This is a genomic window from Microvirga calopogonii, assembly GCF_003347665.1.
Classification (GTDB): domain Bacteria; phylum Pseudomonadota; class Alphaproteobacteria; order Rhizobiales; family Beijerinckiaceae; genus Microvirga; species Microvirga calopogonii.
The window spans coordinates 1-55511 of the sequence record NZ_QDGA01000026.1; the positions used below are offsets into that span (position 1 = coordinate 1).

At 63.5% G+C, this 55511-nt stretch carries 54 protein-coding genes and 4 pseudogenes (1 of these 58 running past the window's edge); 35 read left to right on the forward strand and 23 right to left on the reverse strand.

The genetic code is table 11. From position 1 onward, the window contains the following. Window positions 1–150 precede the first annotated feature (150 nt). The gene (locus DDF70_RS18685) at window positions 151–1503 is read right to left on the reverse strand and encodes an IS1380 family transposase (protein ID WP_114946366.1); all 1353 of its coding nucleotides are present in this window, start codon (window positions 1501–1503) and stop codon (window positions 151–153) included. Here DDF70_RS18685 and DDF70_RS18690 point away from each other — a divergent pair. Beyond that, window positions 1488–3683 carry an AAA family ATPase gene (locus DDF70_RS18690; protein WP_162820490.1) on the forward strand — a complete coding sequence of 732 codons (2196 nt, stop codon included), beginning with the start codon at window positions 1488–1490 and terminating at the stop codon, window positions 3681–3683. The genes DDF70_RS18685 and DDF70_RS18690 overlap by 16 nt on opposite strands. A gap of 188 nt (window positions 3684–3871) precedes the next feature. Continuing rightward, complete coding sequence (locus DDF70_RS38125; protein WP_245435554.1) at window positions 3872–4192, forward strand: NADPH-dependent FMN reductase; 321 nt, start codon at window positions 3872–3874, stop codon at window positions 4190–4192. 199 nt (window positions 4193–4391) lie between these two features. Here DDF70_RS38125 and DDF70_RS18700 read toward each other — a convergent pair. After that, a pseudogene (locus tag DDF70_RS18700) lies at window positions 4392–4657 on the reverse strand (GIY-YIG nuclease family protein). Window positions 4658–5531: 874 nt separating this feature from the next. Beyond that, complete coding sequence (locus DDF70_RS18705; protein ID WP_114946368.1) at window positions 5532–5906, reverse strand: helix-turn-helix domain-containing protein; 375 nt, start codon at window positions 5904–5906, stop codon at window positions 5532–5534. Window positions 5907–6332: 426 nt separating this feature from the next. Here DDF70_RS18705 and DDF70_RS18710 point away from each other — a divergent pair, with 426 nt between their 5' ends. From DDF70_RS18710 to DDF70_RS18755, 10 genes are all read left to right on the forward strand, one after another. Then, window positions 6333–6545 (forward strand): heavy-metal-associated domain-containing protein, encoded by a 213-nt coding sequence (locus DDF70_RS18710; protein ID WP_114946369.1) that lies wholly within the window; start codon window positions 6333–6335, stop codon window positions 6543–6545. A 5-nt stretch (window positions 6546–6550) separates the two neighbouring features. Beyond that, entirely contained in the window at window positions 6551–7036 is a 486-nt protein-coding gene (locus DDF70_RS18715; protein WP_114946370.1) for a hypothetical protein, read from the forward strand. A 200-nt stretch (window positions 7037–7236) separates the two neighbouring features. Beyond that, window positions 7237–7494: a hypothetical protein gene (locus DDF70_RS18720; protein WP_245435555.1), complete on the forward strand. Its 258-nt coding sequence runs from the start codon at window positions 7237–7239 to the stop codon at window positions 7492–7494. A gap of 25 nt (window positions 7495–7519) precedes the next feature. After that, entirely contained in the window at window positions 7520–9004 is a 1485-nt protein-coding gene (locus tag DDF70_RS18725; RefSeq protein WP_245435556.1) for a TolC family protein, read from the forward strand. Window positions 9005–9018: 14 nt separating this feature from the next. Continuing rightward, on the forward strand, window positions 9019–10431 hold the full coding sequence (locus tag DDF70_RS18730) for a multicopper oxidase family protein (protein ID WP_114946372.1): 1413 nt from the start codon (window positions 9019–9021) through the stop codon (window positions 10429–10431). Between the two features lie 31 nt (window positions 10432–10462). After that, entirely contained in the window at window positions 10463–10954 is a 492-nt protein-coding gene (locus DDF70_RS18735) for a cupredoxin domain-containing protein (protein ID WP_114946373.1), read from the forward strand. A 47-nt stretch (window positions 10955–11001) separates the two neighbouring features. After that, window positions 11002–11292 (forward strand): copper-binding protein, encoded by a 291-nt coding sequence (locus DDF70_RS18740; protein WP_114946426.1) that lies wholly within the window; start codon window positions 11002–11004, stop codon window positions 11290–11292. 64 nt (window positions 11293–11356) lie between these two features. After that, window positions 11357–12061, forward strand: coding sequence for a copper-binding protein (locus DDF70_RS18745; RefSeq protein ID WP_114946374.1), 705 nt, complete (start codon window positions 11357–11359; stop codon window positions 12059–12061). Between the two features lie 137 nt (window positions 12062–12198). Next, on the forward strand, window positions 12199–14604 hold the full coding sequence (locus DDF70_RS18750) for a heavy metal translocating P-type ATPase (RefSeq protein WP_114946375.1): 2406 nt from the start codon (window positions 12199–12201) through the stop codon (window positions 14602–14604). 140 nt (window positions 14605–14744) lie between these two features. Next, entirely contained in the window at window positions 14745–15038 is a 294-nt protein-coding gene (locus DDF70_RS18755) for a hypothetical protein (protein WP_162820491.1), read from the forward strand. A gap of 55 nt (window positions 15039–15093) precedes the next feature. Here DDF70_RS18755 and DDF70_RS18760 read toward each other — a convergent pair whose 3' ends face one another. The 4 genes from DDF70_RS18760 to DDF70_RS18775 all read right to left on the reverse strand — a co-directional run bounded on the left by DDF70_RS18760 (window position 15094) and on the right by DDF70_RS18775 (window position 16876). Continuing rightward, the gene (locus DDF70_RS18760) at window positions 15094–15396 is read right to left on the reverse strand and encodes a hypothetical protein (RefSeq protein ID WP_114946377.1); all 303 of its coding nucleotides are present in this window, start codon (window positions 15394–15396) and stop codon (window positions 15094–15096) included. Between the two features lie 117 nt (window positions 15397–15513). Next, a complete protein-coding gene (locus DDF70_RS18765; protein WP_114946378.1) occupies window positions 15514–16044 on the reverse strand; it encodes a DUF305 domain-containing protein in 531 nt (176 codons plus the stop codon). A 27-nt stretch (window positions 16045–16071) separates the two neighbouring features. Further along, window positions 16072–16404 (reverse strand): four-helix bundle copper-binding protein, encoded by a 333-nt coding sequence (locus DDF70_RS18770; RefSeq protein ID WP_114946379.1) that lies wholly within the window; start codon window positions 16402–16404, stop codon window positions 16072–16074. A 109-nt stretch (window positions 16405–16513) separates the two neighbouring features. Further along, a complete protein-coding gene (locus tag DDF70_RS18775) occupies window positions 16514–16876 on the reverse strand; it encodes a hypothetical protein (protein WP_162820492.1) in 363 nt (120 codons plus the stop codon). Window positions 16877–17037: 161 nt separating this feature from the next. On the opposite strand from DDF70_RS18775, the gene DDF70_RS18780 reads away from it, so the two are divergent. Then, the gene (locus DDF70_RS18780) at window positions 17038–17295 is read left to right on the forward strand and encodes a heavy-metal-associated domain-containing protein (protein WP_114946381.1); all 258 of its coding nucleotides are present in this window, start codon (window positions 17038–17040) and stop codon (window positions 17293–17295) included. 11 nt (window positions 17296–17306) lie between these two features. Continuing rightward, window positions 17307–17780, forward strand: coding sequence for a DUF411 domain-containing protein (locus tag DDF70_RS18785; protein WP_114946382.1), 474 nt, complete (start codon window positions 17307–17309; stop codon window positions 17778–17780). Window positions 17781–18245: 465 nt separating this feature from the next. On the opposite strand, the gene DDF70_RS18790 is transcribed toward DDF70_RS18785, so the two are convergent. Continuing rightward, complete coding sequence (locus DDF70_RS18790) at window positions 18246–19346, reverse strand: alpha/beta hydrolase (RefSeq protein WP_114946383.1); 1101 nt, start codon at window positions 19344–19346, stop codon at window positions 18246–18248. Between the two features lie 151 nt (window positions 19347–19497). Next, on the reverse strand, window positions 19498–20391 hold the full coding sequence (locus DDF70_RS18795) for a LysR family transcriptional regulator (protein WP_114946384.1): 894 nt from the start codon (window positions 20389–20391) through the stop codon (window positions 19498–19500). A gap of 99 nt (window positions 20392–20490) precedes the next feature. On the opposite strand from DDF70_RS18795, the pseudogene DDF70_RS18800 reads away from it, so the two are divergent. The 6 genes and pseudogenes from DDF70_RS18800 to DDF70_RS18825 all read left to right on the forward strand — a co-directional run bounded on the left by DDF70_RS18800 (window position 20491) and on the right by DDF70_RS18825 (window position 25181). Then, window positions 20491–21690 (forward strand): annotated as a pseudogene (locus DDF70_RS18800) (MFS transporter). Between the two features lie 73 nt (window positions 21691–21763). Next, window positions 21764–22555 carry a carboxymuconolactone decarboxylase family protein gene (locus tag DDF70_RS18805; protein ID WP_114946385.1) on the forward strand — a complete coding sequence of 264 codons (792 nt, stop codon included), beginning with the start codon at window positions 21764–21766 and terminating at the stop codon, window positions 22553–22555. A 41-nt stretch (window positions 22556–22596) separates the two neighbouring features. Then, entirely contained in the window at window positions 22597–23067 is a 471-nt protein-coding gene (locus DDF70_RS18810; protein ID WP_114946386.1) for a (R)-mandelonitrile lyase, read from the forward strand. Window positions 23068–23192: 125 nt separating this feature from the next. Then, a pseudogene (locus DDF70_RS18815) lies at window positions 23193–24238 on the forward strand (NAD(P)-dependent alcohol dehydrogenase). A 153-nt stretch (window positions 24239–24391) separates the two neighbouring features. Further along, window positions 24392–24571, forward strand: a complete 180-nt coding sequence (locus tag DDF70_RS18820; RefSeq protein WP_205772448.1) for a hypothetical protein — start codon at window positions 24392–24394, stop codon at window positions 24569–24571. A gap of 31 nt (window positions 24572–24602) precedes the next feature. Beyond that, window positions 24603–25181 carry a L,D-transpeptidase gene (locus DDF70_RS18825; RefSeq protein WP_170316094.1) on the forward strand — a complete coding sequence of 193 codons (579 nt, stop codon included), beginning with the start codon at window positions 24603–24605 and terminating at the stop codon, window positions 25179–25181. A gap of 262 nt (window positions 25182–25443) precedes the next feature. Here DDF70_RS18825 and DDF70_RS18830 read toward each other — a convergent pair whose 3' ends face one another. Continuing rightward, window positions 25444–27411: a PAS domain-containing protein gene (locus DDF70_RS18830; RefSeq protein ID WP_162820493.1), complete on the reverse strand. Its 1968-nt coding sequence runs from the start codon at window positions 27409–27411 to the stop codon at window positions 25444–25446. Window positions 27412–28222: 811 nt separating this feature from the next. Between DDF70_RS18830 and DDF70_RS18835 the strand changes: the two genes are divergently transcribed. Continuing rightward, on the forward strand, window positions 28223–29146 hold the full coding sequence (locus DDF70_RS18835) for a formylglycine-generating enzyme family protein (protein ID WP_162820499.1): 924 nt from the start codon (window positions 28223–28225) through the stop codon (window positions 29144–29146). Next, window positions 29143–30831 (forward strand): arylsulfatase, encoded by a 1689-nt coding sequence (locus tag DDF70_RS18840; RefSeq protein ID WP_114946389.1) that lies wholly within the window; start codon window positions 29143–29145, stop codon window positions 30829–30831. Before DDF70_RS18835 ends, DDF70_RS18840 begins: the two co-directional genes overlap by 4 nt. Window positions 30832–30889: 58 nt before the next feature. Here the strand turns inward: DDF70_RS18840 and DDF70_RS18845 are convergent, their stop codons facing one another. The 5 genes from DDF70_RS18845 to DDF70_RS18865 form a co-directional block, all read right to left on the reverse strand. Then, complete coding sequence (locus DDF70_RS18845) at window positions 30890–31744, reverse strand: S1 family peptidase (protein ID WP_114946390.1); 855 nt, start codon at window positions 31742–31744, stop codon at window positions 30890–30892. A 209-nt stretch (window positions 31745–31953) separates the two neighbouring features. After that, on the reverse strand, window positions 31954–32400 hold the full coding sequence (locus DDF70_RS18850) for a hypothetical protein (RefSeq protein WP_114946391.1): 447 nt from the start codon (window positions 32398–32400) through the stop codon (window positions 31954–31956). A gap of 176 nt (window positions 32401–32576) precedes the next feature. Beyond that, entirely contained in the window at window positions 32577–33443 is an 867-nt protein-coding gene (locus DDF70_RS18855; RefSeq protein ID WP_205772450.1) for a hypothetical protein, read from the reverse strand. 384 nt (window positions 33444–33827) lie between these two features. After that, window positions 33828–34196 (reverse strand): Atu4866 domain-containing protein, encoded by a 369-nt coding sequence (locus DDF70_RS18860; protein ID WP_114946393.1) that lies wholly within the window; start codon window positions 34194–34196, stop codon window positions 33828–33830. 15 nt (window positions 34197–34211) lie between these two features. Beyond that, complete coding sequence (locus tag DDF70_RS18865) at window positions 34212–34940, reverse strand: SDR family oxidoreductase (protein ID WP_114946394.1); 729 nt, start codon at window positions 34938–34940, stop codon at window positions 34212–34214. 129 nt (window positions 34941–35069) lie between these two features. Between DDF70_RS18865 and DDF70_RS18870 the strand changes: the two genes are divergently transcribed. Next, complete coding sequence (locus DDF70_RS18870) at window positions 35070–35963, forward strand: LysR family transcriptional regulator (protein ID WP_114946395.1); 894 nt, start codon at window positions 35070–35072, stop codon at window positions 35961–35963. Between the two features lie 108 nt (window positions 35964–36071). Here the strand turns inward: DDF70_RS18870 and DDF70_RS39020 are convergent, their stop codons facing one another. Next, complete coding sequence (locus DDF70_RS39020; RefSeq protein WP_342633930.1) at window positions 36072–37223, reverse strand: sensor histidine kinase; 1152 nt, start codon at window positions 37221–37223, stop codon at window positions 36072–36074. 232 nt (window positions 37224–37455) lie between these two features. Between DDF70_RS39020 and DDF70_RS18880 the strand changes: the two genes are divergently transcribed. Further along, entirely contained in the window at window positions 37456–37845 is a 390-nt protein-coding gene (locus DDF70_RS18880; protein ID WP_114946397.1) for a response regulator, read from the forward strand. Here DDF70_RS18880 and DDF70_RS18885 read toward each other — a convergent pair. Next, window positions 37827–38213, reverse strand: coding sequence for a response regulator (locus tag DDF70_RS18885; protein ID WP_114946398.1), 387 nt, complete (start codon window positions 38211–38213; stop codon window positions 37827–37829). The genes DDF70_RS18880 and DDF70_RS18885 overlap by 19 nt on opposite strands. 406 nt (window positions 38214–38619) lie before the next feature. Here DDF70_RS18885 and DDF70_RS18890 point away from each other — a divergent pair, with 406 nt between their 5' ends. From DDF70_RS18890 to DDF70_RS18915, 6 genes and pseudogenes are all read left to right on the forward strand, one after another. Continuing rightward, window positions 38620–40002 carry an HTH domain-containing protein gene (locus DDF70_RS18890; RefSeq protein WP_114946399.1) on the forward strand — a complete coding sequence of 461 codons (1383 nt, stop codon included), beginning with the start codon at window positions 38620–38622 and terminating at the stop codon, window positions 40000–40002. Between the two features lie 1159 nt (window positions 40003–41161). Further along, entirely contained in the window at window positions 41162–42394 is a 1233-nt protein-coding gene (locus tag DDF70_RS18895) for an alpha/beta hydrolase (RefSeq protein ID WP_114946400.1), read from the forward strand. A gap of 204 nt (window positions 42395–42598) precedes the next feature. After that, on the forward strand, window positions 42599–43351 hold the full coding sequence (gene aqpZ, locus DDF70_RS18900) for an aquaporin Z (protein WP_114946428.1): 753 nt from the start codon (window positions 42599–42601) through the stop codon (window positions 43349–43351). Window positions 43352–43498: 147 nt separating this feature from the next. Then, a pseudogene (locus DDF70_RS38135) lies at window positions 43499–43630 on the forward strand (formylglycine-generating enzyme family protein); the annotation flags it as partial. Between the two features lie 174 nt (window positions 43631–43804). Next, window positions 43805–44257: a hypothetical protein gene (locus tag DDF70_RS18910; RefSeq protein WP_245435557.1), complete on the forward strand. Its 453-nt coding sequence runs from the start codon at window positions 43805–43807 to the stop codon at window positions 44255–44257. Between the two features lie 6 nt (window positions 44258–44263). Further along, complete coding sequence (locus tag DDF70_RS18915; protein WP_114946402.1) at window positions 44264–44740, forward strand: YidH family protein; 477 nt, start codon at window positions 44264–44266, stop codon at window positions 44738–44740. 123 nt (window positions 44741–44863) lie between these two features. On the opposite strand, the gene DDF70_RS18920 is transcribed toward DDF70_RS18915, so the two are convergent. Next, window positions 44864–45082, reverse strand: a complete 219-nt coding sequence (locus DDF70_RS18920; protein WP_114946403.1) for a hypothetical protein — start codon at window positions 45080–45082, stop codon at window positions 44864–44866. Between the two features lie 181 nt (window positions 45083–45263). Here DDF70_RS18920 and DDF70_RS18925 point away from each other — a divergent pair, with 181 nt between their 5' ends. Continuing rightward, a complete protein-coding gene (locus tag DDF70_RS18925) occupies window positions 45264–46814 on the forward strand; it encodes an arylsulfatase (protein WP_114946404.1) in 1551 nt (516 codons plus the stop codon). Between the two features lie 103 nt (window positions 46815–46917). Here the strand turns inward: DDF70_RS18925 and DDF70_RS18930 are convergent, their stop codons facing one another. From DDF70_RS18930 to DDF70_RS36675, 3 genes are all read right to left on the reverse strand, one after another. Continuing rightward, a complete protein-coding gene (locus DDF70_RS18930) occupies window positions 46918–47550 on the reverse strand; it encodes a response regulator (protein WP_114946405.1) in 633 nt (210 codons plus the stop codon). 128 nt (window positions 47551–47678) lie between these two features. Next, the gene (locus tag DDF70_RS18935; RefSeq protein WP_114946406.1) at window positions 47679–49763 is read right to left on the reverse strand and encodes a sensor histidine kinase; all 2085 of its coding nucleotides are present in this window, start codon (window positions 49761–49763) and stop codon (window positions 47679–47681) included. A 255-nt stretch (window positions 49764–50018) separates the two neighbouring features. Beyond that, entirely contained in the window at window positions 50019–50405 is a 387-nt protein-coding gene (locus DDF70_RS36675; RefSeq protein ID WP_162820494.1) for a DUF6455 family protein, read from the reverse strand. A 157-nt stretch (window positions 50406–50562) separates the two neighbouring features. Between DDF70_RS36675 and DDF70_RS18940 the strand changes: the two genes are divergently transcribed. Next, the gene (locus tag DDF70_RS18940) at window positions 50563–51516 is read left to right on the forward strand and encodes a carbohydrate kinase family protein (protein WP_162820495.1); all 954 of its coding nucleotides are present in this window, start codon (window positions 50563–50565) and stop codon (window positions 51514–51516) included. After that, on the forward strand, window positions 51513–52436 hold the full coding sequence (locus DDF70_RS18945; protein ID WP_114946408.1) for a pseudouridine-5'-phosphate glycosidase: 924 nt from the start codon (window positions 51513–51515) through the stop codon (window positions 52434–52436). The genes DDF70_RS18940 and DDF70_RS18945 overlap by 4 nt, the downstream gene beginning before the upstream one ends. Before the next feature lie 3 nt (window positions 52437–52439). Here DDF70_RS18945 and DDF70_RS18950 read toward each other — a convergent pair whose 3' ends face one another. Then, window positions 52440–53351 (reverse strand): histone deacetylase family protein, encoded by a 912-nt coding sequence (locus DDF70_RS18950; protein ID WP_114946409.1) that lies wholly within the window; start codon window positions 53349–53351, stop codon window positions 52440–52442. A 28-nt stretch (window positions 53352–53379) separates the two neighbouring features. Next, window positions 53380–54270: an MYG1 family protein gene (locus DDF70_RS18955; protein WP_114946410.1), complete on the reverse strand. Its 891-nt coding sequence runs from the start codon at window positions 54268–54270 to the stop codon at window positions 53380–53382. Between the two features lie 423 nt (window positions 54271–54693). On the opposite strand from DDF70_RS18955, the gene DDF70_RS18965 reads away from it, so the two are divergent. Both DDF70_RS18965 and DDF70_RS18970 read left to right on the forward strand, forming a co-directional pair. Then, window positions 54694–54996, forward strand: coding sequence for a hypothetical protein (locus DDF70_RS18965; protein WP_114946411.1), 303 nt, complete (start codon window positions 54694–54696; stop codon window positions 54994–54996). A 115-nt stretch (window positions 54997–55111) separates the two neighbouring features. Beyond that, on the forward strand, window positions 55112–55511 hold the beginning of the coding sequence (locus DDF70_RS18970; RefSeq protein WP_114946412.1) for a ribonuclease Z. It continues 611 nt past the right edge of the window; 400 of the gene's 1011 nt are visible here — the first part of the coding sequence; it begins with the start codon at window positions 55112–55114; its stop codon lies beyond the right edge, outside the window.

Genomic DNA, 55511 nt, shown 5'->3' on the forward strand with positions numbered 1-55511 from the left:
TTCCTATTCACCAGAGTTTGCTGCATTGACCTGATTTGCGGCGAGGCGAGCCAATCCGTTGCGTCTCTTTCACCGCAGCGAGGTCTGGCACGTGGGGAACGCGTTGGCAGGGGCAGGATAGAGCGATCAGGGCGATGGCGGCCCCGTCTCTCAGGGCGAGGCTGCTCGCGGGCTGGGCAGGAGTGTCGCCGCTACGGCGCGGAAGAGGTCAGCGTCCGGGCAGCCGGAGGCGAAGGCCAGTCGGATGCGGCTCGCCGTTTCCTGCACCCGCACGGCGATCTTGAGCAGGCGCAACCGCAGCGTGGCGAACTCAGCCCGGGCGAGATCGCGTGCAGCCGGGATCGCCTCCCGCACCGCCAGCATCAGCCAGTAGGCGGCCGTGTGCAGCACCAGCCGAACTTGGTTGGCCACCGCGCGCCGGCACGAGGTTCGGTCGGACGCGAGGTGCGCCTTGTGGAACTTGATCCAGTTCTCGGCTTGGCCCCTGGCACAATATAGGCTCTCATAGATGACCCGCGCGCTGGTCCCGATCAGGTTGGTGACCACACAGCGGATGTCGAGCCCCAGGCGGGTGGCTTCGATGCGGGCGATCGCGCGACGCTCGCACGACCAACTCTTGGCCCGGTGTGTCGTCTCGGCAAAGCCACGCACGACCTCGCAGTCGTCCACCGCCCGCTGGGTGCGCACCGCATCCGCCTCGTTCTGGACTTTGGCGGTGAGCGGCCGGGTGCCGGCCAGCCCGAACAGATAGCTGACGCCGTTCTGCTCGCAGAAGTCCATGGCCTCGGGGCGGGCATAGTGACTGTCGCCGCGGATCGTGATCTGCGTGAGAGGCCAACGTGTGCGGATGCGGCGCACGAGGCGTCGCAAGTAAGCCCGCACCTCACGGCCGGAGGGCGTCTTGCCCGGCCGCAGCACGATCGCCACCGGGCGGCCGGTGCTGTCATAGACATGGATCGGCAGAAAGCAGCGCTCGTCATAGTGCGCGTTGAACAAGGACAGTTGCTGGTGCCTATGCACCACGTCGCAGGTGTCGTCGATGTCCAGCACCACTCCGTCAGGGGGCGTGACATAGCTGTCCATCCACTGATCGACCAGAGCATAGGTCAACCGGATCGCATCGCGGATCGTCGGCGCATTCTCCAGCCGCGAGAGGGTCGGCTGCGAGGCCAGATCCGCTCCAGTCTCCGGCAGGTGCCCGCAGGCGAGCTTGAACGCCGGATCGGCGCGCAGCGGGCCGAAGTCATTGCAGTCCTCATAGCCACACGCGATGGCGAAGATGCGGGCGCGGAGCATGTCTGTGATCGCGTGCGTCACGCGGACGGGATCGCGCCGATCCGGGATGAAGCCGGCGAGCCGCTCGGCGATGCCAAGGCGGCGCTCGGCCTGGGCCAGAAGCATGACGCCGCCGTCGGACGACAAGCGCCCGCCGTCGAACGCGGCGGTGATCTTCTTGCGGGACACGGCTGGAAACGGGAAGGTGGCAGGTGTATCGTCCGGCATGGCGGGTGTGGCAGCCTCGAACGGAGAGCAGGATCGGCTTCAGCAACCAAATCCTACGCTGCTTCAAGTGCTTAAGCTACATCCGCCAGCCCTCATCCCTCTTCCGATGCATAAGAACGGCTAAACTGAAGTGTGAGGAGATCGAACGAGACATAAAAAGTTTACGCTCGACGCTATTCGGCAGTGACGGGAAAATTGGAAAACGGGCCGAACTCGAAAAGCTGATCGAAGAAATTGATGTTTATTCCTGGACATTCAAAACGAGATATGACGCCGATTTTCAGGAAGCTTTTCGCGGTTTGAGAAACTCAAAAGTCTCATTCAGAAATCGACTTTTAGAAGAAGCGTGCATTAATACGGCGAAGCTTCATACTCGCGATGAACTGAAGCGACGTGCAGCAACCGTATTTGCAAGCACGCCTACGAAGCAAGCCCTCATCCAAACGCCAAAACTCAATACACTCATCGAGCAAGAAAATGCGCCTATATTGTCCAAAGTTGTTATCGGCCGCAATGATGTAAACATAGCTGCATTGATCCAAAAACTTGGAAACGCAGATTGGGTGAAAGAGGGCAGAAAGTATTTCGACCACAATCCCGGAACGTGCCCCTTTTGCCAACAAGGCACCAACCACGACTTTGCAAAGAGTCTTGATGAGTACTTCGACGAGCAATATCTAGCCGATATTGCAGAGATCGATCTGCTTTTGAGGCGTTATGAGCAAATTTCGACCGACGTCTTAGGCTTTTTAGATAACCTGATTGAGGCAGCTCCGACCTATCTGAGTCTTGATAAAATCAGCGCCGATACAGAGCGCCTGAGGGCTGCAATCCAAGGCAATCAGAGCATTCTGCAATCAAAACGGAAAGAGCCTAGCCGAGTAACAAAGCTGGAAACAGCATCGGGTCCGCTGGCTGATATTGTCGCCACAATTCAGGAAGCCAACAGATCGATCTCTTTGCACAATGACAAAATAGATAACTTAGAACGTGAAAGGAAAGCGCTTACGGATGAGGTATGGCGCCTTATTCTCGATGAGGCCAAGGTCGGCTTAGAGCAGTTTCAGAAGAGCAGAGATGCTTTGGAAAAAGCAATTTCAGGCCTTGAGACGGGCATTGCTAAAAAGGGCGACGAATTAGCTGAAAAGCGAAGAGAGCTCGCGTCTCTAGAAACCAAGGTTACTAGCGTCCAGCCGACGGTTGACGCTATAAATTGCATCTTAAAATCGTTTGGGTTTAGCAATTTCAAGCTCGCTGTTGCAGAGGATAGAGCCAACTGTTACCGCGTAGTTCGACCCAATGGAGACGATGTAGGAGCTACGCTCAGTGAGGGCGAAAGAACATTCATTGCTTTCTTGTATTTCTACTACATGGTCTGGGGCGGCACCTCAGCAGGAAACGTTACGAGCAGCAGGGTTGTCGTAATAGATGATCCAATTTCAAGCTTGGATAGCGAGGTTCTTTTCGTTGTCAGCAGCTTAGTCAAAAAGATCATCGTTGAGTGCCGCAATCCACAAAGCCCAATCAAGCAGGTCTTTATATTAACTCACAACATCTACTTCCATAAAGAATCTTCGTACGATTCAAAGAGATCCAACGGGTGCTTGAAAGACGAGAGTTTCTGGATCATCAGAAAGCAAAACAACATCTCGCAGGCGACTAGATACGACTCAAATCCGATCAAAACATCATATGAATTGCTTTGGTCTGAGCTAAAGGACGGCACTCGGTCAAATCTCACAATCCAAAACGTACTGAGGCGAATATTAGAGTACTATTTTACAATCTTAGGCAATAGGGACAAAGACTCGGTCATTGAATGCTTCGAGGGTGAGGACCAGTTGATATGCAGATCCCTTTATTCATGGATCAATGAAGGATCTCACTTCGCAAGTGATGACTTATTCGTGTCTGGTGATGAACATACCACGGATAAGTACCTGTCGGTCTTTCGTCGAATTTTCGAGAAAACAAATCAAGAAGGTCACTATCACATGATGATGGGGACAAGCCCTGACGAGTCCATAGAAGTTGCACAACCGACTGATAATCAGCCAATCGATATTGGGCCCACAAACTTTATGGCCGAAGTGAGTGGAGAGCCCATCGACCTACGTGGCCTAACGTCCAAATCAGACAATGAAGCAACTGTTGCTAAGGAAAGTCTGATTCAACAGTGACTACTCAGTTTTCTTAGTCAGCCTAAACCCGAAGAATCGCGGCTTCAGGGAAAGCGCGCCATGAACATCCTCGTCGTAGGCGGAACGGGGTTTTCTCGGCGGCGCGGGAAGCGCTGGCGCGGTGGCCTAGCTCCTCGATGCCCTGCCCTCGGCCAGAAGCGCGTCGGCGTGTTCTAAGATTTAAGCCCATGCACCTCCTTGCCCTCTCCGGCAGCCTGCGTGCCGCCTCGCTCAACACCATGGCTCTGCGCGCGCTGCAAAAGCTCGCGCCGGAGAGTGTCGCGATCAGGCTCTATGAAAGCGTCGGCGCCCTGCCCCACTTCAACACTGACGTGGAGATGAGCGCGCTGCCCGAGATCGTCGCGGAGATGCGGCGGCAGGTGGCGGCGGCGGGTGGGATTGCAGGCATTCGTCCGAGCATGCGCAGAGCTTCGCATATTCTAATTACGCGTCACGTCTCCTGCCCCTCCCACGTCATGGCCGGGCTTGACCCGGCCATCCACGTCTGAGGAGCCGCGCCGTTGCAAAGGCGTGGATGGCCGCAATGAATGCGGCCATGACGGCGGAGGGTTTTGTGGTCGGTGCGGAAAGACGTGGATGACCGGCACGGGGCCGGGCATGACGCGGGTGGGTTTGCGGTGGAGGCGACGAGGCGTGGAGGCCGCGCCATGGGCGGGCATGACGATGGCGCGTTGAGGATGTGCGCGCTTACTGGTTCAGCGTCTCGTAGAGGTCGTCCCAGAGCGGGTTCATGCCGTGGATGAGGCGGATTTTCCAGGCGCGGGGCCAGTGCTTCATGGTGGTCTCGCGCTGGATCGCATCGCGGATGTCCTCGAAGCGCTCGTACCAGACGAGGCGCGTGAGGCCGTATTGCTTGGTGAAGCCGGGAACGACGCCCTCGCGGTGCTCCCAGGCGCGGCGGGCGAGATCGCTCTCACGCCGAGATAGAGCGTGCCGTTGCGCCGTTTCGTCATGAGGTAGACCCAGCCGCCCTTTTGCATGCTTGGATGATACTTAGTTGCGCGCGCACCTCCACCGTCATGCCCGCGCTTGTCGCGGGTATCCACGCCTTTTTCTGTGCAGTCGGTCGAAGACGTGGGTGGCCGGGTCAAGCGCGGCCATGACGTCGAGGGTGGGTCACGGCGGGCTTGTTCTTGTTTTGTTCTTGACACGCTTCATGGCATGAGATATATCATTGCGCAGATCGGTTCCGACGAGGGGCGCTTTCGCGAGGCGTCGCAGAGAAGGGAACCGGCACGGTCCCGCGGCAGGCCTCGCAAGCTTGTCGGCGGGAGGCCCTTGGCAGCCATGTGCTGGTCCAAGTCTAAACGCCTAAAAGTACCGTGCGCGAAGAGCGGTTCGGCTCCTAGCATTCCATAGACAATCGAGCCGGGCCGCACGACGCGCCACCCTCGATCCACCCGCAAGGCTCGCAGCGCAAGCTGCGGGCCCCAAGGTGCTGGCTCTTTGACACGAACGGATCAGCACCCTCCCGCGTCATGGCCGTGCTCGACACGGCCATCCACGTCTTTTTCTGCGCGGTGGGATAAGACTTGGGTGGCCGGAACTGATCCCCGGATCAAGTCCGGGGACGGCCATGACGTTGAGGGTGGCGTTCCCTCCTCACGCCTCCGGCCTGCGGAACACGCCCTGCACCACCTGCCCTCGCCCGATCAATTTGGGCGGCGGGTTGGTCCAGTCCATCGTCCCGGGCTTGCTGTCTCGGGCTGGCGGTCGTGCCGGTAGAGCGCCACGTCTTTTCCCGCAGGACGGGCCAGTGACGGGGATGGCCGGCACAAATACGGCCATGGCGGCGGGGCACCGCGCACGCACCCGCTCGGGCGCGCCTCACGGCTTCATCGCCGCGATGGCCTGCACCAAGGCCAGGGCCTGCTTCTGCAGGGCTGGATGCGTGATGGTTTGGAAAGCGCGCAGCAGCGACAGGTTCTGCGGGGTATCGGTCAGACGCGGCAACGCGGTCGATGCGTCCGCTTCGTCGTCGTAGAAGAATGCCACCGGCACTTTCAGCACCCGGGCGATCTCCTCCAGGCGGCTGGCGCTGACTCGGTTGATGCCCCTCTCGTATTTCTGAACCTGCTGGAAGGTGAGCCCGAGGGCGTTGGCCAACGTGTCCTGGCTCAGGCCGAGGGCGACGCGTTGCAGGCGGATGCGCTGGCCGATGCGGCGGTCGGCATGGTTCGGAGATTTGGCGGAAACACTCATCGATCACTCCCCAAGTGGTGCAGACGGCCACCAGGAGCCCTGGTGGCCGGGGAGTTGAGAAGCCGCCTGTAGACGGCCGCGATGACCTTTAGGCTTTCGCCCTGGACATGCGCCATCGCCTCCCCGACCGTAAGGTTGGGAAGGCATCGTTCACGGCCGATACCGGCCGCTACAGGTCGGGGTTCTCACGCCCCAGAACCGGATGCGTCCGGCTCCGGTGACGAGGTAACACGCAACAGGGGTGCGGGGTCAATGGCCTCGCCGCCGACGCGCTCCCCCTCACCCACAGGGCATCGCACGATGCGCTAGCCCGGGAGGCGGGGATTTGCCGGCCGCGGCAGCGCGCAGTCCGTACAAGGGCGTTGACCTTACCACGATGGCAAGGTCCAGACAGGCTGGGTCTTCCAGCGAATCGAGGGTCCTGCCATGCATCTCTTCCACGTGCCCGACCTGGCTTGCGGCGGCTGCCTGGGCTTCGTCGTCCGGGCGCTTCAGGACATCGACAACACCATCCGCATCGAGGCGAACCTCACGGCACGCACCATCAAGGTCTTCTCGCGCCGCTTCGAATCCGCCCTGCTGCAGGCCCTCAGGAGTGCCGGCTATCCGGCCGAGCCGGTCCTTCTCCCCCTCGGGTGAGTCCAATGGGCCACATCTTGTCGAACCAGGGCTTTCGTGAAAAATGCCCGAATCCGACCAACCGGAGTGTTCCGCCTTTGCGGCTGATGGCCACCATCATCGTTGCTCTGCTTGCGATCACCATGGCGATCTTCCCGATCTCCGTGCCGCAGGCGGCGGCGGCGGCCGGGCATCGCCACGCCGCTGCCGTCAGCAGCAGCGATGGGCATTCCCACGAGCACCGCGTCGGTGGCGGAGAGCATGAACATGTGCATCGTCCGGCCTCGGGCGACGAAGTCACGTCGAGCGCCTCCGCGGACCATGATCAAGGCTCCCAGGGCTGCGCGGGCCCCATCTGCTGCAGCATGGGCACATGCCATGCGTTCCAGGACACGGCCCTCCCCGTCCTTGACTCCCCTGCTGCGTCCCGCCTTCCCATAGCCGTGCCCGGTGACGAGCAGGTCGGGGGCATCACGGCAGGCGGCCTCGACAGGCCCCCTCGAACCGTCTGAGCCAAACGCGGGCGGCTGACGCCCGCACGAACCGGCGCGCCCGCTCCCGAGGGACGGCGCGACCGTCCTCAAGCTCGAACCGGTCACACTTCCCAGTGCGCGATCAGAATATGGGCCGCCGTGACGGATGGACTCCTGTCCACCCCGGCTCGGCCTCGATTCGGAGCCGCCCTGCGGAGGTCCGCCCGGAGATGGACTCCATGCTCAAGCTCCTTCCCCTTGCGGCCCTTGGCCTCGGCCTTGGTGCCTGCGTGCCCACCGCGCCGCCTGCCTACCTTGCGGCCCCGGCCGATCCCTCCGTCGCCATCCGAAGCCCCGGCTACGCCTCCGTGACCGCGGGTGTGCGCGCCTATGACGTCGTCGAGCCCCTCGACTGGCGAGAGCTCAACCGGCGCGTCACCCCGGGCGCCGCACCCGAACGTGACGACAGCAACGATGCCGCCCGACGGGGCCGATGACCCCATGCTTCAGGAAGACCACACGATGACTGACAAGAATTCCGCGGGACCAACCCGCAGGCTGGGGCTGCTGGGGGGCGTCGCCCTCGCGCTGTTCGTCGGGGGCTGCGTCTCGTTCTCGGCCGACGGCGGCCTGTCGACGGCGCAGACGGTCGCCTACACCGAGCTGGGCCAGGACGTCGTCAAGATCACCAGCGAAGCCGAGGCCATCGGCATCCAGCAGCGGGTCGAAGACCTGCTGAAGCGCCCGCTCACGCCAGAGAGCGCCGTGCAGATCGCGCTGCTGAAGAACAGGGGCCTGCAAGCCGCGTTCAATGACCTCGGCGTGTCGGAGGCCGACTACGTCCAGACGAGCCTGCCTCCGAGCCCGACTGTGTCCCTGTCCCGCCTCGGCGGCAGCCTGGAGCTGGAGGTCGAGCGCCAGATCCTGATCGGGCTGTTCGAGCTCGCCACCCTGCCCGCCCGGACCGCTGTCGCCGAGCAACGCTTCCGCGCCGCCCAGTTCCGCACCGCCGAGGCCGTGCTGCGGCTCGCCGCCGAGACCCGCCGGGAATACTACCGGGCCATCGCGGCCAACCAGCAGGTCGCCTTCATGCAGCAGGCGCTCGGCACCGCCGAGACCGCCTCCGAACTCGCGAAGCAACTCGGCGAGAGCGGCGCGCTGAACAAGCTGGAGCAGGCCCGCGAGCATGCCTTCTACCAGGAACTCGGCGCCCAGCTCGCCCGTGCGCGGATCGAGCAGAAGGTCGCCCGCGAACGCCTGATCCGGCAGCTCGGGCTGTGGGGGCGGGACATCGACTTCCGCCTGCCCTACTCCCTGCCGCCGCTTCCGGCACGCATCGCCTCGGCCCAGGACATCGAGCGCCGTGCGCTCGAGCGGCGTGTCGATCTCCAGGCCCTGCGCCATGATCTGGACGCGACGGCGCGCCAGTTCGGCCTGACGAATGCCACCCGGTTCGTCTCCGACGTCGAGCTCGCCGGCCTCTCGAGCTACGAGCGTACGACGTCCGTCTTCACCGAGGACGGCCGGGCCGTGGTCGAGAGCGAGAGGATCAAGCGGCGCGGATTGGAGGTCGAGTTCACGATCCCGATCTTTGACTTCGGCGCGGTCGGCGTCCGCAACGCGCAGGAAACCTACATGGCCGCGGCCAACCGCTTGGCCGAGCGGGCCGTCAACGTCCGCTCCGAGGCGCGGGAGGCCTATCTGCGCTACCGCGGCAACTACGATCTCGCCCGCCACTACCAGGGCCGCGTCCTGCCGTTGCAGAAGCGGATCCAGGACGAGGCGACCCTGCAATACAGCGGCATGCTCGTCGACGTGAGCCAGCTCATCATCGACGCCCGCACCCGCATTCTCAGCAACGTCGACGCTATCAACGCCCGCCGCGACTTCTGGATCGCCGCCACGGACCTCAAGGCTGCCCTCGTTGGCGGCGGCGCAGGTGGCGGTGCCGAAGGCGGAGGGGAATCCGTGGCTGCCGCCGCTGGCGGCGGTGGCGGGGGACACTGACAAGGAGACACGCAATGACCGATCTCTCACGCAGAGGTTTTCTCGGCGCCGGAGGCCTGGCTTTCGCAGGCGCTTCCATGGTCAGCGGACGCACGCAGGCCGCAGGGCTGCCCGAGGCGCCGATCATGACGGAAGCCACCATGCAGCCGCCGCTCCATCCGAAGAGCGGCCCTGACTACCAGCCCGTCGTCACCCTCAACGGCTGGACCCTTCCCTGGCGCCAGAACGGCGACTGGAAGGAGTTCCACCTTGTTGCCGAACCCGTCGTGCGCGAGCTCGCGCCCGGCATGAAGGCGCACCTGTGGGGCTACAACGGCCAGTCGCCCGGACCGACCATCGAGGCGGTGCAGGGCGACAAGGTCCGCATTTTCGTCACCAACAAGCTGCCGGAGAACACGGCGGTGCACTGGCACGGCCAGCTCCTGCCCAACGGCATGGACGGCGTGGGCGGCCTCACCCAGCCGCACATCCCGCCGGGCAAGACCTTCGTGTACGAGTTCATCTGCCAGAAATCCGGCACCTTCATGTACCACCCGCACTCGGACGAGATGGTGCAGATGGCGATGGGCATGATGGGCTTCTTCGTCGTGCATCCGCGCGATCCGGCCGAACGCCGCGTCGACCGCGACTTCGTTTTCCTGCTCAACGCCTTCGACATCGAGGCCGGCAGCTACGTGCCGAAGGTCAACACGATGCTCGACTTCAATCTCTGGTGCTGGAACTCGCGCGTGTTCCCCGGCATCGATCCGCTCGTGGTGCGCCAGGGCGACAAGGTCCGGATCCGGTTCGGCAACCTGACCATGACCAACCACCCGATCCACATGCACGGCTACGACTTCAAGGTGACGGGCACGGACGGCGGTTGGGTGCCGGAGACGGCGCAGTGGCCGGAGGTCTCCGTCGATGTGGCGGTCGGGCAAATGCGCGCCTTCGAGTTCGTGGCGAATGCGCCGGGCGACTGGGCGATCCACTGCCACAAGTCACACCACACCATGAATGCCATGGGCCACGATGTGAAGACCTACATCGGCGTGAACATGAAGAGGACGGCTGCGGCCATCAAGAAGATCGCGCCGGGCTACATGCCGATGGGCGGCAGCGGCATGGGCGAGATGGGCTCGATGGAGATGCCGCTGCCCGACAACACGCTGCCGATGATGACCGGCTTTGCCCAGTTCGGTCCGGTCGAGATGGGCGGCATGTTCTCGGTCGTGAAGGTCCGTCCCGGCCTCGCCGCCGACGATTACAAGGATCCGGGTTGGTACAAGCACCCGGAGGGGACGGTCGCATACGAGTGGACGGGCGAGAAGCTTACCGAGCCCGCCCGCGCGACGTCACCCGACAGCGGCATGAAGGCGACGGAATTCCATGCGGTCGATCCGCGGAAGCGGCCGGTCCGCACGGCCGGCGGCCATGACAATCACTGATCCCGTTCAGAACCACAGCAAGGAGCACTCAATGACGGTTCGTCTTTCCACCCTTGTCGTCGCTGCCGCGGCGTTGGCGCTCTCGACCGGACTGGCGCTTGCCGGTCCCGGCGAGCCCGGCCACAGCCACCGGTCGTTCGCGGCCGGCGAGCCGGGCGACGCGAAGAAGCCTGTCGCCCGCACCATCGTCGTCTCCATGAAGGAGACCGACGACGCGAAGATGCTGTTCGAACCCAATCAGGTCGAGATCAAGCGCGGCGAGCAGGTGAAGTTCGTGCTCAAGAACCACGGATCGGTCGATCACGAGTTCATGCTCGACACCATCGAGCATAACGCCAAGCACAAGATCGCCATGGAGAAGAACCCGGACATGGAGCACGACGACCCGAACGGGAAGCGTCTGGCGCCGAAGGGTTCCCACGAGATCGTCTGGCGCTTCACCAAACCCGGCACCTTCGAGTTCGCCTGCCTGATCCCGGGCCACTACGAGTCCGGCATGCACGGCACCGTCGTCGTCAAGTGACGAACCCGATCCCTCAATCCCCAACCAACCCAATGATGGAGTTTTCCATGAAGCGCATTGCCATCAGCCTGATCGCCGCCATCGCCCTGTCGGGTGCCGCACTCGGGCAGAGCCTGCCGACGGTGTCCGGCACGGTCGAGAAGGTCGACGCCGCCCAGAGCAAGATCACCATCGACCACGGTGCGATTCCGAACCTGAACATGGATGCCATGACGATGGTCTTCCGGGCCCAGGATCCGGCCCTGCTCAAGGGCATCAAAGCGGGTGACAAGGTGCAGTTCACCGCCGACCGGGTGAATGGCCAGATCTCCGTCACCTCGATCAAGAAGGGCTCGTAAGGCCCACGCCGCCCCGCGGGCTTTGGCTCGCGGGGCGGCAACCCGTTTCAAGAAAGAGACCGCGATGAAACGCCTGACCGTTACCCTCACCGCCCTTGGAGCCATCCTGGCTACCGTCGCCGTCGGCCCCGCCCCGCTTGCTCAGGCGCAGCCTGCCAAAGGGGCCCCTGCCGCCTATGAGCGGGTGCGCGAGGTCATGGACGACCGGTTTAAGGACATGAAGCTCACGGGAGATCCCGACAGGGACTTCGCGGCCCTTCTCATCGCCCACCAAGAGGACCTGATCTTCCTCGCCCGGACGCAGTTGGAGCACGGTGCCGACGAGCAGCTCCGCCAGGTGGCGCAGAAGATCATCGACGAGCAGCAGAAGCAGATTTCCCAATTGAAGGATTGGCAGGTCCGCAACCGCCAGGCGGACTACCGCGCCAAGGCGGACCAGTCACCGCACGGGTCAGGGCCGCTCGACCGGACTGGCTCCCCGGCTCCTCAAGTCCAGGCGACCGCTCCGGTGCAACCCGCTCCTCAACCCGAAGCGGCGAGCCAGCTTCCGGTGGTTTCCGGGACGGTCGAGAAGGTTGATGCCGATGCAGGCAAGGTCACCATTGACCACGGGCCGATCCCGAACCTCAACATGGATGCGATGACCATGGTGTTCCGGGCGCAGGACCCGTCTATCCTGAAAGGCGTCAAGACCGGTGACAAGGTCCGGTTCCAGGCCGACCGCGTGAACGGCCAGATCAGCGTCGTCAGGATCCAGAAGGGAAAGTGACCATCACCGGCGGCCTCGCGTTGCCTTGGATCAATGCCGCAACGCGCAGCCGCCGATAATCCGACAATGGGAGCGGCTTGACCTTCCCATGATCGGAAGGCCGAACATCAGTCCCAGGGTAACACGCGAGGTGAGCCATGACCGACAACCGTATCGTCGACCGCCACTCCCACGGTGGACCTCAGCATGCTCCCCATGCCCATGACAACCATGCTGGACACCATCATCACCATGAACCTGCAGCGGACACCGGTAAGGTGAAGGATCCGATCTGCGGGATGATGGTCGACCCGCACGAAACCAAGCACCGGGCCCAGTACCAGGGCAAGCCGTATTACTTCTGCTCCCCAGGCTGCCAGTCGAAGTTCATGGCCGAGCCCGCCAACTACGTCGAGCCGGCAACCGCCCGGAAGGCGGAGTCCGTCCCCGAGGGCACGATCTATACCTGCCCGATGCATCCCCAGATCCGCCAGGTCGGTCCCGGCTCCTGCCCGATCTGCGGCATGGCGCTCGAACCCGTCCTGGCGACGGCGGAGACGGGCCCGAGCCACGAACTCGTCGACATGACACGCCGCTTCTGGATCGGACTCGCCCTATCCGTGCCGGTGGTGGCCCTGGAGATGGGCGGTCATCTGACGGGGCTGAGCCACTACGTTGGCCAACAGACCTCGAACTGGATCCAGATGCTCTTGGGCACTCCCGTCGTGCTCTGGGCCGGCTGGCCCTTCTTCGTGCGCGGCTGGCAGTCCCTCGTCACGCGCAACCTGAACATGTTCACGCTGATCGCCATGGGAACAGGCGTGGCGTGGGTCTACAGCATGGTGGCGACGCTGGCGCCCGACATGTTCCCGGCGGCCTTCCGCGGCCTTGACGGCTCAGTGGCGGTCTACTTCGAGGCAGCGTCCGTGATCACGGTGCTGGTCCTACTCGGGCAGGTGCTGGAGCTTCGAGCACGGGAGACCACGAGCGGCGCCATCCGCGCCCTGCTCGATCTTGCGCCGAAGACGGCCCGCAAAATTCTCCCTGATGGTACCGAGCAGGAGGTCCAGCTCGACACCGTGCAGGCGGGAGACCGACTGCGGGTGCGCCCGGGCGAGAAGGTCCCGGTCGACGGTGCCGTGCTCGAGGGGCGCAGCGCGGTAGACGAGTCCATGGTGACGGGTGAGTCCATGCCCGTGACCAAAGAGGTCGGCGCCAAGGTCATCGGCGGCACCATGAACCAGTCGGGCGGTCTCATCATCGAGGCGCAGAAGGTCGGGCGCGACACCATGCTGTCGCAGATCGTCCAGCTCGTGGCCGAGGCCCAGCGCAGCCGCGCGCCGATCCAGCGTCTGGCAGACCAGGTGTCCGGCTACTTCGTTCCCGCGGTCATCGGGATGGCGGTGCTGGCCTTCATCGCCTGGGCGATCTGGGGTCCGGAGCCGCAGTTCTCCTACGGCCTTGTCGCTGCGGTTGCGGTCCTCATCATCGCCTGCCCGTGCGCGCTGGGACTGGCCACCCCGATGTCGATTATGGTCGGCGTCGGACGGGGTGCCCAGGCCGGCGTGCTGATCAAGAACGCCGAAGCCTTGGAGCACATAGAGAAGGTCGACACGCTCGTGGTCGACAAGACGGGAACGCTCACGGAGGGCAAGCCGGCCGTCACCGCCATCGTGCCTGCATCAGGGTTCACGGAGGCCGAGGTGTTGCGCCTGTCGGCGAGCGTGGAGCGGGCGAGCGAGCATCCGCTCGCGGTGGCCATCGTCGCCGCAGCCGAGAAGCAGAATATCGCGACTGCGCCGGTCACGGACTTCGACTCGCCGACTGGCAAGGGCGCGCTCGGCACCGTCGAGGGCCGGCGGATCATTCTCGGCAACAAGGCGTTCCTGGCCGAGCACGGCGTCGACGTCAGCCCGCTTGCGGAACAGGCCGACGGTCTGCGCGAGGACGGCGCGACCGCCATCTTCGCCGGCATCGACGGACGCGTGGCGGGCGCCATCGCCATCGCCGATCCGGTGAAGGCCTCGACGGCCGAGGCGCTCGCGGGCCTCAAGGAAGAAGGCGTGCGGGTGGTGATGCTCACGGGCGACAATTGGACGACGGCCAAGGCCGTCGCCCGCCGCCTCGGAATCGAAGAGGTTGAGGCCGAGGTTCTGCCGGACCAGAAGAGCGCCGTCGTCCAGCGGCACAAGTCCGCTGGGCGCGTCGTCGCCATGGCGGGTGACGGCGTCAACGACGCGCCGGCACTGGCGGCGGCGGATGTCGGTATCGCGATGGGTACCGGCACCGATGTCGCCATGGAGAGCGCGGGCGTCACCCTGCTGAAAGGAGATCTGACGGGCATCGTGCGGGCCCGGCGGCTGTCGCGGGCCACCATGCGCAACATCCGCCAGAACCTGTTCTTCGCCTTCATCTACAACGCCCTTGGCGTGCCGGTAGCGGCGGGCGTGCTGTATCCGTTCTTCGGCATCCTGCTGTCGCCGATCATCGCGGCGGCCGCGATGGCCCTGTCGTCGGTCAGCGTGATCGGCAACGCCATCCGCCTGCGCACCGTGCACCTGTGATGGCCTGACCGGGCGGGCCGATGGAAGAAGGCCGCGATGACGTCGACAAGTGGGAAGCAGGCAGCGCCCGCGTGGCGCCGAGTTGAAGAATGTAGTAGCTTTGGAGAGTGGGACGCACGCCTTTCTTCGGAGGGCAAGCCGTGACACCTTCAATTCATCCGTTGGCACCGCACGCGCTGCCGATCTTCATTGCGTCTCACGCTGGAACAGACTACCTCATGGTCGGAATGGCGATCTTTCTGGTCGCGTTCGTGCTCGCGATAGGTCTCTTTTACCTGAGACTGCACGCCCTCCCCGACCAGATCGCTCACAAGCCCACGAAGATGCAGTACGAGATCGTGTGCGCACTGGGCTTGCTCGACATGTTCACACACATCAACGCCTTTTGGGTCGCAGGGCTCCGGCGGCCTATTGGACGTGCTGGGGCTCCCTAGCCCTGCTCGCGGCCGGTCTCGCAGGACGCCTGTCCGGCATCGTCTGATCACTCCCTCAGCGTCCGATCATCCTGTTGTAGACCGGCACGAACAGGACGGTCCCGATCCAGGCGGCCACCGCGTTGCCCACGATCCCTTCCAGGAGAGTGCGCCCGGCACTGTCCGGGTTCGTCGCGAAGAGGCTGACCCAGCCATGGGCAAGGCCCGAGGTCGGCCAGACGAACGACAGCAGGTAACAGATCACGAACAGTCCGACGAGGGTCGTGGTCAGCGCCCACCCCGTGGCCACGAGGTGCATCGGGGCCGCTTCATGAGCCTGCGAAGTGGGCAGCGTCGTCTTGAAGGTTGAAGTCGACATGATCGCCTCCGCGATCTTGGACCCCCACGCAGCAATTATACACCTGAGGGAGCCTGGAAGCACGAGGCTCCCTCAGGTCGCAACGCCTGCGTCCAACGAGTGCGACAGTTCACAAGTCTACTGGGCGCCTTCCTTCTTGGCATTCTTCTGTAGCCATTCTTTCATCTCGGCGATTTCCTGGCCCTGCTCCTTCTTCGTCTTCTCGGCCATCTTCTTGGCCTCGGCGTTGTTGCCCGTCTTGAGGACCACGTCGGCCATGTCGATCGCGCCCTGGTGGTGGGCGATTATCCCGCAGATGAAGGCGACGTCGGAGTCCTTAATCATGTGGGCGGCCATCATCGGGCCGTGCATCTTCATCATGGCTTGCATGTAGCCCTTCTGGGCCTCGTTCATGTTGGCCATCATGCCCTGCATGTTCTGCATCATTCCCGACATATCCATGCCCTGCATGTTCTGCATGCCCTGCATCTGGCCGCCCGCCTGCACGGCCGTCCGGCACTCCTCCGGCAGGCTCTCGGCCGACATGGCCATCTGGCCGCCGGAGGGATGCTGCATTTGGCCCTGCGGGGCCTGAGACTGTTGGGCCATGGTGCCCCATGCCGTGGCGGAGGCAAGCAGGGTCGCGAGAGTGATGGTTCGGATGGTCATCTTGTTTTCTTTCCAGGGTTGTGAGGTTCAGGCCGCCATCTGTCGGCAGCTCTCGGCACAGCGGCGACATTGGTCGACGCATTCCTGCATGTCGCCGACCTGTTCGCAGGACTTGGCGCACTCCTCGCAGATCTCGGCGCACTCGCGGCACGTGTGCTTGTGGTGGGGCGTGCCGATCAGCATGAAGTCGGCCGAGGTGCGGCAGATCTCGGCGCAGGCCATCATGAGGCGGAAATGATCCGGCTCCACGTGCTTGCCGCCCTGCTCCAGGCAGTGGGTCATCGCCATGCCGAGGCAGGTCCGGTAGCAGCGCAGGCATTCGTCGATGCAGGATTGCATCTCCTTGGACATCCGGTGCATGTCCGTCTCCTGGGTTCAGGCGCGTGAGGTCTTCAGCCCGGGCGGACGCGGCGCCCGACGCGCCAACGGGCCGGCTGACTTGCAAGCGGCATGGCCGCTTTGTTCCGGATCAGGTGCGTTTCGGCGGGCGGCCGATGCCGGACGGCACGTCCGGCACGGGAGTCAGGTCCGGCGGGATCGGAACCGCTTCGGACAGCGGCACGCCCTGCGCCAGGTTCGAGAGGACCGGAACCACGGCCATGATGCAGCCGGGATGGCAGCAGAACTGCCCGGCCTCATGAGGCTTGGAGGTGCTGCCGTGGTGGTGATCAGGCTGGCCCAGGGATGCGTATGTGGTTCCCACCGCGTGGGTGGACGCCCCATGATCGTTGGCCTCGGCCCGAACGGCCGCATACAGCGGAGCGCTGGCGAGGGCGATGGCCACCAGAGCGACCGTCAGGCGGCTGAGCACGAAGCGGATCAGGTCATGCACGGCATCGTCCTTGAGCTCATGGTCCCAACGATGGCGCGCGCGAGCGGTTCCGTGAGACGGCCGAGGCGCCTTGTCGTCGATCGGCGCAACGGCCTCTTGACCTTGCCACCATTGTAAGCCGCACGGTTGCACCATCACCGTCATAAAATGGAGATGAAGCGATGTGCGGATGCAGCACCCACCAGAGCCAGTCCACCCAGACCGTCGATCGTGACCCGTCCACCCTTACCCTGCGGGTCGAGGATATGACCTGCGGGCATTGCGCCGGCACGATCAGGAAGGCCATCGAGACGGGCCTGCCCGGCACGAGCGTCGAGGCCGATCCGGCCTCCAAGCTTGTCTCGGTCCGCGGCAGCACCGATTTGAGTTCCATCAAGGCCCTCGTGACAGAGGCCGGCTACACCCCGACCGCAGCCTGAAGGAGGAATCCATGCTCGACCGCCGCCGTTTCCTGACCGTCCTCGGCACCGCGGGGGCGGTCCTGGCCATGGGGCCCGCCCTTGCCGATGCGGGCCTGCCAAAGGTCGTCGTAAGCAAGGATCCGTCCTGCGGCTGCTGTTCCGGCTGGGTCGACCACCTCAAGGCCGCCGGATTTCCCGTTGAGGTCCATGAGACGGCCGAGATCAACCGGGTGAAAGTGCGGCTCGACGTTCCCGATGACCTCGCCTCCTGTCACACGGCGGAGGTCGGCGGCTACGTCATCGAGGGCCACGTACCAGCGGACGCGATCAAGCGCCTGCTGATCGAGAAGCCACAGGCCAAGGGGCTGGCCGTCCCGGGAATGCCGGTCGGCTCGCCGGGCATGGAGGTGCCCGGGGTCGAGAACGACACCTATGAGGTCGTCCTCTTCGGCCCCTCCGGTCAGAAGACCTTCGCACGCTATCAAGGAGGACGTGCCGTCTGATCCCGCTCACCTGACCGGATCTTCGATCCATCATCGTCAGACCGAGCCCGTGATCCTACCCCGGCGGCACTCCGGGACGGTCGCGTCGGATTAATGAGCGGGCTCATAAATCAACGATCCCGCTTGCGCGGCAAGATTGCCCTATGGAGCGGGCAACGCGGAACACTGTCGCGGTCCCGCACTCGCCGAATGGACGGGATGACCATCCTGCGGTGACGCACCCTAGAGGGTAATGCATGTCAATATCGGCAGGCGCCCGAGCTTCAGCGTGAAGCCGGGCCAAAGTGCGATACCGCGATACCATTGTTGACGTAGAGCGTCATGGCAGCATGAGCATGCCCGGATAGTTCCAGAATGACAGCCGTGCGGCGGCGATGAGAGCGGCGCCCGCAGGGATTTCAGCATCCGGTTGTCTCCTCGCCTTGATGGAGCCTGAACCAAAGTGCCCAGGCTCCATATCGCCGCTCAAGCGGAGAGGTGCCGATCGAAGAACGACTGGAGCTTGTCGAACGGAATCACGTCCATACGGTCGTACAGATCGGTGTGGTTGGCGCCCGGGATGATGAGAAGCTCCTTCGGCTCCGCCGCAGCCGCATAAGCAGTCTCGCTGAAGTAGCGCGAGTGGGCCTTTTCGCCATGGATCAACAGGACCGGGCGTGGCGCGATTTCCGCAATGTAGGTCAGGAGCGGCATGTTCATGAACGACAGCGGCGTGGTCTGTGTCCAGGAGTTGCCTGAGTTGACGGCGCGCGCATGGTACCCGCGCGGTGTCCGGTAATAGTCGTGGTAGTCGACCAGGAACTGCGCCTCGCCGCCTTTCAGCTCGTTGAATGGGGGCTGGTAAGCCGGAGTTCCCTTTTCCGCATCGCTCCAACGCTGCCGGCTCATTTGCTCAAGCGCTTTCGTGCGCTGTTCGAGGGTCACGCTATCGTTGTAGCCGCGGGACATGACGCGCGTCATGTCATACATGGTGCTGGCCGCAACGGCCTTGACGCGCTTGTCCACGGCGACGGCACTCAAGGCCATCCCGCCAAAGCCGCAGATCCCGATGATGCCGATCCGCTCGCGATCGACGGATGGGTGCAGGCCGAGAAAATCCACCGCCGCGCTGAAATCCTCGGTATTGATGTCCGGTGAGGCGACATTGCGAGGCTCGCCACCGCTTTCCCCAGTATAAGACGGGTCGAAAGCCAGCGTGACGAATCCACGCTCCGCCATGGTCTGCGCATAGAGACCCGACGACTGCTCCTTCACGGCACCGAACGGACCGCTGACGGCGAGCGCCGCAAGCTTCCTGTCGGCACGGATTCTCGGCTGATAGAGATCGGCCACCAGGGTGATGCCGTAGCGGTTCTTGAAAGTGACCTTCTGGTGATCGACCTTCTCGCTTCGCGGGAAAACCTTGTCCCATGCGTTTGACCCACCCTGAGCCTTCGCGTCGGAAGCATTGAAAAGCGACCCGGCACCAAGCGCGGCGACGCCGGCACCGGTCAGCTTCAGGAGGTCGCGCCGGCCAAGGCCACGCGTCGGGGCTTCGCTATTCTCAGGACTGTTCTGCTTGCTCATGCTTGTGTCTCCGTCTTTCCTGCTCAGGCCGATGCCTGGGTCCGGCTAAACAATGGCAAGCGGGAAAGCAGAGAATTAGCGGAGCTGCGACGCATGCCCCTATGAGCTCGGCTCATCAATCTCGCAGAAATTTGAAGGAGCGGGCCTCGTCTCAGCCCCGATGGCGCAGAGCCCCGACAACGAGGTTGAAGGCTGGCGAGGATTGGCGGCGGCTCGGGTAATACAAGTGGTACCCCGTCCACGCCGGGCACCAATCCTCGAGGACGCGCTCAAGGCGTCCGGCGGCGATATGCGGCAGCGCGATGTCCTCCGGGACGTGAGCGAGCCCGAAGCCGTCCACGGCGGCATTGAGAACCTGGAAGATGCCGTTGAATACGAGTTGTCCCTCGACCCGGACGGCGAGCTCATGTTCATCACGCTCGAATTCCCAGGCATAAAGCCCGCCATAGGTGGGAAGGCGCAGGTTGATGCAGGTGTGACCGAGGAGGTCCTGAGGGGTTCTGGGCCGCGCTTTGTCCACGAAATAGGACGGTGCTCCGACCACCGCGAAGCGGACATCGGGGCCGATGCGCACCGCGATCATGTCCTTGGCAACCTGCTCGCCGAGGCGCACACCCGCATCGAACCGTTGCTCGACGATGTTGGCCAGGGTCTCGTCGAGGGCGATCTCCACCTTGATGTCGGGATAGTCGAGAAGCAACGTCCTGAGCTTCGGCCACAGGATCGTATCGGTGACATGGTTGCCTGCGGTGATCCTGATCGTGCCGGCGGGCTTCTCGCGGAACTCGCTCAATCCATCCAGCTCGGCCTCAATCTCAGCCAGTCTGGGGCCGGCTGTCCGGAGCAGGCGCTCGCCCGCCTGCGTGGGCGCCACACTCCGGGTGGTCCGGGTCAGAAGCCGCACGCCCAATCGTTCCTCGAGACCGCGCACCGTATGGCTCAGGGCTGATTGGGAGACGCCGAGCTGAGCGGCAGCCTTCGTGAAGCTCCGCTCCCGCGCGACGGCCAGGAAGGCGATCAGGTCATTGATGTTGTCGCGCGCCATTCATGAGCCCTTCTCATAGGTTCATGCGCGTCTTAGCACCTAATCGCTCCAATGAGGATCGCCTATCTTCCGGCCTCCCATCGGTATCGTGAGACGTTAATGACAATCGGAACCGCTTCTACCTGTGACATCATCCCTGACCGCTCTCCGGCATGGGGCGCGGTCCTCGCCATGTCGCTGTGCTGCATGGTGCTCGTCGCCTCCGAGTTCATGCCGGTCAGCCTGCTGCCCCCCATTGCCGCCGACCTTCACATGACGGAGGGCCAAGCCGGGCAGGCCATCTCCGTTTCCGGCATCTTCGCGGTGCTCACGAGCCTGTCCATCTCGGGCCTGACCTCCCGATGGGATCGGCGCACCGTCCTGCTCGTGTTGGCCCTTTCCCTGATCGTCTCCGGTTCGGTCGTGGCCTTGGCGCCGAACTACACGATCCTCATGCTCGGCCGGGCGGTTCTTGGCGTCGCCATCGGGGGCTTCTGGTCGATGTCCACTGCGGCGGTGATGCGCCTGGTGCCGGAAGACAGCGTGCCGCGTGCCCTGGCGCTCCTGCAAGGCGGGACGGCACTATCCTCCATCGTCGCGGCGCCGCTCGGCAGCTTTCTCGGCGGGTACATCGGGTGGCGCGGAGCCTTCTTCTGCGTGGTGCCCCTGGCGGCCATCGCGCTGGTCTGGCTGCTGGCAAAGCTGCCCTCCATGCAGGCCGGCCGGGGGACCGGTTCAGGTAATGTGTTCAAGCTGCTCCGCCAGCCCGTAGTGGCCTCCGGCATCGTGGCGATCACTCTGTTCTTCATGGGCCAGTTCGCGCTGTTCACCTACCTGCGGCCGTTCCTCGAGATGGTGACCCATGTCGACGTTCCGACCCTGTCCCTCATCCTGTTGCTCTTAGGGATCACTGGCCTCGCCGGGACGAGCTTGGTCGGATCTTTCCTGAAGAACGGGATGTATGGCGTGATGATCGCGATTCCGCTCGGGATGGCGGCGATTGCCGTGGCCCTGATCACGTTCGGAGACTGGCTTGCCGGGACGGCCTTCCTGCTCGGGTAATGGGGCTTGCTTGGCACCCCGGCCCCCGTGGCCTGGAACACGTGGCTGACCCGGACCTTGCCGGACGATGCCGAAGCCGGCGGCGGGCTGATGGTGGCCGCCATCCAACTGGCGATCACCCTGGGCGCAACCGTCGGCGGCCTGCTGTTCGACATGAGCGGTTATCAGAGCACCTTCGGTGCGAGCGCAGCCATCCTGGCTGCCGCAGGCCTCATGGCGTTCGTGACGAAGCGTGCGGGATCATCCGCGCTCACGTGAGCACCACACCGGCTGCCGCAATCGTCGTGCCGCCCCCCTCACCCATCGAGTTACGTGCAAAGGATCATCGCCCATGGAGTTGCTGGCAGCCACACTCGCATCCCTCGCGTTGGGAACACCTGCCCTTGCCCAAGGAACTGCTTTCATGTCGACACCCCTCGAAACCGCTTCCTCGCTCTCGGCAGCCGACATCCAGTCCGTCTCTCCGGCCCTCGGCCGATACGCCAAGGAGGATGTCGCCGACGGCCTGTGGCAGCGTCCGCAACTCTCTCGTCGGGATCGCAGCCTCGTCACGGTGGCGATCCTGATCGCCCGCAATCAGACGCTGGATCTGCTGCATTACATCAATCTTGCCCTCGATAGCGGCGTGACACCGCGCGAGCTCTCCGAGACCATCACGCACCTCGCCTTCTACGCGGGCTGGCCGAACGCCATGACGGCGATTGCCGTCACCAAGGACATTTTCACCCAACGCAAGATTGGACCGGATCAGTTGCCGGCCGCATCGCCGCAGCTCATGCCGCTGAACGAGCAGGCGGAGGCAACCCGGGTCGCGAGCGTGCAGCGCCTTCTCGGAACCGCGGCTCCCGGCCTCGATCAGTACACCACCGATCCGCTCTTCAAGGACGTGTGGCTGCGCCCCGACCTGTCGCCGCGCGACCGCAGCCTCGTGACCATCACGTCGTTGATGGCGAACGGCCAGGTGGCCCAGCTCGCGGGCCATCTCAACAGGGCCTTGGACAACGGTCTGACGCAGGAACAGGCCGGTGAGGTGGTCACGCAGATCGCCTTCTATGCCGGCTGGCCCAATGCCTTCTCGGCCGGTCCGGTCGTCGCGGAGGTCTTCAAGGGTCGGTCCAACTGACCGCCGCTATTCCGCCCTTCCATATCGTGAAAGGATCCAACGTGAAGAACACCCTCATCGCAGCCAGCATGACCGCGGCCGCACTCGGTGGTCCTCCGGCCAATGCGCAGGAGATCCAGGTCTTTCCGAGCGGCTCCTCGCCGTCGGTGATCGCCGATCCGAAGAACTTCTCGGGCCAAGTGGTCGTGGATCTTCTCACGCCGCCCTCCGTCGAGACCCCGGCCTCGTCGGGGCTGGTGACCTTTGCCCCGCGTGCCCGCACCGCCTGGCACAGCCATCCGGCGGGTCAGATGCTCATCGTCACGGCGGGCAAGGGCTGGGTCCAGCGCGAAGGCCAGGCCCGCCAGGAGATCACGTCCGGCGACGTGGTGTGGATCCCGGCCGGGATCAAGCACTGGCATGGTGCGACCGACACCAACGGCATGAGCCACGTCGCGATCACCTACATTCGCGACGGCAAGAACGCTGATTGGATGGAACTGGTCACCGACCAAGAATACGCCGTCCGATAGGGCCTCGCTCGACCGGGAAGGGATTCATGAGCAGGGCTCATGAGAGCAGCTTCAGACGATGCCTGCTCGCTTCGCCGCAGCTCGTAAACGTCTGCCAATGATCTAATCAACGAAAGTACGCTTCCATGACTGTAAAGGCCTTTGGCGCTTATGCCGGAGACAAGCCGCTCGAGCCGATGGACATCAGCCGTCGGTCGGTCCACACGATGTCGGCATCGAGATCGCCTTCTGCGGCGTGTGCCACTCGGACATCCATCAGGTTCGTGCCGAATGGGCCGGCACCCTGTACCCTTGCGTGCCGGGCCACGAGATCGTCGGCCGCGTGTCGGCGGTCGGCGCACATGTGACGAGCCACAAGGTCGGCGATCTGGTCGGCGTGGGGTGCATCGTCGACAGCTGCAGGCGCTGCGATGATTGCAGCGACGGGTTGGAGAACTATTGCGACCACATGGTCGGTACCTACAACGGACCCACGCCCGATGCGCCGGGTCACACGCTCGGTGGCTACTCGCAGCAGATCGTGGTGCACGAGCGCTACGTGCTGCGCATCAGCCACCCCGAGGAGCAACTGGCCGCCGTCGCCCCGCTGCTGTGCGCCGGGATCACCACGTACTCACCCCTGAAGCACTGGAATGTGGGACCAGGCCACAAAGTGGGCGTTGTCGGCATCGGCGGCCTGGGTCACATGGGCATCAAGCTCGCAGCCGCGATGGGCGCGCACGTGGTGGCCTTCACCACCTCCGAGTCGAAGCGCGAGGCCGCCAAGGCACTGGGCGCGCATGAGGTCGTCGTCTCCCGCAACGCGGACGAGATGGCGGCACATGCCAAGAGCCTCGACTTCGTTCTCAATACGGTGGCAATGCCCCATGACCTCGATGCCTTCCTCGCGCTGCTCAAGCGCGACGGCACCATGACGCTCGTGGGGGCGCCCGCGACGCCGCACCCGTCGCCGGAAGTGTTCAGCCTGATCATGAAGCGCCGCAGCCTGGCCGGCTCGATGATCGGCGGCATACCCGAGACGCAGGAGATGCTGGATTTCTGTGCCGAGCACGGGATCGTTGCCGACATCGAGATGATCCGGGCCGACGAGATCAACGAAGCCTATGAGCGGATGCTCAAGGGCGAGGTGAAGTATCGCTTCGTGATCGACACCGCATCCCTGGCAGCGTGACCTCCGTCGAGGGTGCCGTTGGCCCCCGATAGCCAAGATCATGAACTGCCAGCTCGGGAGCATTTGCTTCTCCCGGGCCGACAGCCCCGGGTCGGCACAGATAGAAAACCCGGTAGCAGAGAAGCCTCGTCCCGCACGATCCGGAGCATGTCCATGGCGATGGGACCACTGACGACCAGCCGCCGCGCGATGCTCGGCGCCACGCTTGCGGCTGTCGTGCCGGATCTGGCCTTCGGCCAGAAAGGCAGGGGTCCGGCGAGCCAGAAGCCGACCCGTACCCTCTTGAGGCAATCCGGATTTGCGGGGAACCAAAAGGCAGGCATGCGGCGTTGAAGCTGTGCCATTTCGCGCGAGGAGATCCCCCATGATCCGCTTCGTGTTCCCTGTGGTGGCGTTTGTGTGCAGCATGGCGTTCGCGGGCTCTGTCCAGGCGCAGCCTATTGCCTCCCTTAGTGGAGGACCTGCCAGCTTTCTCGAACGCCTGTTTGGCGGTCCAGCTTCCCCTACCGCGCGGCGGGTGGTTGCTTGGTCCGGCTACGAGCGCCCCGGCACGATCGTCATCTCCACCAGTCAGCGCCGGCTCTATTTCGTCCTCGGCGACGGGCAGGCGATTCAGTACGGCATCGGTGTGGGACGGCCCGGCTTCACCTGGACCGGGATCAAGACAGTCAGCATGAAACGGGAGTGGCCCGCCTGGAGTCCACCGGCTGCGATGTTGCGGCGGCGCCCCGATCTGCCGCGCTACATGCAGGGCGGCCTGGGCAACCCGCTGGGCGCCCGGGCACTTTATCTTGGCTCGTCCATGTATCGGATCCACGGGTCCAACGAGCCGGAGACCATCGGTTATGCGGTCTCCTCCGGGTGCATTCGGATGACCAATGCCGACGTCGTCGACCTCTACAACCGAACTCGCGTCGGCACCAAGGTCGTGGTGTTGCGCTGATGGGTGCCGAAGGTTGGCCTGCATCGCCACGACCGACACTTCGCGCTGCGGGCGTGCTTCGTCAACCGCCGGGCAAAGGCCCCGGACATCCTTGCCGTCGCGGAGGATGTCCCGTCTGCCGCTGGGATAAAAGCGGATGAGATCATCAAAGCTCTCCAGCATCGGACCCAAAAGTGGAATCCACTTTTGGGATCCGTACGATGCTCTAGCTCAACGCTGACGGGCCTGTGAATGGAAGCTGGCCTTACCGCCCCATGCTCCGTCAGCCATGTCTGTCGGAGGGTTTGGCCTGCAAGCCGGCGGCCACCGCAATCTGCACCAGCTCGGGCAGGCTCTGTGCCCCTAGCCGCTCCATGATGCGGGCGCGGTACGCTTCGACCGTGCGCGGGCTGATCTCGAGATCGCGCGCGATCGTCTTGTTGGTGCCTCCAGCCAGCAATCCATCGAGCACGTCGCGCTCGCGCGGCGGCAGCGCTGCAATGAGGGCCTTCACGCGTTCGCTGGCTTGGTCCCGCTCAGCCTTCTCATGGATCGTCGCCTGAGCTGAAGCCAGCGCATCGAGAAGCTGCTCGGACTGGTACGGCACATCGAGGAAGTCCGCAGCCCCAGCCTTCATAGCCTGAACCCCGACTGCAACATCTCCATGGGCCTCCCCGATCACGATTACCGGGAGGGCGAACCGCCGCGTTTTCAGCTCCTTTGGAATCGTCAGCTCGCCGGCACCACGGCCGCGGATGTCGAGCACAACGCAGCCAGGCACCAACACTGGCGCCACCTCCAGGAAGGACTTCGCCGAACCGAATACCTTCACCTCGTAGCCGGCCCTCTGAAGGAGAAGGCACAGTTCGCGGCGTGAAACCTCATTGCTATCGACCAGGTAGACTTTGGAACCATTGTGCTGGGTCAGATCTTGGGCAATTCCCCCCGCCCATCGCACCCGCCCCTGCTCATCCCTGATTGGGAAGAAGGTATCCCGGATCCAACGCACACCGCCATCCGGGCGAGTTATGTGGTACTCGTGCGTGCCTTCTTCGCCGCGTGAAGCACGCTCAACGGCCGTGCCAGCCTGCTCTCGATCCTCGGGATGGAGCGTTCCGATCCAATGATCAAGATCGCTCAGGGCCGCCTCCACCGGCTCACCCCAGATCGTCTCATATGCAGGGCTGAGGTATTCCAGCCGCCTCGTCTCCAAGTTCAGGATCCAGAGCACGGTCGATGAGTGCTTGGCGAATTGCCGGAAACGCTCCTCGCTGTCGCGCAGGGCGGTCTCGGCTCGCGCGCGAAGGACCGACGTCCAGGTCCGTTCTGCCGCCTCCTGAACGAGCGCGACCTCATCGTCGCGCCAATGACGAGGCTGGACCTGGTGTACGTAGAGGGAAGCGACGAGGCGACCATCTCGGATCAAGGGAGCGATGATGATGGCGCGATTGCCAGCCTCCATGAACTTGGCGACGATGGATGGGTCTTGAGTCAGCGGATCTCTTTCAACATCGTCGATGCACACGGTGTGCCCTGCCCTCAACTCGCTTTCGATGAGGGGACCGAAGGCGCGGACTTCATGTTGCCCAGCAAATGTTGGGGTTGAGACCTCCGCCCAGTCGCGCTCGACCGTGAAGATTTCACCGGTCTCGCTGAGCTCCGCATAGCCAACCCGGCTGGCATTCAGATGTCGTCCGAGCATTTCCGTGGCCGTAGCCATGACGCTGCGGGCCTCCGCAATGCTACGCAGGCGGTTACTCAGGTCAACCAGAAGCCGGAGCCGCTGCTCCGTGAGCACGCGCTCGGTGGTCTCCTGGAGAACGATGAGCACACCGTTTACCTTGCCTGCTTCGTCGGGGATTGGGCTGAACGAGGCAGTCCACCAGGTCTTCTCGGGATAACTCTTTCGCTGGACGATATCGACGGCACCGTCCTGGAGGTAAGTTGCTTCACCCTGAAAGGCCCGCTCGAGAGCCGGACCGGCGATGTCCCAAACTTCGCCCCAGGTGTGCGGGAGGGGCCGCCCCAGAGCCTCGGGACGGGCTCCGCGCAGCAGGAGGGCGGCATCATTGTAGAAGGTGATGAGGTCGGGCCCCCAGACGAGAAAAGTCGGAAACTTCGAGTGGAGCACAACCCTGAGGACGGTGCGCAAGTCCTGCGGCCACGTCTCAGGTGAGCCAAGTGGTGAGGCGGACCAGTCCCAGGACCGGATCCGGGCACCCATGGTGCCGCCGCCGGAGAGAAACGCCATAGTGTTCAAACCGCGAACTCCAAACAGCCAACAATTGATCATGCTGGCCTGAACTTGGCTATATGATGCTCCTTCCCATACCGCCAAAGTATAGGTTCCCGTGGTTAACCCCCAGGGAGGCAATGAGTGGTGTCCTCCTGAGGAGATTTCTCTGGCGATGTCGTATTCTTACGTCGGGATGTACCGACGTGATGCGGCGCGCATGCTCGGATATTACAGGATGACCGGCCCGCACTCTGCCCCTACGGACCGGACCTTGAAGCGCTCCTTGAATTGGCGAGCGCTTTCTTTTTGCCCGCGCGGCGAATGGAAGGGCCAAGCTCACCAAGCTGCTCAAGGACGTCCGCGAAGGGTTCGGATGGGCGAAGTCTCAAGGCTCTTTTGAGGCTCAGAATGTAATGTTGCGCGGACCAAGTGAAGGTCGGCTTACGCCGCGAATGCGGAAATCCGGCTAAGGTCAGCCCCGTGCCAAAAGCCGAGCTGGACCGTGGCCCTCGCGAGCTCGGATCCAGGAATGTCCCCGCTGAATTCGTTCAAGCGGTCAAGGCTTGCGACGGTCACGATCTGTCAATCCAATGTCCCCTTATGTCAAGCAGCCCTCCCAACTTCACCCGTATAGTGGCCGTGATGGCGCAAGCTAGGCATCCGAGTGACCACAACCGGCGTCGCGCCGAACTTTGTCTCCGTCCTCGCCTGCATCAAAAAATGTGCAAGTCAAAGGCCTGAATGAAGGGAAAGGCCCGTTGCCATGACGCTGACAGAATTCGAACCTCCTTCGACCGCGCCGTCATCGGCACCGTCGCATACCGGCATGATCCGGATCATCGGCGGCACGTTCCGGATGGGGTCGGACAGGCATTATCCCGAGGAAGCGCCGGTCCACCGCGTGACCGTGGATGGTTTCTGGATCGACCGCACGCCCGTTACCAACCGCCAGTTCCGCGACTTCGTCCGCGCGACCGGGCACGTCACCGTCGCCGAAAAGCGGCCCGACCCGAAGGACTATCCTGATGCTCTGCCGCACATGCTCTACGCGGGCTCGCTCGTGTTCAGCCCGCCGGATCGCCCGGTCGACCTGCGCGACTGGAGCCAGTGGTGGACCCTTCTGAAAGGCGCCGACTGGCGCCATCCTTACGGCCCAGGGAGCAACATCAACGGTCTCGACAACCATCCCGTGGTGCATGTCGCCTATGCCGATGCCGAGGCCTATGCCCGCTGGGCCGGCAAGAGCCTGCCGACCGAGGCCGAATGGGAATACGCCGCCCGCGGCGGGCTCGACGGCGCCGAGTTCGCCTGGGGCGACGAGCTCACCCCGGGCGGGCGGCACATGGCCAATACCTGGCAGGGGGCGTTCCCGTTCCAGAACCTCGCCCAGGATGGCTTTGCCCGCACGTCGCCGGTCACGGCCTTTCCACCGAATGCTTACGGCCTGCACGACATGATCGGCAATGTCTGGGAGTGGACGAGCGACTTCTACGCGCCGAAGCACCCGGCCGATGCCGTGAAGGCCTGCTGCATCCCCGAGAACCCGCGCGGCGGCCGCGAAGGCGACAGCTACGATCCGTGCCAGCCGCAGAGCCGCATCCCGCGCCGGGCGCTGAAAGGCGGCTCGCATCTGTGCGCGCCCAATTACTGCCGGCGCTATCGCCCGGCCGCACGCCATCCCCAGCCGGTCGACACCTCGACGAGCCATGTCGGTTTCCGGTGCGTCGTCAGAGAGAGGAGCACCCCATGAGTCACCATCGTGCGTTCTCACCGACCCTCCGCGGCCGGCCGGGTCGGACCAAGGCTGCGCTGATCGGGGCCACCGCCCTCATCGCGACAACCATGGCCCTCCCGGCGCTCGCCCAGACCCCGCAGCCACAGAAGCCCAATATCGTGCTGATCGTCTCCGATGACACCGGCTATGGCGACCTCGGCCCGTACGGCGGCGGCGAAGGGCGCGGCATGCCCACGCCCAACTTCGACCGGCTCGCCCAGGAGGGCATGACCTTCTTCTCGTTCTATGGCCAACCGAGCTGCACCCCGGGCCGGGCCGCGATGCAGACCGGGCGGATCCCGAACCGCAGCGGCATGACCACCGTGGCGTTCCAGGGCCAGGGTGGCGGCCTGCCGGCGGCCGAGTGGACCCTGGCCTCGGTGCTCAAGCAGGCAGGCTACCGCACCTTCTTCACCGGCAAGTGGCATCTCGGGGAGGCTGACTACGCCCTGCCCAACGCCCAGGGCTACGACGAGATGCGGGACTGCTTCCTCTATCATCTCAACGCCTACACCTACGGCGACCCGAACTGGTTCCCTGACATGAGCCCCGAGTTGCGGGAGATGTTCCAGAAGGTGACCAAGGGCGCATTGTCGGGCAATGCGGGCCAGCCCGCACGTGAGGACTTCAAGGTCAACGGCGAGTATGTCAACACGCCCGACAAGGGTGTGGTCGGGATCCCGTTCCTCGACGAATACGTCGAGAAGGCCTCTCTCGATTATCTCGACCGCGCGGCGCAGTCGGGCGGGCCGTTCTTCATGAGCATCAACTTCATGAAGGTGCACCAGCCCAACCTGCCGGCACCGGACTTCGTCCACAAGTCGCTGTCGAAGAGCAAGTACTCAGACTCGATCGTGGAACTCGACACCCGGGTCGGCCGCGTGATGGACAAGATCCGTCAGGTCGGCGGCAACAACACGCTCGTGATCTACACGACCGACAACGGTGCCTGGCAGGATGTCTATCCGGATGCCGGATACACGCCGTTCCGCGGCACCAAGGGCACCTTGCGCGAGGGCGGCAACCGCGTGCCGGCAATCGCCTGGTGGCCGGGGAAGATCAAGGCCGACACGAAGAGCCACGAAATCGTCGGCGGCCTCGATCTGATGGCGACGTTCGCGTCCGTCGCGGGCACGAAGCTGCCCGAGAAGGATCGCGACGGCCAGCCGATCATCTTCGACAGCTATGACATGTCGCCGGTGCTCTTCGGGACCGGCAAGTCCGAGCGGAAATCGTGGTTCTATTTCACCGAGAACGAGCTGTCGCCCGGCGCCATCCGCGTGAATAACTACAAGTTCCAGTTCAACCTGCGCGGCGACGACGGCGCCTCGACCGGCGGCCTTGCGGTTGACACCAATCTCGGGTGGAAGGGCGCCGAGAAATATGTCGCTACGGTCCCGCAGGTCTTCGACCTCTGGCAGGATCCGCAGGAGCGCTACGACATCTTCATGAACAACTTCACCGAACGGACCTGGATGGGTGTCGTCATGGAGGAGGAACTGAAGAAAATCATGGCGACCTACGTGCAGTACCCGCCTCGCAAGGTGCAAAGCTACGGCTACACGGGGCCGGTCACCCTCTCGGATTACCAGCGATTCCAGACCGTGCGGGAGGAACTGGCCAAGGACGGGTTCCACATCCCGCTTCCGACCGGGAACTGACACGCAGAGGAACCGGGCCGTGCGAGCGCACGGCCCAGTCCGGAAGGCGCCGGGAAATTCAGAGCACCCGGTTCCTGATCGCCTCCAGTATTCCGGCGGGAACGGCGGTGTTGGTCGGGCTGCCCCACGGGGTGGGAATCACGGAATTCTCCGGCGGCAGGAACGGCAGGGACGGCCCGGTCAGCAGGCCGTTCAGCACGGCGACGACCCGACCCTGGCGGCAGTCGAGCACGGGTGCTCCGGACGCGCCGCCATTGAGCAGGAGGCGGTCCGAGCCTTGCACCTCGAGAAGTTCCAAGCCGGGGTATCGGTCCGCATCCGTCCCGTGTTCCCGAATGATGCCGAGCGCGGCCTTCATCTGCCCCTTGGGATAGCCCAGGATCAGGACCGTTGCATTTTTCGACGGCGCCACCGGCTGCACGTCGAGGACCTGCGCATCCGGGAACGGCTCCTGCAACTCCAGGATAGCGAGGTCCTCGGCCATCCTGACACTGCGTCCCGTCCCGCCCGCATCGTCTTCGGAAATCTTCCCTTGGACCGTCACGCGAAGCCGGACCTGGGCCGATACGTCAGGCTCTCCCACCCGGGAGGATTGCCGCAGCTCTACCTCCTGCCATCCGTCGGCGGGAAGTTCCTTCGCGAAATGCGCCGCCGTCACGAGGAAGCGCGGCGAGGCGTAGAACCATGCGGTGGCGCGCTCCCCGACGATTTCCTTGCTCCCGTCGCGGCGCGGCTCACCATAACGCCAGACGATGCTGACCACGGATCGGGCTATTCTCGAGGGATCGACGCAGGAAGCCCCGGTCTCCTGAGCGTCGGCTCGCGACACAACCCCATCAGGATGGGCGATGACGGGGAGCAGCGCCAGGCCGATGACGCACAGCCTCACCCGGACCTGCAATGGCGTGCCCATGCATTTCCTCGCTGTCCGCTTCTGGAACTGCGGAACATCGAGGTGACGCTGACGCAACAGGTCCAGGAGTGGCCCCTTAACTCGGGGCCGCCTCAGAGTGTTCCAGCGTGACCGGTAAGGCTTTATGATGGGGTCTACGGCAAGGCAGGTCGGGAGATGGTCCGACCTGCGTCGGTGGAGATGCCGACTCTACTCCCGGCCTCCCCGGCTCAATGGATGACGCGCATGACCCGGCGGGATTGCGGATCCACCACGACGATCTTCTGGTCGGGCGAGATGAAGTAGCCATACCGTGCCCCCGACGGCAGGCCCGGAACCGACACGTTCTCCATGGCGCCCGTGTCGATCCAATCCGGCACCTGGCTCCCGCGCCGGAGCTTGACGCCGCTGGGCTGCGCATAGCGGGGGCCGATTTGGTGAAGGTCGTCGGCAGGCATCTTCAGCCAGCCATCCTGGGTGTAGCCCACGGGTGTCACGCCGGGCGGGAGATCTGCGGGATTCACGGCATAGCCTAGGTCTGGATAGCTGGTTCCGCCGCCGCCCGCGGCCGGATTGACCCTGAACGTCAGCGGCTGTGCGAACGCCAAGGACGAGATCATCGCGGAAGCCGCAGACAGGCCGATCAGCAGTGTCAAAGAACTCGCATGCGAACGCATTTGCTCCTCCTTGCTGTCGTCAAAAGTCATGCACGCCCTTGCGTGCATCGTTGCAGGATACCCGAAGGGTGCCACGGTGCTTGATCACAAGGGACATTCGCCTGACCTCTTGTGCCAAGAGGAGAGCGGGAATGGCGACGCCGAGCGCTGCGACACCCTGAGCTGCCGCATCACCTTCAGCGCCTGTGCGCGACAGCAGGCTGGGCTTTCTCCGGAAACAGGAACGTCAGTTGCGCCCGAAGCTGCCAATCGGCGCCATCGGTCGGCTTCACGACATTGTAGTAGGCGGAGAGCTGCGCATTGACCGGCTGCTTGTCGATCCGGAACACGCGCCCGAAGCCGCCGCCGACCGGCACGGTCCAGCGTTCTCCGTGATCCGCCTCCCAGTTCGCCGTGACGATCGGCGAGGAGGTCAGGTACCAGCCGCCCGGGAAGTTGTAGTTCACGAACGGCTGCACCAGCATCTGGTTGACGTCGGGGCGGTTGCTCCTGCCCGCAAAGGACCAGACGTTGTTGATGAGAACGCCGAACAGCCACGGCCCCTCGTTCACGACCGCGACGAAGCTCGGCCCGATGGAATACTTGCCCTGCGTGAGCGTCTTGTCGGTGCCGGACGGAAACACGAAGGTCGGGCCGATGCCCCAGATGAGACCGTGCGTCGGCTGCTTGGGCGAGAAGAAGAAGCTCGGGTTGATGTCGCCGAGGCCGAACTCGCGGTCGCCGGTGATGGTTAAGGGCGGCTGCGAGATCACGGGCGTGATCCAGCGTGTGATCAGGTTCCAGTCCTGGTCGAGATGGATCGGGATGACGGGCTGGATGTTCAGGATGTCCTGAAGCTGATTGTGCGGGCCGACATTGAAGTTGAAGTTGTTCTGGAACGGCAGGCTGATCAGGTCGGCGATCGGGTTCTGCGCTGCCTTGGCGAGGTCGCCCGCGCCACCGTGCTCCTCCTGGGCGAAGGCGCCCGAGCCTCCCAGGGATAACATGACGGCCAGAGCGAGTTGCCTTCCCGAAGGCCGATAACGCGTGTGTCCTTGCTTCATGAGATCATTCCCCGACCCACTCCAGCGCACGCCCGGCCAGTCAACCAGAACCCATGATCCTGCGCAAGATAAAGCCGTTACTGGAGCATCGCATGGTTGCGGTCGTTGTCCGCTGAAGGTCTGTTGCGGGTCCCCGCCTTTGGAAAGCTCCCAAGAGCCGGTTTCTCGGCCTGTGACTGGCGCCATTGCGCCAGATCAGTCCAGAATGCTTTACGCAAACCAAGCCAAAACGACAGCATCGGTCGATCTCTGTAGATCCCCTCCTCTTCAGGAAAGTCCGCTGTTCCTGACCTATTCCAGCCTCCAGTCTCCTTCGCGGATGTGCCAAAACCGGACGCTGACCTGCTGCCACACATGTTGCTGCAGCAGGGATCACAGCGAACGTCAGCGGTGCGGCTTCACCTCCACTTTCCTGTAGAACAGCATCCCGCCGTGGTGGAGGACATCGTCGATGAACTCACCGTCGGCCGTAAATCCCGTATCGTCCCAATAGTCGATTTTGTTGCCTCGGACTTCATAGCGACCCTGGTAGGCGCTCCTGCGATCGCCGCGAGCTTCATCATAACGACCGTTCGGGAGGAGCTCCTGGCGAACGTGGCCGTCCTTGGTGACCCACATGCCGACATAAGGGTGATCCGTCATAACCGTGACATCCTTGGAGAGGGGTTGACCGCTCATCGCAGATTGCCCGAGCGCACCGTTTGCGGCAGCCATTGCGAGAGCGAGGGCGAGAGAGAAGGCGATGCGTGGCATCGAAAGCCCCTTTCTTCAGTGTGGACTTGAGGTCGGACGAACGATGATCTCACTCACATCCACATCGGAGGGCTGCTCGATGGCATAGCGAACCGCTCGACCAATCGCATCCGGCTCGATGGCAATCCTGCGGAACTCCTTCATTGCCTCGCGTGCCGTGTCGTCTGAGATCGTCTCCGCCAGCTCGCTCGTGACAACACCGGGAGAGATCACCGTGACCCGCAACCGATCCGTTTCCTGGCGCAGACCATCGGAGATTGCCCAGACCGCGTATTTGGTGGCGCAATAGACCGCGGCCGTCGGAGACACCCGATGTGCTCCGATGGATGCGATGTTGACCACATGGCCGGTGCCTCTGGTTTCCATGTGAGGCAGCACCGCCGCGATCCCATTCAGGACGCCCTTGATGTTGACGTCCACCATCTGGTCCCACTCAGTTACTTTGAGGGCTCTGAGCGGCGACAACGGCATGACGCCTGCATTGTTGACGATCACGTCGATGCGGCCGAACTCCTCGAGTATGGCGGACACGACTCTCGTGAAACCGTCCCGGGACGTGACATCGAGCTGATGAGCCCGCGCGATGCCGCCGCACGCCTCGATGCGGCCGACCAGATCGTGCAGGCGGTCCATCCGGCGCGCGCCCACGACCACCACATGACCGGCTTTCGACAGCTCCTGGGCCACCGCCTCGCCGATCCCGCTGGAAGCGCCGGTAATCAAAACAATCTTCGTCTCGGACATCGGATTTCCTCTCAATCGAAGCTCGGTCCGCGATTTCGCCTTGGCCCGGAGCTCACGACGAGAGATAGCTCTTCCATCCTGCACGATCGACTTGCCAATTCTGTATGGTCTGGTAACTTTTTCTTACCAATGACACCCGACCTTGCCGGCATCGCTGTCTTCGTGTCCGTCGCGGAAGCGCACAGCTTTCGGGCGGCCAGCGAACGCCTGGGCGTGACCCGCTCCGCCGTCAGCCAGGCCATCCGGCGGCTTGAGGAGCGGATGGGTGTGGCGCTTTTTCAGCGAACCACCCGGAGCGTCCATCTCACGGAAGCGGGAGAGCGGCTCTACCAATCGGTGCGCCCGGCTCTCGACGATCTCGGCACCGCAATGGAAGCCTTAGGCGAGATGCGCGATCAGCCCAGGGGCTTGGTGCGCCTGGCAGTCTCCTCGATCGCCGAGAGGTTCCTGAGCGGCTCGCTCCTGGCGGGTTTCCTTGCAGCCTATCCCGACGTCCGCCTCGACATCACCGTCACCGATGAGGCGTCCGACATCGTGGCTGAAGGCTTCGATGCCGGCGTCCGGCTCGGTGAGGTGATCGAGCAGGACATGATCGCCATTCCCGTGTCGGACGAACAGCGCCAAATGGTAGTGGCTTCCCCCGATTATCTGGCGAAGCATGGCTCCCCGGCCCATCCCCGCGATCTGCCCAAGCATCATTGCATTGGGTGGCGGCCCAACCCACAGGTCGCCCCCTACCGGTGGGAATTCACCGAGAATGGACGGGACTTCGCTGTCGACGTGGACCCTCGGGTGACCACCAACGACATGCGGGTGATGATCCAATTGGCTTGCGCCGGAGCGGGTCTGACCTTCGGGATGGAGGAAACCTTCCGCCCCTATATGGCTCGGGCTGAACTTGTGCCGCTCCTTGAAGAGTTCTGCCCGCCCTTCCCTGGCTTTTACCTCTATTATCCGACCCGCCGCAATTTGCCGCTCAAGTTACGGGCGCTCGTGAACTACCTGCGCAAAGCGCGACGTTGACCTCTCGGCTTCCGGTCAAACCTTCACATCGCGCTCTTCAGCCAGAAAGCGAACAGGACCGATCCGCGGTTGGACGCGCCGTTCTGGTCGGTGAAGTCGAGGCGGAGCCTACTGATGATGAGACCCTGGTTCCGCGAGGATCTCACTAACGGGCAGGCTGATGATGCAATGCAGACCGTCGGGCGTGAACTCCAGGCTCGCATTGCCTTCCAGTTCATAGGCCAGCGTCTGCTCGATGAGCTCGGTGCCAAAGCCGCGGCGCGAAGGCTTCTCACCCGAAAGCCCCACGCCCGTCTCGATCCAGCGGAAGACGAGATGCGGCCTATCGCCGGACTTGTCGATGCTCCACTCCACCGTGATCCGTCCGGGGTCCGTTGACAGGGCGCCATACTTCACGGCGTTCGTCGCCAGCTCGTGAATGACGAGCGCGATGGTTCCCGCCGCCTTCGGTCTCAAGCAGACCGAAGGGCCCGTGATGCCGGTCACCCGCTCGCCCTCATGGGCACCAAAGGCCAGGAGCCCTTCGGCCACGAGTATTTCCAGATCCAGGCCAGCGCTCGGATCCCGCGTAACAGCCGCCTGCACGCGGGCGAAGGCATCGATGCGCCCATCCAGGTGCATCGCGTAGTCCTCCGCCGTCTCGCTCGTGGCGGCCGTTCGGCGGATGATGGAGCGGATGACCCAAAGCGTATTGCGCACCCGGTGCTGCAACTCGGCCAGCAGCAGCCGAGCCTGGCGCTCGCTCTCGCGCAGCGCGGCATCGGCCCTGACGCGGGCGGTTGTCTCGGTCAGAGGGTGAAAGACACCTCCAACCGCTCCCATCTCGTCCCGGATCGGCGAGAACGAGCCTGCGAAGTGGCGTTCCTCGAACCCGTTGCCATCGGGTCTGAGCAGCAAGACCTCCTGGTCCTCGATGGCCACAGCGTCTCCCTTGAACACCTGATCCAGAACCCGACCGAGAAAAGGCTTGTAGGCCTCCGACCAGCTCTTCGCGGCCGGCTGCCCCAAAATGGCCGGATGGCGTTCGGCCGCGACAACGATATAGCCGTCATTGTAGAGCTGGATCCTGTCGGGCCCCCACAGGATCGAGACAGGTCCCGGCGAGGCGAGCATGATGTCGACGGCAGTCTTCAGGCTCTGCGGCCACGTTCGAACCGGCCCGAGCGGTGTGGCCGCCCAATCGTGCTGGCGGATGCGCTCGCCCATCTCGCCCCCGCCCGCAGGCCAGACCCTGTGGGAATGAGTTACCGTCCTGTTCATCGCCGTGCTCATGTAAACTCTACAACGTGCGAGCCGCCGATAAGGCTCAAGCGGCTTGCCCTTTACTGCTCCAATTTGCGCATAAGGTGGACAGCCATAGATGCTTTGTCCCTTTCGAATAGGGCATACTACGTTTGGAACGTCGGTCGCTCACTCATGTTATCCCGTAAGCAGCACAGGCTCGCCTATGAGGATATGACGACGTTGAGGACAGGCTGAGAGGAGGGTGCGCATGACGGGTCCAGCATATGAAGGAATGCTGGCTCGCCGCCGGATCATGGTGGTAGAGGACGAGTACTTCATTGCGGATGACATGGCCAAGGCGCTGGAGAGGCTCGGTGCCGAGATCGTCGGCCCGGTGCCCACGCGGGATCAGGCTCTCGCATTGCTGAAAGCCGGGCCGGTGGATGCAGCCGTGCTCGACATCAATCTCAAGAGGCAGACCGTCTATCCCGTAGCGGATGCGCTGCGGGAGCATGGTGTGCCGTTCGTCTTTGCCACTGGCCTTGCCGAGGGTGTCGTGCTGCCCGCCTATCAGGATGTGCCTCTCTGGGAAAAACCGTTCAAGCCGGAATCCCTGGCACAAGCGCTGCCAAGCCTCATTCAAACCCTGGGCTCGTGACCGAAGAGACCCCGAGCGAGATACCGTAGATCGACAGGCTTGTCGCAGCGGGGCACATCCTTGTAAGCCTCCGGCAGTGCCCACAGCTCGTAGCCGGTCGCAAGTACGAAAGGCACGCCGCGCTCGCGCAGGGCGTCGGCGACAGGAAACGCCTTCTCGCCTCTGAGGTTCACATCCAGGATGGCCCCATCGAGATTGCCTTCCGCCGCAATCATCTTCAGCGCGTCTGCCACGCTCGCTACCGGGCCGATGACTTGGGCTCCCGCCCGTTCCAAGTCGAACTGCAAGTCCTCGGCCATCAGGTATTCGTCCTCGACCACCAGGATCCTTCGGCCCCGCAGGACCGACACAAACAGAGGATCAGGCATGATGATCTTCCCTGTGGGTTGTGGAGATCGGCAGGGTGATCGTGCAGCGCACTGCCCTCCGGCGTAAATTCATTCCTGCAAACGTGCAGAACTGTCGAGGAGTTCGGCGCAATCGTGAGGCGAAACCCAGGCAACTTTGCCGCCTATGGCGGCCCGTGGAAACGGCCGGATGCCCTCCTGCGACCGGAGTGCCACGCACTGAATAATCTCTCTCCCTCGGGACGTCCGGTTCCGGGATGCCAGCTGCCCCCAGTCAGCCCTGAGCGTGTGTCTCACGCCAGAGTTCGCAGCACTCTCTCCCGCCGTCACGAGGCTTGCCCGACATCAGGCCGCCGGCGCCCCTCACCCACAGGAGATGAGGCACCTGCTGTCACAATCCGTCAGCATCACGTGCTAAGCTGGCCCCATGTCCCGCGCCGAACGCCTCTTCGATCTGTTGCAGATCCTCCGCCGTCACCGCCGTCCCGTGAGCGGCGCGGTGCTGGCCAGGGAGGCGGGGATTTCGCTGCGCACGCTCTATCGGGACATCGCCTCGCTCCAGGCCCTGGGCGCGCAGATCGAGGGCGAGCCGGGGCTCGGCTATGTGCTCAAGCCCGGTTTCCTGCTCCCGCCGCTGATGTTCTCCGCCCAGGAGATCGAGGCGCTGGCGCTCGGCCTGCAATGGGTCGGGCGGCGCACCGACGCGGATATGGGACAGGCGGCCCGCAACGTCATGGCCAAAGTCGCCGCCGTCCTGCCCCCCGAGCTGCGCGAGCGCATGGAAGACGACGCCATGGTCGTCGGCCGGGGCTGGGAGCGGCCGCAGGTGGTCGAACTCGCGCTTCTGCGGCGCGCGCTGAACGAGGGACGCAAGCTCGCCCTCACCTACACCGACGAGAAGGGCGCGCGCTCCGCGCGGGTCGTCTGGCCCGTATCGCTCGGCTTCTTCGAGTCGACCCGCGTCCTGGTGGCTTGGTGCGAGTTGCGCGACGGCTTCCGCCATTTCCGTGCCGACAGGATCGAGGCGGCGCAGATGCTGCCCGATCGCCTGCCCCGGCCGCGCCGGCAGCTCATGAAGGAGTGGCGTGACGCGCTACTGCCAGAATCTGACAGTGGCGTGCGCTATTCGGTCTCCCGTTCATGCAACACCACGGAGACATCCATGAGCCCGGTAAACAAGAGCGCAGACCTCGTCTTCTACACCAATCCGCAGTCGCGCGGCGGCATCGTGCACTGGATGCTGGAGGAAATCGGCTGCCCCTATACCATCAAGGTCCTGGAATACGGCACCACGATGAAGGCGCCGGAATACCTCGCCATCAACCCCATGGGCAAGGTGCCGGCGATCAGGCACGGTAAGACGATCGTGACGGAAGCCGCCGCCATCTGCGCCTATCTGGCCGACGTCTTCCCTGAGGCCGGCCTTGCCCCTGCGCCCGAGCATCGCGGCGATTATTACCGCTGGCTCTTCTTCACGACCGGCTGTCTCGAGCCCGCCGCTTCCAATCATGTGCTCGGCTGGGACCCATCGCCCGACATGGAAGCCCGCTTCGGCTATGGCTCCTATGCGCGCGTGCTGGACACGCTCGTCGCCTGGTTGCAGGACCGGACCTATGTGGCGGGCGACAGCTTCACCGCCGCCGACGTCCTGCTCGCCAGCCATCTGCAATGGGGCATGATGACGGGCCTGATCGAGAAGCGCCCAGCCTTCGAAGCCTATATCGCAAGACACGTCACGCGACCGGCCGCGAAACGGGCGGACGAGCAGGCCGAAGCGCTGACGGCGCAGCAGGCATGGAAGGCGGCGTGACCGCACGCAGCACGGGAACCCTGCCCTCCCGGTCTCGAACCGGGCGGGTGGCGTTTCCGGTGCCGTGAAGCCGCATGATGTCAGCCGCTCCCCCCGTCCTGGCAGTCCCGGACTTGATCCGGGCTCTGGGCTCGGTCCTGGCCGTCTGAGACTGGGACGTGCCGATGTTCTCCTTCTCTCGTTTGGGAGACGAGCGCTCCGCGTCCATCCTCTCCACGTCATGGCCGTCCCCGGACTTGATCCGGGGATCAGTCCCGGCCATCCCGCTGCTGGGAAACGCCAAGGTTGTCCCTCTCCCGGGCGGGAATGGGGATGAGCGCCTCGATGCCGTCTCCTCCACGTCATGGCCGGCCTTGTGCCGGCCATCCCGATTGTTTGACGCGCGGCGCTCTTCGGATCGGGATCACCGGCACGAGGCCGGTGATGACGTGCAGGAGGTCGTCAGGGCAATGATATGTTCTTACTTTGTTCTTGACAGGCGCGGCAACCTTGGCTATATCATTGCACAGCCTGATCCGACGAGGGGCGCGCTTCGCGAGGCGTCGCAAGTTGTGGGAACGGGCACGGTCCTGCCCGCCGGTCACGCAGCCGGCGGCAGGAGGCCCTTGGCAGCCTTGCGCTGGTCCAAGTCTCAACGCCTAAAAGAACCGTGCGTGACGAGCAGTTCGGCTCTCACATTCATCACTAGACAGCGAGCCGGGCTGCCCGACGCGCCACCCTCGATCTCACCTTCAGGCTCGCAGCTCACGCTGCGGGCCCCAAGGTGCTGGCTCTTTGACATGGAATTTCATCCCGGACGAAGCGCAGCGGAGATCCGGGATCCATAACCGCCGACGATGCAGCAGGAGACGCGACGCTCCCCGTCCTTTCCGGAGACGCCGTGGTTCTGGCTTCCCGCCTGCGTGGGAATGACAGTGTCGAGTTCCAAGAGCCCCACGCATGACCGGCCACTCGATCGTCCGATGCTGTCCAGACCACGGAGCGGAAGGCTGCAATCCCTCACTGCCGCGAGACATCATTCGCTCGCGGAAATCCGAAATTTGCCCGCTCCCGCTCGACAAGCGAGGCGACCTGATGAAGATTTGGCCGGACACAACACCCGGGGAACGCGAACCACATGCGACAGTCAGGACGAGATGACGGCGGGAACGCGTTCACCATGGGAGAGCGGAACAAGATCAAGTCCTGCATCATGGCCGCCGCCGTGGCATTCGGCCTCGCCGGATGCGCCAGTCCAAAGGGCGTTCTGCTCCCCGTGGCCGAGACGGTTCCCGGCGCGAGCACGGTCGACATGCTGGTCGCCACGACCCGCATGCGGGCACAGGACCCGCAGGAATTCTATTCGGGCGGCCGTGGGCCCGAACTGTCCTTCGCCGAGTTCACGGTCTCGATCCCGCCCGAAGCCAACCGCGTTGCCGGCGAGGTGCAATGGCCGCAGAGCGTCCCGGGTAATCCCGCCACGGATTTCGTGACCTTGAAGGCAGACATCATCGACCGGAAACAGGCGACCGCCTGGTTCAACCGCACCGTCCGAACCGTGCCGCAGCGGCGCGTGCTCGTGTTCATCCACGGCTTCAACAACCGCTTCGACGATGCGGTCTTCCGCTTCGCCCAGATCGTGCACGATGCCGGCACGCCCGTGGTGCCGGTGCTGTTCACCTGGCCGTCGCGCGGCAGCGTGCTGGCCTATGGCTACGACCGGGAGAGCAACACCTATTCCCGCAACGCCCTCGAGAGCACCCTGCGGACGCTGGCGAGCGATCCGGGCGTCGGAGAGATATCGATCCTCGCGCATTCCATGGGCAACTGGGTCACCCTGGAGGCCCTGCGCCAGATGGCGATCCGCGACGGCCGCGTGGCGCCGAAGATCCGCAACGTGCTGCTGGCCGCTCCCGACGTGGATGTCGACCTGTTCCGCGAGGCGGTGCTCGACATGGGCAAGACTCGCCCGTCCTTCACCCTTTTCGTCTCCCAGGACGATCGGGCCCTCGCGCTCTCCCGGCGCCTCTGGGGCGATTCGGTTCGGCTCGGCGCGATCGACCCGGACCAGGAGCCCTATCGCAGCGAGTTGGACAAGTCCGGCATCACAGTCCTGAACCTGTCCAAGCTCAGCACCGGCGACCCCCTCAACCACTCCAAGTTCGCCGAGAGCCCCGAGGTCGTGCGGATGATCGGCCGGGAGCTGGCCGAAGGTCAGACCTTGACGGATGCCCGCGTCGGCATCGGTGACAGGATCATCCAGGTCACGGCGGGGGCAGCGGCCGCCGTCGGCACCGCGGCGGGTCTCGCGGTCTCGGCCCCGGTCGCAGTCGTCGACCCGCGGACGCGCGAGAACTTCCAGGGGCAGGTGGAAGGCCTTGGACAGGCCGTGTCGGGAACGCTTACTCCGTAGCGCATCCCTGTTCCTACTCCGAAGAATACTCTGTTTCGGTATTTTCCTGATCGCCCCTCAGGTGTTCTCCTAATTCCGCTTTCGGACCGACTCCCTAAGCTCAGTCCTATGGGATCGGATCTTGCGCGAGGCGACGTCGGTCTACGGTCGACGCGGCTCGAAGGCTCCGGCACGTCTGCCCGCGCCGACACGAAAGAGGACACCATGGATCTCCACAACAGTCACAACATCCACAAATGCGTCGCCGAGGGCATCGGCACGTTCTGGCTTACATTCGGCGGCTGCGGCAGCGCGGTCATCGCCGCGAGCTTTCCGCAAGTCGGGATCGGGCTGCTCGGGGTCTCGCTCGCCTTCGGCCTCACCGTGCTCACCATGGCCTATGCCATCGGCCACATCTCGGGATGCCACCTCAACCCGGCCGTGACGGTGGGCCTTGCAGCCGGAGGGCGCTTCCCGAAGCAGGACATCGCGCCCTACATCGTGTCCCAGGTGATCGGAGCCATCATCGCGGCCTTCGTGCTCTATCTGATCGCCTCCGGCGCACCCGGCTTCGATCTGTCGAAGGGCTTTGCCGCCAACGGCTACGGCGCCCATTCGCCCGGCCAGTACAGCCTGATCTCGGGCTTCGTGGCCGAGGTCGTGCTGACCATGATGTTCCTGTTCATCATCATGGGCGCGACCCACGGCAAGGCGCCGGCGGGCTTCGCCCCGATCGCCATCGGTCTGGGACTGACGCTGATCCATCTCGTGGGCATTCCGATCACCAACACCTCGGTGAACCCGGCCCGCAGCACCGGGCCCGCCCTCTTCGTCGGCGGCTGGGCGCTGGCTCAGCTCTGGCTGTTCTGGGTGGCGCCGCTCATCGGAGGAGCGCTGGGCGGTGTGCTCTATCGCTGGCTCAGCGAAGAACCGTCCGCGCAGGTCACGGGCGTCACGCCACCGGCACCGGCCGAGTGAGCGCCCCGCCTCGATCCATCCTGAGCCGCATGGCATGAGGACGATGAGCCCATGAGCTTCGCCGAACCCGACACGACGGAAGCGGTTTCGTCTCGTGGAGATGCTCCGGCTCCGAACATGGTCTGGATTGCCTGCGCTGCGTTCCGCCTGGGCTCGCACCTCTGCGCCCCGAGCTTGTGCCGCTGCTACCGTGCGGCCGCACACCATTCGCAGCCGGTCGACACCTCGACGAGCCATGTCGGCTTCCGGTGCGTCGTCCGACAGAGGAGCACATCATGAGCTTGCATCGGCCCGACCTGGCTACGCCGAAGAAACCAGCGCCCAAGTTGACCTGACATGACCAGCAAAGAGCCTTGCTCAAGCGCATGAATCGAGGAGAGGCTCGTGGCGGACCGGACGGCCCAAGCGACATCCCGAAGTGCCAGATTGATAGCGTGGTTCGCGATTGCGCTTATGGCTGTCCTGATCATCCTCGGTATCGTCTGGTATGGCATTTCGGCCGATGTGGAGCGACGGATCTGGCACAACATCGTTGAGCGTCCGCACGGCCCTATGGCGTTCCGGTTCCTGCTTCAACCGATCATGGCCTTCATTGCAGCTCTGCACGACGGAATCCATGACGCGCGGCTCGGACGTCCATCCTATTTCCGCACGATCGTGCACGATCCCGGGCGGCGCACACAGCGGATCCGCGAAGGCTTCCTGTCGACGGGCCGCATCATCCTGCTCGGTCTAGGGATGGACGCGGTCTACCAGTATCAGGTCCTGAACACGTTCTTCCCTGGCGAAATGGTCCTGACGGCGCTTCTGCTCGCCTTCGTTCCCTATTTGCTCCTGCGGGGCATCATAAGCAGGACCGCGCGCTGGTGGATCCTCCGGCATCCGCAGTCCGCCCCTTTGAGGTGATGCATCATGGACCCGGTCGTCTCAAAGCCTCCCGTCGATGGTCACTCAGCCTCAGATACGATATCGGTCGAGTTGTCGTCACGGCGCACCGGCATGTCGTTCCAGCGCACCCGCATGAGCGCCGACCGAACCTTGATGTCCGTGATCCGCACGTCACTGTCGCTGATCAGCTTCGGCTTTACGATCTATCAGGTCTTCGAGAAGCTTAGGGAACAGCAATTGCTGACCGGGGCCGGGCCGGCGCGGAATTTCGGCGTCGCTCTCGTGGCACTCGGCATTGCGATGTTGGTGATCGGGATCGTCTATCACGTTCAGTTCATGCTCGGGCTGCGCAAAGAGCGCACTGCGATGAAGGTCGCGGGCCTTATCCGCGCGGAGAGCAAGTTTCCGCCGTCGCTGACGCTGATCACAGCCATCGTCCTTCTACTGATCGGTATCGCGGCCATCGTGAGCATGGTCTTCCAGGTCGGGCCATTCGGTTGAGGAGAGATTGGTCCGTCCCCTTGAAACGCCTCAACATTCAAGGAGCTATTCATGGCACCGCAGGCTCGAGAGCCTCCAGAAACACACTCCAATCCAGGATTGCGCCTGAGGCCTACGATGTGCCTACCACCCGGCCCATGGGTTGAAGTTGATCACGTGCGCCAACGAGGCAAAAGGTCTGCTGCAGGCCAAGTGATAGTCGCCCGTCAGACCCTTCGTCCCGTCGGGATCGTTCTGAAACTCCACGCGCTTCACTGGATCGTCCGGCAGGATCGGCCGTCTGCAGGCTTGGCACGAAGGGCCATTCCAGCCGCCATAGGAAAACTTATCGTCGAGAAACACGCCACTCTCCAAACATATCACGCGCCTCGACCGTACCGGGACGTGCTGCCGCCGGCTGCTATGCGAGGCCGATTACCAGATGCCGACAACGTTGCGTCACGTCTCTTGTTCCGGTCTTCCGAATTTCCATCGGGAGGAAAGCAGCCAAGCACGTCAACGCCTTACAAGGAGGAGCACCGTCATGGCCAAATCGCCTAAAGACCGCAAGCCCAATATCCTGGTCATCTGGGGGGACGATATCGGCATCTCGAACCTGAGCTGCTACTCGCATGGCCTGATGGGTTACCGAACACCCAATATCGACCGCCTCGCCAAGGAAGGCATGATGTTCACCGATTCCTACGGCGAGCAATCCTGCACGGCAGGGCGCTCGTCCTTCATCACCGGGCAGAGTGTCTATCGCACCGGCCTGTCGAAAGTCGGCATTCCGGCGGCGCCCATCGGCATGAACGACAAGACCGTCACGATCGCGGCGCTGCTCAAGGAGCAGGGTTATGCAACGGGGCAGTTCGGCAAGAACCATCTCGGCGACCTGAACCACATGCTCCCGACCAATCACGGCTTCGACGAGTTCTTCGGCAACCTTTACCACCTCAATGCCGAGGAAGAGCCGGAGATGTACGACTATCCGAAGAAAGAGGACTTCCCCCATTTCCGAGACATGTTCGGTCCACGCGGCGTCATTCATTCCTGGGCGACGGACAAGGACGATCCGACCGAGATGCCCCGCTGGGGCAAGGTCGGCAAGCAGAAGATCGAGGATACGGGCCCGCTCAACAGGAAACGCATGGAAATCTGCGATGAGGAATTCGCGGCGGCGGCAAAGGATTTCATCAAGCGCCAGACCGATGGCGGCACGCCGTTCTTCGTATGGCTGAACACGACGCACATGCACTTCATCACGCACACCAAGCCTGAGAGCCTGGGGCAGGCCGGGCGCTGGCAATCGCCCTATCACGACACCATGGTCGATCACGACAAGCTCGTCGGCGATGTGCTGAATTATCTCGACGAACTCGGCATCGCCGACAATACTTTCGTGATGTACTCGACCGACAACGGGCCACATCGGAACACCTGGCCGGATGGTGCGACAACGCCATTCCGCAGCGAGAAGAATACCAACTGGGAAGGTGCCTTCCGCGTGCCGCTGCTCGTACGCTGGCCAGGCAAGATCGAGGCCGGATCGATCTCCAACAGCATCGTGCAGCACCATGACTGGTTGCCGACGTTCCTGGCCATGGCCGGCGCTCCGGATGTCGTGGAGAAACTGAAGACTGGCTACGAGGCCATCGGGCGGACCTACAAGAACCACATCGACGGCTTCAACCTGCTGCCGTACCTGACCGGCGAGACGAAGGAGGACCCACGGAACTTCTTCTTCTACTTCAGCGACGATGGCGACATGCTCGCCATGCGCTATGACAATTGGAAGCTCGTCTTCATGGAACAACGCATGCAGGGCACGCTGGGGGTGTGGGCGGAACCGTTTACAAGGCTGCGGCTTCCCAAAATCTTTAATCTCCGTACCGATCCATACGAGTTTGCCCCGATCACCTCGAACTCCTACTACGACTGGATGATCCACAATGCCTACTTCATCTACGCCGCCCAGGCGGCTGCGGCGAAGTTCGCTGAAACCTTTAAGGAGTTTCCGGCCGTTCAGAAACCGAACACCTTCACGGTCGACGACGCCTTGGCGAAGATGTCCGAGGGAGCAAGCGGCGACTGAACGGGTAGGCCGGGCGGCGATCGTGCCGCCCGGCAACCCGGCGGACGGATCGAAACAGAGATCTTGGAATGACGGAGTGGACGTCATCCTTCGATGGATTGCATCAAGGCTCGACCAGTTTGTTACGGATCGCATACCGGACCAGGGTGGCGGTCGAATTGACGTTGACCTTGCGCATGGCCGAGGCTCGATGGCTTTCCACGGTCTTCAGGTTGAGACCCAGGATCTGGGCCACCTCCTTGTTGCTGTGGCCCTCCGCGATGAGCTGAACCACGCCCCGTTCCCGCGCCGTCAGCACGCCCTCGGTGGCGTGTCCCTGTGACAGGAAGGCATTCAAAAGCGCTTCGGAGACGCGTCCCGTGAAGAACGGCTTGTGCTGTGCCAGGGATTCGACGGCCGCAATGAGGAATTTCCTGGCATCGGACTTCAGCAGGTAGCCGCGAGCTCCGGCTTCGAGTGCTTCCCTCAACAGCAGCTCGCTCTCATGCATCGTGAAGATCAGAACTTCCGTCTGTGGCCGAACCGCGCGGATCTCCCGCGTCGCATCCACACCGTTGAGGGAGGGCAGCTGGTAGTCGAGAATGGCAACGTCGGGTCTGGTCTCGGCGACCAGCTCGACCGCTTGGCGGCCGTCTTCCGCCTCGGCGACGACCTGCCAACCGGATTGGCTGCTCAGGATGGCATTGAGGCCGGAGCGAACCACATCATGGTCGTCGGCAATCAGGATGCGCGTCATGGCCGGTTGCGCCCTCCCCACAATGAATTTTTATAGCCCAAAAGCTCGACGGTGGAATCGGGGAAAACCCTGAAAGTCGCCTGGTGGATTCCCCCATGAGACCGCTTACCACCTTACCCGCGTCATCCTTATGCCTCGAGCGCCACTATCGTCTTTGGTGTGCGGCGAGGCGCAGCCGCCCGGATGATCGTGCCGCGTCGGCCGCTGCGGATCCGGAGGCTGCCACCGAACTGACCGAGGCGGATGCGCATACCCGGGATTCCGACACCCAGGCTGGCCTGCCGCGCGCCCATCTCTCCTGGATGTCCCCGCATTCCCCGCCCGTTATCCGCCACGGACAGGATCACCTGATCGGATGTCAGGCGCAGGTTGAGGACAACCTGGGACGCATCGGCATGGCGATGGACATTCGCCAAGCCTTCCTGAACGATGCGGAAAAGGGCGCGCTGGAGATCGACCGATAGCCCGTCGGCAGCCGCATCGAACCGCAGGATCGTCTGCAGGTCGGTCCGCCTTGCAAAGCCTTCGGCAAAATTCTGGACCGTGCTCACGAGGCCGTCGTTTTCCAATCTGGGCGGATGAAGCAGGTACGTGAAGATGCGCAGTTCCTTCAGGGCCTCCTCCAGCGAGCGGTCGATCTCGTCGAGGACGCGACGCCCGGAGGGAGGCAGGCGGAAACTTCCGACCTGCATGAGATTGAGGCTGACGGCCACGAGATGCTGCGCGGTCGAGTCGTGCAGCTCCACGGCGATCCTCTCTCGTTCCTCCTCCTGAACGGTCAGCAGGCGCTCCGACAGGGTGTTGATCTCGGCCCTGACGGCGGCAATCTCGGTAATGTCCTCGTGGGCCACGATAGTGCGGGACAGCTCGCCCGCAATGAAGCGGGTCGCCCGCATCTGGAACCAGCGCGGCCGGTCCGGACCGTCGCACCGGTACACGTCGCGATACTCCGGCGTCCGCCCGGTAATGACCGCTGCAAGACCGTCGTGGATCTGTCCGACGGCCGGGTCGGCCTGGCGGGCATGAACGCAGACATCGAGATAGCTCAGTCCGAGACAGCAGGACGGGCCGGTATAACCATTGTCCCTGGCGAACCGCCGCCATGCCTCATTCACGGAAACGATCGTTCCCACTTCGTCCAAGACCGCGATGTGAGCCGACAGCGCATCCAGCGAAGCCTGGAGGAACTCTCGTTCCCGCATGATCGAAAGCCGGGCTTGGCGTTGTGCCCTGGTCGACACCACGACCTTCAGAGTTCCGGCCAGCGTGACGCTCCTGATCGCAACGCCGGCCGAGGCGATTCCCATCAAGGCCAGAGCCATCCCCGTATACCAGAGCCATCGGTGGGCCGAGTAGCTCGGTCGATCGATCAGGACCGCCGGTACCGTCGTCAGGACCGTGTAGCCGGTGCTTCTGGAGTGTTCGAATGACACGAGCATGCCACCACCGTCTCCATCGACGTCGAAATGCCCGTTCCGCTCACCACGCGCCAAAGCGGCGGCCAATCGTGGGCGCAGGTGCGAGGCCAGTGGCAGATCGGTCTCGTTCCATCTCACCTGCTGCAGGTTGCGGTCCAGGATGAACACGGTCCAGCCGGCCGGCGGGCTGGTTTCGCGGATGATCTTGCCGAAATACGCTTCGGGAACGGCGAGGGTCAGGATGCGTTCGCCGTCCCGTGAAGAACTTTTCAGCCGCAAGCTCACCGCAATGATCCAGTCTCTGGTCAGAGGCGCATAGAGGCGCCCGGAGACGAAAGAGCCGTTGTTCAGGGACGGCTGCACGTGCTGATCGACGAACGGGAACAGGTTGATGGGAGGCAGGTACCCTCCATAGGCGAAAGCCGAACTGAGGAGCACACGCTCGCGGGTCCAGAGGACGAAGCGGGACCCATCGGGATGGGGCGTTGCCAGGAGTTGCGTGTGGAAGGAAGCCAGATCGCCGGCCGCAAGAAGTGACGATGCTTCAAGCTCCTTCAGGACGCTGCCGAGAGCCTCTGTCTCGCGTTCGAGAGTCCGGCATGCTGCCGCAGACACCGACAGGCCACGTTGCATGACATCGCGGCGAGCCTGAACAACATTCCACCAGATGATGGAGGCAGCCATGAGGAAAAACAGGCCGAAGGCGACGGCAGCCGCGAGGACGATCCGATTACGGGTTCTGGTCGATGAGGCTCCCAACGCAACACGAGGCTCGGCCGCAGTCGCAGCGGGCATATCACCTCCCTCGCAGGAACGGCCCGCCGGCCTCGCCGGGATGTCTCTCCGCTCCCGGAGAGATCTAAGGGTTAGCCCATAAACGCGAAGCGCGGCCGGTCACAATGTCTTGCAAACTCGCGTACTGGTACAAGTTCGCCCCTCTGGCCCCTGCAACAGACGAACATGAGAATAAACATATGTTAGTCGCAGGATGAAGACCCGACCTCGCCGATACTCCTTCTGAGATGGTGCTGGGCCCTACCTCAGGCGCGCTCAGGCACCCAAAACATTCGTGCCCTGCAGCTCCCGCAACCCCTCGGCATTCGGGCAGTATTCGCCATAATGAGCGGGCGCCCGTTCCCGGGCGAGATCGTCCCGGCATCGGACCGCCGCCGTGCATCCCGAGCAGGTCAGGCTCATGTCGCGCATCAGCGCCGCATGGATGTGCCTCACATGCTCGGCGTCGAGCGAAAGAGCATTCATGAGGCGTGGAAGCTCCTGCCCTGCCTCGGGATCCCGCGCGACGAGAATGGGAAGCATTTCCTCAGACACTCCGATATCCCGGGCCAGGGCGTCCCTCTGCTCGCGGTCGAGGGAGTCGAGTTCACGCGCCCGCATCCAATTCGATTTCCATCGCCTGATCGCCGTTCCCAGATCCATCACTGCCTCCATGTCGTCAGCCGATCCTAGCCGTGCGCCCGGCCTCGGCTTTGATCCAGCTCAATCTGGCGGCGCACCGGGTCGTCGCAGCCATTGCGGCATGGCCGGCCTTTCGGCATACCGTTCGAGCAGGATGGTCGAAGGGTGGATTTCAGTCATGGAGCCGGGAGCAAGCAGGATCGTCTGCATCGGCGGCGCGGCCGTGGATCGCAAGTACCGCGGCATGGCCACAATCCGGCCGGGAACCTCCAATCCCGTCGTGTCGGAACGCTCGTTCGGCGGCGTCGCCCGCAATGTGGCGGAGAATATCGCACGGCTTGGGATCCCCGTGTCCCTGGTCTCGATCGTCGGCGACGACGACAACGGCCGCGCCCTGGTCCAAGACCTGAACCGTATCGGTGTTGACACCCGGTCGGTTGCCCTGTCCGACTCGCAAGCGACGGCGGAATACGTGGCCGTGCTCCAGCCCGATGGAGAACTCGCCGTCGGGCTTGCCGACATGGCGGTCCTCGACGGCATCACCCCTGCCCTCTTGCACCAAATACGGCCTGATTTCGGATCAGCCTGGATTTTCGCCGATTGCAACCTTCCATCCGCGACCTTGCACGAACTCATCGCAGCGGCCCGGCAGCAAGCACTGATGCTCGCCCTGGACGCGGTTTCGACGCCAAAGGTAGCACGTCTGCCGCAGGATCTGAGTGGCATCGGCGTGTTCTTCCTCAATCTCGACGAGGCCCGAGCCTATCTCGACCGGCCCGAGATTCCGCCGGAAGCTGCCGCACAGGCACTGCTCGCCCTTGGAGCGGAACAGGTCATCCTGACGCTTGGGAGCAAGGGGCTCATCGCGGCGGATCCTTCCGGGATCGTGACAATCGATGCGATCAAGGCCGAGATCGTCGATGCGACCGGGGCGGGAGACGCCCTGATTGCCGCTACTCTCGTGGCTTTGTCGAGGGACGCCTCCCTGGCCGACGCCGCCCGGCTCGGCACTGTCGCTGCGGCCCTGACTGTCGAGAGTCAGGTCAGCGTTCGGCCTGATCTATCCCTTGCCTTGCTGGATTCCACCTTGTCGCCTAGATCAGGTCCAATGTTCGAACGGAAGCCCTCATGAAGCACGACATCGCCGGCCGGTTCCTCGATATCGCTCCCGAGGTCCGGGCTACGCTCGCTGCAGGCGGGGCGGTCGTCGCCCTCGAATCCACCATCATCACCCATGGCATGCCCCATCCGCAGAACGTCGCCACGGCCCGTGAGGTGGAGGCTGTGGTGCGCGAGAACGGCGCCGTTCCGGCCACGATCGCGATCATCGAAGGGCGCATCAAGGTCGGCCTTTCGGACGCGGAGCTCGACTGGCTCGGCACGGCCAAGGACGTCATGAAGCTGAGCCGTGCGGATCTGCCTTATGCGGTCGCCTCCGGGCGACATGGGGCGACGACGGTGGCCGCCACGATGATCTGCGCCCATCTGGCCGGCATCCGGGTCTTCGCCACCGGCGGTATCGGCGGCGTCCATCAGGGCGTCGAGGACACGATGGACATATCTGCCGATCTCGACGAACTCGCCCGCACGCCCGTGGCGGTGATCTGCGCCGGCGCCAAGGCCATCCTCGATCTGCCGCGCACCCTCGAATATCTCGAAACCCGCGGCGTGCCCGTGGTCGGCTACCGGACGGATCGCTTCCCGGCCTTCTGGAGCCGGACGAGCGAGCTGTCCGTACCTCTGCGCCTCGACAGCCCGGACGCGATAGCCGATCTGATCCGCACGAAGGAAGTCCTTGGCCTCGACGGCGGCGTTCTGGTTGCCAATCCCGTCCCTGTCACGGACGAAATCCCGGCCGACGAGATGAAGAGCTTTATCGACGCGGCCCTGGTCGAGGCGAAAGTCCGCGGCGTCGTCGGAAAGGCCGTGACGCCATTCCTGCTGTCGCACCTCTTCGAGAAGACGGCCGGTCGAAGTCTTTCGACCAATATTGCCCTCGTGAAGAACAATGCCGCCCTGGCCGCGCAGCTTGCGGTGTCGCTGACGCGCTGAGCGCTATTCCCTCTCGCTCCAGGCGGCCATCGCCTCGAACACGATGGCATGACGCCGGGCAAGAGCGTCGATATCGGCGGAATATCCGCCACCGACGACGGCGACGAGGGGGATCTGCCGGCTGCGGGCCTGTTCGATCACGTAACCATCACGCCGGCGCAGGCCCTCGTCCGAGAGGCAGAGCCGCCCGAGCTTGTCGTCCCGGTGCGGATCGACGCCCGCGTTGAAGAAGACGAGATCCGGCTCGATGGCATCGAAAAGACGCGGCAGGTGCGCCTGGAGGGCTTCGAGATAGGCATCATCCTCCATGGCATCGGGCAACCCGACATCGAGGTCGCTCGGGATCTTGCGGACCGGATAGTTCTTCTCCGCATGCATGGAAAAGGTGAAGAGATCCGGCTCATCGCGCAGGCAGTCGGCGGTGCCGTCGCCCTGATGCACGTCGAGATCGACAATGAGCGCGTGTCGGATCGCGCCCTCGGCATGGAGCGCCTTGGCCGCAATGGCGACATCGTTGAAGACGCAGAAGCCCGCCCCGGTCTCCCGCTGTCCGTGATGGCTGCCGCCGGCCGTGCTGCCTGAAAGACCGTGCTGCAGGGCCAATCGGGCTGCAAGCAATGTCCCGCCGGCGGATGCCCGTGCACGACGGACCACGCTCTCGCTGACAGGAAGGCCGATCCGCCGCTCGATCTCGCGAGGAACGGAGCATGCGAGGACCTGGTCGACATAGGCGCGGTCGTGAGCCAGCGCGATCAGCTCAGCCGACGCCTCCTCCGGTTTGACGAAACCGTCGGGTGCCAGCCCAATCTCCGCGACGACCTCTGCGAGGCGTCCATATTTCCGCATGGGAAAGCGATGACCGTCCGGCAGGAGGGCCTCGTAGGCGGGATGATAAACGATCGGCACCTGCTTCATGGCTCAACCCTGTCGGATGAGGCCTGGACTATTGACCGGCGGCAATTGCCTTCTCCGCCAGCCGAACGGCGGATTCCCGCGAGCGCGCCCCACAGATGAACCCGCTCGGGTGACAAAAGACCCCATCTTCGATCCCGGCCACTTGGGAAAATTCCTCGTCCTGCAGGCCGCGCCACGCTTCCGGTAGGCACAACCTCTGGCCGAAGGAGCTGGGTTCAGGCGGGACCGTGCGGCAGTACCAGGCCGTTGCATCCTCGTTCGGGTAGATGATGAAAAGCAGGTCACGCAGACCGCCCTCGAAGACAGCCTTTTCCCAGGGCAGTTTATGATTGAGAACGATGATGCGGGGGTCGGGCGCCTTCCTGGCAGCGGCCAGAACCAGGGATTGCGCCTGGGCTTCCGCGTGAGCCTGCCGGCATGCCCGGATCAGAATGCCCCTGGCGAATTCGGCCGCCTCGAGGAAAGCGTCGTCGTAGGACTGGTCGCTCGCCCAGGTGGGATTGAAGGCCTCGATCAGGAGTGAAAGGTGGCCCTGGCTGACCGAAGCCACGCCGTTGTCGGCTTGGTCGATGGCAAGGATGAAGCTGGTATCGATGTCCTGCCAGACAGCATCCAGCAGGTCCTCGTCGATCCCTGGAATGAACCTCGGCAGGGCGTTGCGCCCGAAATCGCGCCAGATCAGGCCGACCGAGCTGTAGGGCGTGTCGTCTGGCCGCCGTGGAAGATCCCGCATGTGATGGTCGTAGCGCCCGCGCGCCACATCGTAAGCACCGCCGACATCGAAGACCAGATCTGCCGTCTCGATGAGAGCGGAATCACGGGTTCGCGCAAACTCGAAAGGCCCCAGCGCCTCCCGCAGAATGGCGAAGGCGAAGACATCGTCGGCATGAAACGTGCCGCTATGGGTTACAACCTTCATACCCTTCTTACCGACCACATTCGGCCACTCCTGACCCGTATTGTATCGTTATCCGCGATAACAGAGCTACCCGAAGAAGATAAGCGCCTGCAATCACATCCTTTATGGTGACAGCCACATCGCCTGAATAACCTGTCAGGCATCGCTTGACCTTTCCATCGTGGCAAGGTCCAGCCCTTCGGGCCCTAAAAGAGAGGATCCCGATCATGGATCGCGGACGTGATCCGGGAACAGGAGCGGGAAATCGCCGAGATGCGGGACTGGCTGAAGAAGAAGGGCGTCGAGTAGGCGGAACTCGACGCGTTTACGACCGGGCCAACGTCCCGCCGTTTTCATACCGCTTCATGTGCAGAACCTCTGCCACGAACGTGCAGGGTCGAGCGTTTACGAGTATCCCTTGCGGGCGAATGGAAAGGAAGAATCATGTTCACGCTCACCATCAGCGACAAACCTGTTGCCATCACCAATGCCGAGGAGGACGAAGCCCGCGAACTCCTCATGAGCGAGGATTTCAAGGACGACCTCAAGGTTCTGGAGAGCGAGGGTGCTCCCTTGTGGGACGGGTTCGCGACCCTCACCGTCCGGCCTGCGACGGAAGTAGAAAAGAACGAGTTCGAGAGCGCCGACTTCGACGAGGACGAGGATGACGACGATGGGGAAGAAGGCCCCTACATCATGTTCCTGGTCGATGTGACCGATCCCGACGAGGTTGAGGAAGAGCCCTGAGGGGAGTTATCCTAAGCCTGCCCGACCGGTAGGCTGCAAAAAGAGGGCGGGCCCGGCTTCATGGGCCCGCCCTCTGCGCATCGGAACCAGTCGAAACCGGAACCGTTGGCCCGAAATGAGTTGGCTTGTTCAACCCCGTCTCGTGAACGATCCTTTCAGCGATCCGGGCCTCTATCTCGATTTCCGGTACGGCCGCCGGGCCATCCTCTTCGACCTCGGTGACGTGAGCGCACTCTCGTCCCGCGAATTGCTGCGGGTCAGCCATGTCTTCGTCTCGCACACTCACGTAGATCACATGGCGGGTTTCGACCGGCTGTTCCGGCTGTGCCTTCATCGCCCCATCCCTTTGGTCCTCATCGGCCCGCCGGGCTTTTCGGCACAGATCGAGCATCGAATCCGAGGCTTCACCTGGAATCTCCTGGATGAAAACTCGGTCGACTTCTGCCTGAGAGCCATGGACTATGACGGCACCTTCCTGACGCAAGCCGCCGAGTTTCATGCGCGCGAAGCCTTTG

Bases quoted from the DNA above. Each gene is read 5' to 3' on its own strand.
- DDF70_RS18820 (WP_205772448.1), top strand. From the start codon at position 24,392: ATGGCGATGGGACCACTGACGACCAGCCGCCGCGCGATGCTCGGCGCC.
- DDF70_RS18750 (WP_114946375.1), top strand. From the start codon at position 12,199: ATGACCGACAACCGTATCGTCGACCGCCACTCCCACGGTGGACCTCAG.
- DDF70_RS18855 (WP_205772450.1), bottom strand. From the start codon at position 33,443: ATGAAGCAAGGACACACGCGTTATCGGCCTTCGGGAAGGCAACTCGCT.
- DDF70_RS18865 (WP_114946394.1), bottom strand. From the start codon at position 34,940: ATGTCCGAGACGAAGATTGTTTTGATTACCGGCGCTTCCAGCGGGATC.
- DDF70_RS18735 (WP_114946373.1), top strand. From the start codon at position 10,463: ATGACGGTTCGTCTTTCCACCCTTGTCGTCGCTGCCGCGGCGTTGGCG.
- DDF70_RS18715 (WP_114946370.1), top strand. From the start codon at position 6,551: ATGGGCCACATCTTGTCGAACCAGGGCTTTCGTGAAAAATGCCCGAAT.
- DDF70_RS18860 (WP_114946393.1), bottom strand. From the start codon at position 34,196: ATGCCACGCATCGCCTTCTCTCTCGCCCTCGCTCTCGCAATGGCTGCC.
- DDF70_RS18930 (WP_114946405.1), bottom strand. From the start codon at position 47,550: ATGACGCGCATCCTGATTGCCGACGACCATGATGTGGTTCGCTCCGGC.
- DDF70_RS18895 (WP_114946400.1), top strand. From the start codon at position 41,162: ATGGGAGAGCGGAACAAGATCAAGTCCTGCATCATGGCCGCCGCCGTG.
- DDF70_RS18910 (WP_245435557.1), top strand. From the start codon at position 43,805: ATGGCTGTCCTGATCATCCTCGGTATCGTCTGGTATGGCATTTCGGCC.
- DDF70_RS18945 (WP_114946408.1), top strand. From the start codon at position 51,513: ATGAAGCACGACATCGCCGGCCGGTTCCTCGATATCGCTCCCGAGGTC.
- DDF70_RS18940 (WP_162820495.1), top strand. From the start codon at position 50,563: ATGGAGCCGGGAGCAAGCAGGATCGTCTGCATCGGCGGCGCGGCCGTG.
- DDF70_RS18925 (WP_114946404.1), top strand. From the start codon at position 45,264: ATGGCCAAATCGCCTAAAGACCGCAAGCCCAATATCCTGGTCATCTGG.
- DDF70_RS18765 (WP_114946378.1), bottom strand. From the start codon at position 16,044: ATGACCATCCGAACCATCACTCTCGCGACCCTGCTTGCCTCCGCCACG.
- DDF70_RS18805 (WP_114946385.1), top strand. From the start codon at position 21,764: ATGGAGTTGCTGGCAGCCACACTCGCATCCCTCGCGTTGGGAACACCT.
- DDF70_RS18825 (WP_170316094.1), top strand. From the start codon at position 24,603: ATGATCCGCTTCGTGTTCCCTGTGGTGGCGTTTGTGTGCAGCATGGCG.
- DDF70_RS18835 (WP_162820499.1), top strand. From the start codon at position 28,223: ATGATCCGGATCATCGGCGGCACGTTCCGGATGGGGTCGGACAGGCAT.
- DDF70_RS18740 (WP_114946426.1), top strand. From the start codon at position 11,002: ATGAAGCGCATTGCCATCAGCCTGATCGCCGCCATCGCCCTGTCGGGT.
- DDF70_RS18830 (WP_162820493.1), bottom strand. From the start codon at position 27,411: ATGGCGTTTCTCTCCGGCGGCGGCACCATGGGTGCCCGGATCCGGTCC.
- DDF70_RS18840 (WP_114946389.1), top strand. From the start codon at position 29,143: ATGAGTCACCATCGTGCGTTCTCACCGACCCTCCGCGGCCGGCCGGGT.
- DDF70_RS18730 (WP_114946372.1), top strand. From the start codon at position 9,019: ATGACCGATCTCTCACGCAGAGGTTTTCTCGGCGCCGGAGGCCTGGCT.
- DDF70_RS18720 (WP_245435555.1), top strand. From the start codon at position 7,237: ATGCTCAAGCTCCTTCCCCTTGCGGCCCTTGGCCTCGGCCTTGGTGCC.
- DDF70_RS18935 (WP_114946406.1), bottom strand. From the start codon at position 49,763: ATGCCCGCTGCGACTGCGGCCGAGCCTCGTGTTGCGTTGGGAGCCTCA.
- DDF70_RS18845 (WP_114946390.1), bottom strand. From the start codon at position 31,744: ATGGGCACGCCATTGCAGGTCCGGGTGAGGCTGTGCGTCATCGGCCTG.
- DDF70_RS18870 (WP_114946395.1), top strand. From the start codon at position 35,070: ATGACACCCGACCTTGCCGGCATCGCTGTCTTCGTGTCCGTCGCGGAA.
- DDF70_RS18710 (WP_114946369.1), top strand. From the start codon at position 6,333: ATGCATCTCTTCCACGTGCCCGACCTGGCTTGCGGCGGCTGCCTGGGC.
- DDF70_RS18705 (WP_114946368.1), bottom strand. From the start codon at position 5,906: ATGAGTGTTTCCGCCAAATCTCCGAACCATGCCGACCGCCGCATCGGC.
- DDF70_RS18965 (WP_114946411.1), top strand. From the start codon at position 54,694: ATGTTCACGCTCACCATCAGCGACAAACCTGTTGCCATCACCAATGCC.
- DDF70_RS18760 (WP_114946377.1), bottom strand. From the start codon at position 15,396: ATGTCGACTTCAACCTTCAAGACGACGCTGCCCACTTCGCAGGCTCAT.
- DDF70_RS36675 (WP_162820494.1), bottom strand. From the start codon at position 50,405: ATGGATCTGGGAACGGCGATCAGGCGATGGAAATCGAATTGGATGCGG.
- DDF70_RS18745 (WP_114946374.1), top strand. From the start codon at position 11,357: ATGAAACGCCTGACCGTTACCCTCACCGCCCTTGGAGCCATCCTGGCT.
- DDF70_RS18685 (WP_114946366.1), bottom strand. From the start codon at position 1,503: ATGCCGGACGATACACCTGCCACCTTCCCGTTTCCAGCCGTGTCCCGC.
- DDF70_RS18795 (WP_114946384.1), bottom strand. From the start codon at position 20,391: ATGGCGCGCGACAACATCAATGACCTGATCGCCTTCCTGGCCGTCGCG.
- DDF70_RS39020 (WP_342633930.1), bottom strand. From the start codon at position 37,223: ATGAACAGGACGGTAACTCATTCCCACAGGGTCTGGCCTGCGGGCGGG.
- DDF70_RS18885 (WP_114946398.1), bottom strand. From the start codon at position 38,213: ATGCCTGATCCTCTGTTTGTGTCGGTCCTGCGGGGCCGAAGGATCCTG.
- DDF70_RS18790 (WP_114946383.1), bottom strand. From the start codon at position 19,346: ATGAGCAAGCAGAACAGTCCTGAGAATAGCGAAGCCCCGACGCGTGGC.
- aqpZ (WP_114946428.1), top strand. From the start codon at position 42,599: ATGGATCTCCACAACAGTCACAACATCCACAAATGCGTCGCCGAGGGC.
- DDF70_RS18880 (WP_114946397.1), top strand. From the start codon at position 37,456: ATGACGGGTCCAGCATATGAAGGAATGCTGGCTCGCCGCCGGATCATG.
- DDF70_RS18955 (WP_114946410.1), bottom strand. From the start codon at position 54,270: ATGAAGGTTGTAACCCATAGCGGCACGTTTCATGCCGACGATGTCTTC.
- DDF70_RS18950 (WP_114946409.1), bottom strand. From the start codon at position 53,351: ATGAAGCAGGTGCCGATCGTTTATCATCCCGCCTACGAGGCCCTCCTG.
- DDF70_RS18850 (WP_114946391.1), bottom strand. From the start codon at position 32,400: ATGCGTTCGCATGCGAGTTCTTTGACACTGCTGATCGGCCTGTCTGCG.
- DDF70_RS18785 (WP_114946382.1), top strand. From the start codon at position 17,307: ATGCTCGACCGCCGCCGTTTCCTGACCGTCCTCGGCACCGCGGGGGCG.
- DDF70_RS18890 (WP_114946399.1), top strand. From the start codon at position 38,620: ATGTCCCGCGCCGAACGCCTCTTCGATCTGTTGCAGATCCTCCGCCGT.
- DDF70_RS18915 (WP_114946402.1), top strand. From the start codon at position 44,264: ATGGACCCGGTCGTCTCAAAGCCTCCCGTCGATGGTCACTCAGCCTCA.
- DDF70_RS18780 (WP_114946381.1), top strand. From the start codon at position 17,038: ATGTGCGGATGCAGCACCCACCAGAGCCAGTCCACCCAGACCGTCGAT.
- DDF70_RS38125 (WP_245435554.1), top strand. From the start codon at position 3,872: ATGCACCTCCTTGCCCTCTCCGGCAGCCTGCGTGCCGCCTCGCTCAAC.
- DDF70_RS18725 (WP_245435556.1), top strand. From the start codon at position 7,520: ATGACTGACAAGAATTCCGCGGGACCAACCCGCAGGCTGGGGCTGCTG.
- DDF70_RS18770 (WP_114946379.1), bottom strand. From the start codon at position 16,404: ATGCACCGGATGTCCAAGGAGATGCAATCCTGCATCGACGAATGCCTG.